The following is a 55461-nucleotide window of genomic DNA, read 5'->3' as shown; positions in this document are numbered from 1 at the left end:
ACCGGGGCGCGTACCCGGGCCGAGGCCCGCGCCGTCGCGGCCGCCCTGCAAGCGAGCGAGCGGCTCGAACTGGCCGGGGTCGCCGGGTACGAAGGCGCGCTGGCGCACGATCGCAGTACCGAGGGCCTCGCCGCCGTGCGCTCCTACCTGGTCGAACTCGCCGCCCTGCACCGCGAACTCACCTACCCGGGCCCGGCCGTCGTCACCGCCGGTGGCAGCGCCTATCCCGAACTGGTCGTCGCCGAACTGGCCGCCCTGGCCGACGACACCACCACGGTCGTCCTGCGCAGCGGCGCCTATCTCATCCACGACGACGGCTTCTACGCGGGCATCTCCCCGCTGGCCGCCCCCGCGGTGGAACCGGGCCTGCGCGCCGCGATGCACGGCTGGGCGCGGGTGGTCTCGCGACCCGAACCCGAACTGGCCCTGCTCGACGGCGGCAAACGCGACTTCCCCTTCGACGAGGGCCTGCCCGTGCCCCAGTTGGTCGTCGGTTCCGGCACCACCCTGCCGCCGACGGCCACGGTCACCGCGCTCAACGACCAGCACACCTTCCTGCGGCTGCCCGGCGCCGCGGCCACCGACCTGCCCGTCGGCAGCATCGTGCGCCTCGGCCTGTCGCACCCGTGCACCGCCTTCGACAAATGGCGGCTCATCCCGGTGCTCGACAGCGCCGACGCCACCGACCCCCGCGTGGTCGACCTGATCCGCACCTACTTCTGACGGATGACCATGACGGACTTGCTTTTTCGAGACATCGACATCGTCGACGGCACCGGCGCACCGCGCACCCGCGGCGATGTCCTGATCCGCGACGGCCGCATCGCCGAGACCGGCCCGCCCGGATCGATCGGTATCGAGGCGAGAGTGCTTCCGGTGGCACCGGGTTCGGTGCTCACACCCGGATTCGTCGACATGCACGCGCATTCCGACCTCGCCCTGCTCACCGACCCCGGCCATCTGCCGAAGATCACCCAGGGCGTGACCACCGAGGTGATCGGCCAGGACGGCCTGTCCTACGCGCCGATCGACGACGCCGCACTCGCGGTGGTGCGCAAGCAGATCGCGGGCTGGAACGGCAACCCGGCCGGCTTCGACTTCTCCTGGCGCACCGTGGCGCAGTACCTGGACCGGCTCGACGAGGGCATCACGCCCAATGCCGCCTACCTGGTCCCGCAGGGCACTCTGCGCCTGCTCGTCGTCGGGAGCGAACAGCGCGCGGCGACCAGCGCCGAGATCGACCGGATGTGCGCGGTGCTGGCGCAGAGTCTCGACGAGGGCGCGGTCGGCATGTCGAGCGGGCTCACCTACACGCCCGGAATGTACGCCGACACCGGCGAATTGGCCGCGCTGTGCGCGGTGGTCGCCTCCTACGGCGGCTTCTACGCCCCGCACACCCGCTCCTACGGTGCCGGTGCGCTCGAGGCCTACGCGGAGATGGTCGGCCTGGCCGAATCCACCGGCTGCGCACTGCATCTCACCCACGCCACCATGAATTTCGGCGTGAACCGCGGCCGCGCACCGGAATTCCTCGCCTTGCTCGCGCGTGCCCGTGCCGAGGGCTGCGACATCACCCTTGACACCTATCCCTATCTGCCCGGTTCCACGACGCTGTCGGCGCTGCTGCCGAGCTGGGCCATGTCCGGTGGTCCCGATGCCGCGCTGGCCCGGCTCGACGACCCGGCCGAGCGCGCCCGGATCACCGCCGATGTCGATGTCAACGGCTCCGACGGCTGCCACGGCGTCACCGTCGAATGGGAGACCATCCAGATCAGCGGCGTCGGCGACGACACCCTGTCCGAGTACGTGGGCCGCACGGTCGCCGAGATCGCCGCCGACCGGGGCGAACCGCCCGCCGAGGTCTTCTTCGACCTCCTGCGCCGCGACCAGCTGGCCACCACCATCCTGCAGCACGTCGGTCACGAGGAGAACGTGCGCGCGATCATGGTCGACCCCGGTCACATGGGCGGCAGCGACGGCCTGCTCGTCGGCGCCCGCCCACATCCGCGCGCCTGGGGCACGTTCCCGCGCTATCTGTCCCGTTACGTCCGGGAGCTGGGCGTACTCGGCCTCGAGGAATGCGTGCACCACCTCACCGGCCGACCGGCCGCCCGATTGCGGCTGGCCGACCGCGGACTCGTCCGCACCGGCCATGCCGCCGATCTGGTCGTGTTCGACCCGGCGACGATCCACGACACCGCCACCTTCGAAGACCCGAAACAGCAGGCGCGCGGCATCCAGTATGTGCTGGTCAACGGCGAATTCGCCGTGGCGGACGGCGCCGCGACCGGTGTGCGCGCCGGCCGTGCACTGCGAATGGACCCCACGCGACAGGAGACCCGATGAACCCGCTGCTCAGCTCGTCCTCGCGCGCCGTGGCGGTGATCCGCGCCGACCGCGCGCTCACCGTGGTCCGCGCACCCGAGATCCCCGACCCGGCGGCCCTGGCCGAAGCGCTCGCGGGCGCCGGTATCCGCGCGGTCGAACTGACCTTCACCACCCCCGGTGTGCTCGACGCGATCGGCAAGGCGAGCGGGGTCCCCGAGGCGGTGATCGGCGTCGGCACGGTGACCACCCGCGAGCAGGCCGAGGCGGCGATCGCTGTCGGTGCCCAGTTCCTGGTGACACCCGCGCTGCGCCCCGAGGTCGCCGAAGTGGCTGTCGCGCATTCGATTCCGGTGATCATGGGCGCCTTCACGCCTTCCGAGGTGCTCGCGGCCGCCGAAATGGGCGCGGCGGCGGTGAAGATCTTCCCGGCCCGCGCGCTCGGCCCGGCCTATCTGAAGGATCTGCTCGGCCCGTTCCCGCACCTGTTCCTCATCCCCTCCGGCGGCGTCAATGCCCACAATGCCCGCGAGTTCCTCACCGCGGGCGCCATCGCCGTCACCGCGGGCACCGACGTGGTCGCCCCGGCCGACGTCGTGGGCGCGCGCTGGTCCCACATCGGCTCCCAGGCCGCTCGCTTCGTCCATTCGCTTGATTGAGAGGTATCCCCATGGGCGCCACTGTCGACTGGTTGCGCACCTCCACCCCCGGGTTGCTGGTGCTGTGCGGTCTCGCGATCGCCGTGCTACTCATCGCCATCATCAAGGTCAAACTGGAGCCGTTCGTCGCGCTGCTGCTGACCGGCCTGGTGCTGGCACTGGCGGCCGGGCTACCGGTCGCCGAGATCGTCGGTACACCGCTGAAAGCCGGTGAGTCACTACTGGAAACCGGCTTCGGCGGCATCCTCGGCCACATCGCGGTGATCATCGGGCTCGGCACCGTACTCGGCGCCATCCTCGAACGCTCCGGCGGCGCCGACGTGCTCACCGACAAGCTGCTGCGGGTGTTCGGCGAGAAGGGCGCGCCGGTCGCGATGGGCCTGCTCGGGCTCATCTTCGGCATCCCGGTGTTCTTCGACATCGGCATCTTCGTCCTCGCGCCGCTGATCTACGTCGCGGCCAAGCGGGGCGGGCGCTCCCTGGTGCTCTACGCCATGCCGATGCTGGCCGGACTGTCGATGACGCACGCGTTCCTGCCGCCGCACCCCGGTCCGGTCGCCCTCGGTGGTCTGCTCGGGGTGAGCCTCGGGTGGCTGATCATCATGGGATTCGTCTGCGGCATCCCGGGATTCATCGCCGCGGGCATCGTGTGGGGCAGCTATATCGGCAAGCGGGTGCATGTCGACGTGCCGAAGGAGTTCGTGCCGCTGGAGCCGAACGGCACCAACGGCACGACCGAGGTCGACGGTTCCGGCGGCACGACGGTGCTCACGAAGACGCCGCCCTCGGTGGCCCTGATCGGTGCGATCATCGCGATCCCGCTGGTCCTGATCCTCGGCGCCACCTTCGGTTACCAACTGCTGGACGAGGATTCGGCTGTCCTGCAGGTGCTCACCTTCTTCGGCACGCCCGCGGTCGCCCTGCTCATCACGGTGCTGGTCGCGTTCTACGTGCTCGGGATCCGGCGCGGCTCGACCGTGCAGGAACTGAGCACCATCACCGCCGAATCGCTCAAGCCGGTCGGCATGGTGCTCCTGGTGGTCGGCGCGGGCGCGTTCTTCGGCAAGGTCATCTCGGCCACCGGCATCGGTACGGCGCTGGCCGACACCATGTCCGCGGCCGGGCTCCCGGTGATCGTGCTCGCCTACCTGATCAGCTGCGGCCTGCGCATCGCGCAGGGCTCGGCCACGGTCGCCATCGTCACCACCGGCGGCATCGTCGCGCCGCTGGTCGCCGATCAGGGTTACTCCCAGATGGCGATCGCCCTGATCGCCATGGCCATCGCCGCGGGCTCGATCATCCTCAGCCACGTCAACGACGGCGGTTTCTGGATCATCGCCAAGTACTTCAACATGACGGTGAAGCAGACCCTGCAGACCTGGACCGTTCTCGAAACCATCCTGTCGGTGGTGAGTTTCGCGGTGGCGGCGTTGCTGTTCTCGATCTTCGTCTAGCGCCGAACGTGCCGAGCCGGGCCATCCCTCGCGGATTGCCCGGTTCGGTGCTGTTCGGACCATGGCCGCCGGATACTCGGGCTACTGGGTCTGCTCGGGTTGCGAGTGTGCGGGACCGGCGCTCGGTGGCATCGATGCCGTTCGGCTAGGTGTCAGGTCAGCTGGCGGCGTGCAGGGCGTGCACCAGGCGGGCGAGGGCTGGGTGCGGGTCGGTCTCCGGCTCGAAGCCGCCGAGGCGGTGGACGACGGCGCCGTCGAGATAGTCGACCAGGATCGCGGTGTCGGCGGGCGTGATGCCGGTCTGTGCGGCCATGTCGGTGGCCCAGGCACGGAGTCGATGGTGTGCGCGGTGCAGTGCGTCGTGCAAGGCCGGCACCGTCGGCGCCTCGCCGAACAGGGCGAGGCGGGCCCTGGTGCGGACGCGGTCGGTCGTGGTGGTGTGGATGAGGAACAGGGCGAGCCCGTCGACGAGCTGATCGACGGTGGCGGGGGCGGGTACCCGGTTCAGCGCCGCCCAGTCGAGGTGATCGCGCTGCTCGAGGCGGTCGGCGAGCCCGCACAGCAGCGCGTCGCGGGTGCGGAAGTAGTTCGAAGTGGACCCCGATGGCAGGCCCGCCGCCTCGTCCACCGCGCGATGGGTCAGGGCGCGCGGACCACGGGTGCCGAGCACCTCGATGGCGGCATCGAGGACCTGTTCGCGTTTGGTGAGCACGCGGTGATACTACGCCCGTAGTGATTGGGACTACATTCGTAGTGTCTGACACTACGAATGTAGTAGGTTTCTGGTGACCCACCGGGGTCTGGGTGGCGGCATGGACGTGCAGTCTCGGCGGACAGTCCGCGTCGACGGAACGAGCGGGTCGGTCGTGACCCGCCTGCTCGAGCTGGGCGGCGGGAAGTGCCAGAGGCGGTTCGCGTCGAGGAATAGGGGCGCGTCCGTGTGCCGGGCCGAGTCCGGCGTCAGGGTCGTGGCGCAGGAACATGTTGCCGCAGCAGCGGATTCGAGTCGAGGGAGTGTCGATGTCCACAGCAATCGTCGTCGGAGGCGGGATCGGCGGAATGGCTGCGGCGGTGGCGCTGCGGGCGCGGGACTGGTCGGTGCGGGTGTACGAGCGGGCGCCCGAGATCGCCGAGGTGGGGTCGGGAATCGGCCTGTGGCCCAATGCCTTGCGGGCACTCGATGCACTGGGCGTCGGTTCCGCGGTGCGCGGCAGCGCGATCGAGGAACAGTCGGCCGGGATCCGCGACGCTCGGGGACGGTGGCTGTCGCGCACCGACGCGGCCACGATGCGCGAGCGCTTCGGCGCCCCCGTGGTGATCCACCGCGCCGCACTCCTCGACATCCTGCGCGCCGCGGTGCCCGACAGTGTCGTACACACCGGTGCCACAGTGGAATCCGTGGATCACGACGGCACGGTGACCCATTCCGCGGGCACCACGACTGCCGATCTGGTCGTCGGCGCCGACGGTATCCACAGCGTGGTCCGGCGCGCCGTCTGCGGGGAGGTCGCCCCGCGCTACGCCGGATACACCGTGTGGCGAGCGGTCGTCGAGATCGCCGAGCCGCTGGCCGAATACGGCGAGACCTGGGGTCGCGGAGCGCGTTTCGGCATGGTCCCGCTCACCGACGGCCGCATCTACTGCTTCGCCGTCTACAACGCGCCCGAACACGCCCCCGGCACCCTCGCCGAGGTCCGCGCCCGCTTCGCCGACTGGCACGCCCCGATCCCCACCCTACTCGCCGCCGCCGACGCGAACACCTTGCTGCACAACGACATCTACGACCTCCCCGCCCTGCCCACCTACACGGCGGGCCGGATCGCCCTCCTCGGCGACGCCGCCCACGCCATGACCCCCAACCTCGGCCAGGGCGCCTGCCAAGCACTCGAAGACGCGGTAGTCCTCGCCCGCCTGGCGAACGCCCCCGACGGCCTGACCCGCTACGACCACGAACGCCGCCCCCGCACCCAGATGATCGCCCACCGCTCCGCCCAGATCGGCACCATCGGCCAACTCTCCGCCCGGTCTCTGGTCGCCCTGCGCGACACGGCATTGCGACTCGCGCCGTCCTCAGCACCCATCCGATCCCTAGCACCAATTCTCGACTGGACTTGCTGAGCCCGTCGTCGCTGAATCTCGCCGGTGCGCGGTGCGTGCCGGGGTGGGCACTGCGCGTCGTCGCGCTATTCGTCTGCTGAGACCACCGATCCACACCGCCACAACGGTTCCCGATCACCGTCCACTTCTCGGCCCGGCAGGCCCGCCCACCCGGCGTACGAGGCAGCTCCAGATCGGCGCGATTCGGACAGTTGATCACCAGGCGCTCAGGTGAGTATCGGCCGAGAGGACGCCGCCATCAGAGCCTGGTGATCAACGGTCCAGTTCGGGACGCCGGGCTTGGTCGCGGTCGTCGATCTCGCCCGCGCCGACGGTCGCGGGGTGTGGGCGCACTGGTCGCGGGGCGTGTGGTGGTCGGGCGGGTGGCGTGGTGCCGGTCGGAGGTGCGTGCGGACCGGTCGCGAGGGCGCGTCGCGGTGGTCGGGCGAGGCGGCGTGGTGATCGTCGGGGGGCGTGGGTGGCGCTAGAGCGGGTGCGTCGTGACGGGAGCAGTGGGGCGGTGCGTGGTGGTCAGGAGGGTGTGTGGGGGAGGGGGAGGATGCCTAGGTCGGCGTCGATGCCACCGTCGACGACGAGGGTGGTGCCGGTGATATAGCCGGCGGCGGGGGAGGTCAGGAACCAGATCGCTTCGGCTTGTTCGCGGGGTTCCGCGAAGCGGCCGAGGGGGATGCGGCGTTCGAGTGCGGCGAGGAACTCGGGGTCGCGGTGCACGTTGGCCGTGATCGCGGTGCGGGTCAGGCCGGGCGCCAGGGCGTTGATCCGAATCCCCTGCGCGGCGTAGTCGAGTGCGAAGGCGCGCACGAGATTGATCAGTGCCCCCTTGGACGCGTTGTAGGCCCAGTTCCCCGTATCGCCGCGCAGCCCCGCCACCGATGCGGTGAACACCACCGACCCGCGACTGGCCCCCAACGCGGGCAACGCCGCCCGCAACCCGTGGATCGGGCCGCGCACATTCACCCCGAGAATGCGGTCGGCCCGCTCCACCGCGCCCTCCGCACTCAACGGCGGCGTCCCACCGATCCCCGCATTGAGCACCAGCGCATCGACCCGCCCGAACCGCTCGAGCGCCACCGCTACCGCCGCTTCGTTCACCGCCGCCGTCGACACGTCCCCGATCACCGGCACCACCTCCGCACCGAGATCGGCCAACCCCCGCGCGTCGATGTCGACCGCCACCACCCGATGCCCCCGCTCGGCGAACAACAACGCGGTAGCCCGCCCGATCCCCGACCCCGCTCCGGTCACGATCACCACCGGCTGTTCCCCGACTGCTTCTCCAGACATACCGAGCACCTCAACACGACCAGGACCGCCCCGACACCCTCCGCCTCACCGTGCGCCGAAATACCCGCTGCGTCACACGATCCCGTCGACCGCGCCGCGGCGACCGACCACGGGTCGCCGCGGTTCGGCACGACCAACCGGACCGGAGTCGGGCCGACTCGAATACCTGGCCGCTGTGCGGCTTGCGCCCTCGGCGCGACCAGCGGCGGACCGGAGTCGAACTCGCGGCGCACGCACCACGAGACCACCGGCCCGACCTCCTCGTCAGTCCTGGTCATGCCGACGGTGGCGGTCATCTCGCCCGAAAGCGCGGAGCGGCCGAAGACCACCACTTCGATGCGTGGTCCACGACCGTCGGGCGCCGGATCAGGAGTGGTAGCGCGCGTACATCGCCGCGGCGGCCGCAGCCATCCGCGCGCGGAGTTCGGGCGGGTCGATGACCTCGATGTGGTCGCCGAGGCTCAGCAGGGCGTGGGTGAGGACGTCGTAGGACTCCGAGGGCACGGTGACCTCCACCCGGCCGGTCGCATCGGGTGAACCGGCGGAGTCGAACACTTCGGCGACGGCCGCCGGGTCGATGCTCAGGCGAAGCAGGGGCAGGTGCTCGGGGGAGATCAGGCAGCGGGCGCGGACCCGCAGCATGGAGCGGGCGAACTCGTCGGAGGCCGCGGACCAGTGGGCGGCGAGGTCGAAATCGGCGGGGCGGGTGAAGGATTCGCCGGTCGGCTCGGCGGTCTCGACGCGGCCCGCGCGGTAGGAGCGGATGTCGGTGCCCTCGCGGGCGACGAGGTACCAGGTCCCCGCCTTCATGACCAGGCCGAACGGGTCGAGCACCCGGTCGACGGCGCGGTCCCGGCGCCGATACCGGACGGCGAGACAGCGGTCGTGCCAGACCGCGTCGGCCAGCGTGGCCAGGGCGGGGGTGTCGTCGGGGCGGCGGAACCAGCCGGGCATGTCGATGTGCACGCGCTCGGCGATCCGGGTGGCGCGGCCGCGCAGCTCCGGCGGCAGCGCGGCGAGCATCTTCAACTGCGCGGTGGCCAGCACGGTGCCGAGGCCGAGGTCGGCGGCCGCGCCGGGCAGCCCGGCCAGCAGTACGGCGTCGGCCTCCTCGGTGGTCAGGCCGGTGAGCCGGGTCCGGTAACCGTCGACCAGGCGCACCCCGCCACCGCGCCCCGGCTCGCTGTAGACCGGCACCCCCGCCGCCGAGAGCGCCTCCACATCGCGATACACCGTGCGTACCGACACCTCCAGCTCCCGCGCCAGCACGGTCGCGGTCGTCCCGCCGTTGGCTTGCAGCAGGAGCAGCAGCTGCACCAGCCTGCTCGCTCGCATGATCTCGAGACTAGCCGCGAAACCTGACACAGGATGACAAGGTTGGGTCGTACCGTCGAGGAATGACCACTTGGAGCCAGTTCACCGAGGAAGCCCCGAGCATCTCCGCGCTGTTCCTGCGCAGGCACCAGGCCACCGGCAACCTGTGCATGCTCGGCACCGTGCGCGCCGACGGTTCCCCGCGCATCAGCCCGATCGAGCCGACGATCTTCGAGGACATGCTGGTCCTGGCCGGCATGCCGAACACCAGGAAGTTCGACGACCTCGCCCGCGACCCGCGCTTCTGCCTGCACACCGCCACCGTCGACACCATGGTCACCGACGGCGACGCCAAACTCTTCGGCACCGTCACCGACGAGCACGACGAAGCCGTCCACGCCCGCTTCGCCCAGAAACTCTTCGACGACAAGGGCTTCGACATCCGCGGCATGAAATTCGACCACTTCTACATCGCCGACCTGACCGGCGCCTCCACCGTCGAGGCCACCGAAGACCACCTCGACATCACCATCTGGAAACCCGGCCACCCCGAAACCGTCATCCAGAAGACCTGAAGCTGGACAGTCGATCACCACGCTCTGGTGGCGGCATTTCCCGAGAGCCGCCCGCCACCGCAGCGTGGTGATCATGTGTCCAGCGAGGGAGTCCACCCTGGACCGGTGATCACCAGGCTCTGGTGGCGGGCGCCTCTCGTCCGATACTCACCTGAGAGGCTGGTGATCGATCATCCAGCGCGAGGTGGGGCCCGGCGTGACGGCGGGGCGCATGCTGGAGGAGGTGCATTCTGGCTGGTGGGGCCGTATGGGGCGGACCTGTCTATGAATGAGCTTGCATAGTCGTGCATAATCATCACATGGTTGATTCGGCTGTGGAGACTTCGGGACCCGTCTTGCGGGTGGCCGTCGCCGGTGCGAGTGGATACGCCGGTGGTGAGGTGTTGCGTCTGCTGCTCGCCCACCCCGAATACCGAACCGGGCGCCTCGAGATCGGGGCGCTGACCGCCGGATCCAACGCGGGCACCGCGCTGGGCGCGCTCCAGCCGCATCTGCTGCCCCTGGCCGACCGGATCCTCGAAGCGACCACCCCCGAGACCCTGGCCGGGCACGACATCGTGTTCCTCGGCCTGCCGCACGGCCAGTCCGCCGCCATCGCCCAGGCGCTGCCCGAGTCGACGGTCATCATCGACTGCGGCGCCGACTTCCGGCTCACCGACCCGGCCGTCTGGGAGAAGTACTACGGCAGCGCCCACGCGGGCAGCTGGCCCTACGGTCTGCCCGAGCTACCCGGCGCGCGCGACCGGCTCACCGGTGCCCGGCGCATCGCGGTGCCCGGCTGCTACCCGACCGTGTCCAGCCTGGCGCTGGCCCCGGCGATCGCGGCGGGCATCATCGAGCCGAACGTGCACGTGGTCGCCGTGAGCGGCACCTCGGGCGCGGGCCGCAAGCTCGACGTTGCCCTGCTCGGCTCCGAGGTGATGGGCAGCGTGCGGGCCTACGGCATCGCGGGCGCGCACCGGCACACCCCCGAGATCGCGCAGAACCTGACCGCGGCGGGCGGGGTCGACGTCTCGGTGTCGTTCACCCCTGTACTGGCCCCCATGCCGCGCGGCATCCTGGCCACCTGCACCGCCCCGGTGAAGGTCGACCTCGCCGAGGCGCGCGCCGTCTACGAGAAGGCCTACGCCGACGAGCCTTTCGTGCATCTGCTCCCCGAAGGCGTACTGCCGCAGACCGGTTCGGTCCTCGGCTCCAACGCCGTCACCCTCCAGGTCGCCGTCGACACCGACGCGGGCCTGCTCGTGGTGATCGGCGCGATCGACAACTTGACCAAGGGCACCGCGGGCGCCGCGGTGCAATCGATGAATCTGGCCGTCGGATTCGACGAGACCGCAGGACTTTCCACCGTAGGAGTGGCACCGTGACGACCCCTGATCCGCAGACGCCGGACCATGGCAAACTGATCCACACCCAGGGCGTCACCGCGCCCTTGGGCTTCCGCGCGGCGGGCATCGCGGCGGGCATCAAGGCCAGCGGCAAGCCCGACCTGGCCCTGGTCCTCAACGAGGGCCCCGAATACGCCGCCGCGGGCGTGTTCACCAGCAATCAGGTCAAGGCCGCACCGGTGCTGTGGTCACAGCAGGTGCTGAAATCCGGCCATGTGCGCGCGGTGATCCTGAACTCCGGCGGCGCCAACGCCTGCACCGGCCCCGGCGGTTTCCAGGACACCCACAAGACGGCCGAGGAACTCGCTGCCGCACTGAGCAATTGGGGCACCGAGACCGGCGCGGGCGAGGTCGCGGTGTGCTCCACCGGCCTGATCGGTGACCGGCTGCCGATGGACAAGCTGATCCCCGCGATCACCGAGATCGTGCACGAGATGGGTGGCGGCATGTCGGGGGGCTCCGACGCCGCCCACGCCATCATGACCACCGACACCGTGCCCAAGGAATCGGCCTTCCACCACGAGGACAAGTGGAACGTCGGCGGCATGGCCAAGGGTGCGGGCATGCTCGCCCCCTCGCTGGCCACCATGCTCGTCGTGCTCACCACCGACGCGGTGGCCACCCCCGAGCAGCTCGACGAGGCGCTGCGCAAGGCCACGAAGTACACCTTCGACCGGCTCGATGTCGACGGCTCCTGCTCCACCAACGACACCGTCCTGCTGCTGGCCAACGGCGCCAGCGGCGTCGCCCCGTCGCAGGAGGATCTCGACGCCGCCGTCTTCACCGTCTGCGACGACCTCGCCGCCCAGCTCATGGCCGACGCCGAGGGTGTCACCAAGCGGGTGCGGGTCACCGTCACCGGCGCGACCACCGAGGACGAGGCACTCACCGCCGCCCGCGCGGTGGCTCGCGACAGCCTGGTCAAGACCGCGCTGTTCGGCTCCGACCCGAACTGGGGCCGCGTCCTGGCGGCGGTCGGCATCGCCCCGATCACCCTGGACCCGAACCGGATCGCGGTGTCGTTCAACGGCAATCCGGTCTGCGTCGACAGTGTCGGCGCGCCCGGCGCGCGCGAAGTGGACCTGTCCGGCGAGGACATCGACGTGCTGATCGAGCTCAATGTCGGCGAGGGCACCGCGATGGTGCGCACCACCGACCTCTCGTACGCCTACGTCGAAGAGAACTCGGCGTACAGCTCATGAGCAGCAGTGTGGTGCACAGCCTTTCGGCCCTGGACAAGGCGCACGTCCTGGCCGACGCGCTGCCGTGGCTGCAGAAGTTCCGCGACAAGGTCGTCGTCGTGAAGTACGGCGGCAACGCCATGATCGACGACGAGCTCAAGGCCGCCTTCGCCGCCGACATGGCCTTCTTGCGCACCGTCGGCGTGCACCCGGTGGTCGTGCACGGCGGTGGCCCGCAGATCAACGCCATGCTGAAGCGGCTCGGCATGGCGGGCGAGTTCCGCGGCGGCTTCCGCGTCACCACCCCCGAGGTGATGGACGTGGTCCGGATGGTGCTGTTCGGCCAGGTCGGGCGCGAACTCGTCGGCCTGATCAACGCCCACGGCCCCTACGCGGTCGGCATCTCCGGCGAGGACGCGCACCTGTTCACCGCGACCCGGCGCACCGTCGCGGTCGAGGGTGTGGCCACCGACATCGGCCTGGTCGGCGACGTCACCGAGGTCAACCCCGGTGCCGTGCTCGACCTGATCGACGCGGGCCGCATCCCGGTGGTCTCCACCATCGCCCCCGACGCCGACGGCATCGTGCACAACATCAATGCCGACACCGCCGCGGCCGCTCTCGCCGAGGGCATCGGCGCGGAGAAACTCGTCGTCCTCACCGATGTCGAGGGCCTCTACACCGACTGGCCGGACCGCTCCTCGCTGACCAGCGAGATCGACGCCGACGCCCTGGCGGAGTTGCTGCCACGCCTGGATGCGGGCATGGTGCCCAAGATGGAAGCCTGCCTGCGCGCGGTGCGGGGCGGGGTGCCCAGCGCCCATGTGATCGACGGGCGCGTCCCGCACTCGGTCCTGCTGGAACTGTTCACCGGAGAAGGAATCGGAACCATGGTGACCCCCGCGGGGTCGCCGGATGGAACGCAATCATGAGCGAAGTAGCGAAACTGCAGCAGCGGTGGTCGGCCGCGATGATGGACAACTACGGCACCCCGAAGGTCGCGCTGGTGCGCGGAGCCGGTGCCGTGCTCTACGACGCCGACGGCAAGCGCTACCTCGATTTCCTCGGCGGCATCGCGGTCAACAGCCTCGGCCACGCCCACCCGGCCATCCTGGCGGCGGTCACCCAGCAGCTGGGCACCCTCGGCCACGTGTCGAACCTCTACGCCAGCGAACCGGTGATCGAGCTGGCCGAGAAGCTGCTCGCCCACTTCGGCGACGGCGAGGGCAAGGCGTTTTTCTGCAACTCCGGCACCGAGGCCAACGAGGCCGCGTTCAAGATCGCCCGGCTCACCGGCCGGTCCAAGATCGTCGCGGCCGAGGAGGCCTTCCACGGCCGCACCATGGGCGCGCTCGCGCTCACCGGTCAACCCTCGAAGCGGGAGCCGTTCGAACCGATGCCGCCCGGCGTCGTCCACGTGCCCTACGGTGACGCCGCCGCACTGGAGGCCGTCGTCGACGCCGACACCGCCGCGGTGTTCCTCGAACCGATGATGGGCGAGAGCGGCGTGGTCGTCCCGCCGTTCGACTACCTGGCCAAGGCCCGCGAGATCACCTCGCGGGCGGGCGCACTGCTCATCCTCGACGAGGTGCAGACCGGAATCGGCCGCACCGGAACGTTTTTCGCGCACCAGGCGGCGGGCATCGTCCCCGACGCGATCACCCTGGCCAAGGGCCTCGGCGGCGGCCTGCCGATCGGCGCCGTGCTGGCGCAGGGCCGCGCGGCCGAACTGCTCACCCCCGGCCTGCACGGCACCACCTTCGGCGGCAATCCCGTCTGCGCCGCCGCGGCGCTGGCGGTGCTGCGCACGATCGACGACGAGGACCTGCTCACCCATGTGGAACGGGTCGGCAAGAAGCTCAGCGACGGCATCGCCCTGCTCGAGCATCCCCAGATCGATCACGTGCGTGGCGCGGGACTGCTCATCGGTATCGTGTTGCGCGACACCATCTCCGCGCAGGTCGACGCACGGGCGCGCGAGGCCGGATACCTGCTCAATCCCGCCAAGCCCGACGTGATCCGGCTGGCGCCGCCCCTGGTCCTCACCGAGACCCAGGCCGACAATTTCCTCGCCGACCTGCCCGAGATCCTCGACAAGGCCGCCGCCGATGCCAAGGGAGCGACCAAGTGAGCCTGCGCCATTTTCTCCGCGACGACGATGTGACCCAGGCCGAACAGGCCGAAATCCTCGCCCTCGCCGCGGAATTGAAGAAGAACCCGTTCGCCCACCGGCCGCTGGACGGCCCGCGCGGGGTCGGGGTGATCTTCGAGAAGAACTCCACCCGCACCCGGTTCTCCTTCGAGCTCGGCATCGCCCAGCTCGGCGGGCACGCGGTCGTCGTCGACGGCCGTGACACCCAGCTGGGCCGGGAGGAAACCCTCGGTGACACCGGCAGCGTGCTCTCGCGCTACGTCGACGCCATCGTCTGGCGGACCTTCGAACAGTCCCGCCTCGACGAGATGTCGGCCACCGCCACGGTTCCCGTGGTGAACGCGCTGTCCAACGAGTTCCATCCCTGTCAGGTGCTCGCCGATCTGCAGACCATCGCCGAGCGCAAGGGTGCGCTGACCGGCCTGAACCTCACCTACTTCGGCGACGGCGCCAACAACATGGCGCACTCGCTGCTGCTCGGTGGCGTGACGGCCGGGATGAACGTGACCGTGGCCGCGCCCGCCGGTTTCGAGCCGCTGCCCTGGATCCTCGACGCCGCCGCCAAGCGCGCCGCGGAAACCGGGGCGACGGTGTCGGTCACCGGCGATCCGGTCGTCGGCGCGACCGGTGCCGACGTGCTCGTCACCGACACCTGGACCTCCATGGGTCAGGAGAACGACGGTCTCGACCGCGTCGGCCCGTTCCGTCCCTTCCAGCTCGACACCGAACTGCTCGCCCACGCCGATCCGGAAGCCATTGTGCTGCACTGTCTTCCGGCGCACCGTGGCGAGGAGATCACCGACGAGGTGCTCGACGGCCCGCACAGCGTGGTCTGGGACGAGGCCGAGAACAGACTGCACGCCCAGAAGGCGCTGCTGGTCTGGCTGCTCGCGAAAGCCGCCGCGTGAGACCGCGAACCGGGGCCTGCGTGGGGGTGAAGCGATGAGCGCGCCCGACAAGAGTTCGCCCGCCATCGCCCGCACCCGCGCAGGCCGCCAGTCCCGCATCGTGGAGTTGCTGTCGGCGCACTCGGTCCGCAGCCAGACCGAGCTCGCCGCGCTGCTCTCGGCCGAGGGCATCGAGACCACCCAGGCCACCCTCTCGCGTGACCTCGACGAACTCGGCGCGGTGAAATTGCGCGCCGCCGACGGTGGCGCGGGCGTCTACATCGTCCCCGAGGACGGCAGCCCCGTCCGCGGTGTCACCGGTGGCACCGGTCGCCTGTCCAAACTCCTCGGCGACCTGCTCGTCTCCACCGACGCCAGCGGCAACCTCGCCGTCCTGCGCACCCCGCCCGGTGCCGCCCACTTCCTGGCCAGTGCCCTCGACCGCGCCGCCCTGCCCTACATCGTCGGCACCATCGCCGGCGACGACACCATCGCCGTCATCGCCCGCGAACCCCTCACCGGCGCCGAACTGGCCGCCAAGATCGAAGGGCTGGCCTGAGTCCGGACCATCCGGGCGAAATGTCAACCCTGGCAGGCGATCTCGTGGGCGCGAGCCAGGCCGCTCAACCGGTCGGCTGGACGCGGAGCCCCGCGAGGGCGATGTCGATGAGCAGCGGGGCGGAGTCGGGGGCGTTCTGGCAGCCCGCGCCGATGCCATGGCCCAGGCGCAGGATGTCGCGGGGGCCGACCTCGGGGCGGAAGGTACCCGCTTCCTGCAGCGGGGTCAGCACCTCGTCGGCGGCGGTGACGAGCACGGCGGAGCAGGCGGCGAGCACATCGTCGGAAGTGCGGTCGATCGCGGCCTTGAGTGTGGTTGCCAGGCCGTGCTTTTCGATGATGTAGGTGACCAGCTCGCGGAACCACGCTTCGAACGCCTCGGCCGGCGGGAGCGTCGTGCGGAATTCGGTCGCTCGCGCCCCCACGGTCTCGATGGCGGAGCGGTACACGGCCTCCATCAGCACGGTGCGGTTCGGGAAGTGCCGGTAGAGCGTTCCGGGGCCGACGCCGGCGCGGCGGGCGATGTCGTCGAGCGGGGCGTCGATGCCCTGTTCGGCGAAAACCTCACGCGCGCAGTCGAGGAGGCGTTCGTAGTTGCGGCGTGCGTCGGCACGCATCGGCCGCGACGGTGCGTCCACAGATCCTCCACTGGAAACGGATGAAGTCTCCGATTAGGGTTGCGAAACCGGAGACACTCTCCCTATGCTAGCTCTGTCATAAACGGAGACTCTCTCCGTTTGGCTTCCTCGTCGATGGAGCGCTCTTGACCACCACACTCTCGGTAGCCGCTCGGCGCGGCCGGGTCCGGCCCGGAATCGTCCTGTCCACCCTGCTGACCTGCCAGCTCATGATCATTCTCGACGTCACCGTGATGAACGTGGCGCTCCCGCGAATCCGCACCGACCTGGACTTCAGCGCCACCGGTCTGTCCTGGGTGATGAATTCCTACACGCTCGTCTTCGGCGGTCTCCTGCTGCTCGGCGGCCGCGCTGGTGACCTGTTCGGCCGCCGCAGGCTGTTCCTCGCGGGCGCCCTGCTGTTCACCCTCGCCTCGCTGGCCGGTGGCCTCGCGCCCTCGGCGGGCTGGCTGCTGGCGGCGCGGGTGGCGCAGGGCATCGGTGCCGCCATGGCCGCGCCGAACACCCTCGCCCTGCTCACCACGACCTTCGCCGAGCCCAAGGCCCGCATGCGGGTGCTCGCGCTGTTCTCCGGGATGTCGAGCGCGGGCTTCGCGATCGGACTCCTGCTCGGCGGACTGCTCACCGCGTGGTTCGACTGGCGCTCGGTCCTGTTCATCAATGTGCCCTTCGGGCTCGTCATCGTCGCGCTCGCGCTGCGCTACCTGCCCGAGGTGCCGCGGCGCCGCACGCGACTGGACCTGCCCGGCGCGATCACCGCGACCGGCGGTGTCGCGGCGCTCGTCTACGGCTTCATCAGCGCCGCCGCCGACGGCTGGGGCGCGGCCGCGACCGAACTCTGGCTCGGCGTCGGCGTGGTGGCGCTGATCGCGTTCGTGGTCCTCGAGTCGCGGTCGGCCCATCCGCTGTTGCCGCTGCGCCTGTTCGCCGACCGCGATCGCGCCGCCGCGTATCTGAACATGTTCCTCGTGCCGATGGCGGGCATGTCGATGTTCTTCTTCCTGACCCAGTACCTGCAGGATGTGCGCGGAATGAGCTCCTTGGCAACGGGTTTCGCGTTCCTGCCGACCGCGGTCGCGATGTTCGCCGTCGCCAGGCTGATACCCCGGCTGCTGCCGCGCTTCGGCCCGAAACCGGTGACGATCACCGGCGCGGTCACCCTGGCCGCCGGACTGCTCCTGCTGACCCGGCTGACCACCGACAGCGCCTACTTCCCGCTGCTGTTCGTGGCGATGACCGCCATCGGCCTCGGGATGGGTCTGGCGGTGTCGCCGCTGAACGTCGTCATCATGTCCACGGTGTCGGCGGAGGAGGCGGGTGCCGCGGGCGGCGCGCTGCAGACCCTGCAGCAGACCGGTGGCGCGCTCGGCCTGGCGATCCTGGTGACGGTCTTCGGCACGGCGTCCCGCGCGACCGGCGGAGCACCGGCCGACGCCCTGGTCGGCGGTGTGACCGCCGCCTTCGCTGCCGCCGCGGGCATCGCCGCCGTCACCGCGCTCGTCGCCCTCACCTTCCGCGGCACCCGACCGTGACCATTTGGTAAATTACCGAATCGAGATGATTCGTCAATTGTCGGCCGAGGAACGGATGATGCGGTGAGCACAGCGGGGACCAAGGGGGTGCCGCGCGCGGAGCGGGAACGCCAGATCCTCGATGTGGCGGGCGAACACATCGGTCACGTCGGCTACGCGGGGCTGTCGGTGGGCCGGGTGGCCGAGCTGGCCGGGGTGTCGAAACCGCTGGTGTACAACTACTTCCGGACCAAGGACGGGTTGTATGTGGCCTGTGTCGAGCGGGCCGCCGACGCGGTGTGCGGGGCCATCGAGCCGGTGCTCGACGGTCCGCCCGACATGCAGATGGCCGAGCGCACCCTCGCGGCGATCTTCGGCGCGCTCGCCGACCGGCCCTATCACTGGAACATCCTGTCCGACACCTCGCATCCGGCCGACGGCGTGGCCGCCGACGCCGCCCGCGCCGCGCGCAAGCGGATCGCCGGTCAGGCCGCGCGCGGCGCGAGCACGGTGCTCGGTGCGCGCGGTGTCACCGATCCGGTGGATCTGTCCGCGCTGACCGAGGTGTGGATGGGCATCGTGTCGGCGCTGGTCGCCTGGTGGGCGCGCCATCCCGAGGAGACCGCCGAGGCGATGGTCGCGCGCAGCGGGCGGCTGATGTCGGCGCTGTTCGTCGACGTGGCCGGCATCGAGTGATCGAGGTCAGCGGGTGCCGACGTATTCGACGTACCCGGTGCCGGTGATCGGCCGCCCGCGGAAGGCGCCGGTGTAGCGGTAGCTGCCCACATAGCCGCCGGTCATGCCGTAGACGTAGTCGTCGTTGACGACGGCATCGATGCTGATCAGCTCGTTGCCGTCGTGGTCGTCGACGGCCCAGGAGAACTCGGTGCCCAGCCGCATCTCGCGACCGTTGGGCGTACGCCGGGCCGTGGGCTCGAGCCGGGTGACCTCGAAGTGGAAGCCGTCTTCGAAGACCCCGCCGTGGTCGTGGCGCGACCGCAGATAGACCGCGCGCTGCACCGGCACGCCCAGCGGCCCGAGCAACTCCACCATCAGCACCTGGGTGTCGGCGTCGAGATTGATGATCTGATAGGTGAAGAAGGCGAACCGCAGGTCGATGGCGACGGCCCGGGCGTATTCGAGGGTGCTCAGGCCCGCGAGCTCGTAGCGGGTGCCGTGGTGCACGACCGTGCCCGCGTAATCGCACAGCAGTGACCAGTGGTCGTAGAGCCCACCCCGCACCTTCGCGAAGTGCGCGACCTTGTCGGTGGCACGCACCTCGAGATCCACCGTGAACTCCGGATTCCGGTAGGCGACGGTGTAATTCGGGTAGCTTCCCTCGACCAGGAACTCGTCGCCGAAGCGCAGCGCGCTGCCGTCCTCGGCGAGGTCGAGTTCCCGCGCGACCTGGTAGCCGCGGAACTGTCCGGGGAACTGGACACCGGCGCCCGCCAGCAGGCAGGCGGTATCGGCGGCCGAGGTCTCGATGAGGTGGTTGTTGTGCCAGATCCCGATCTTCGGCTGCCCGATGACGGTGATGAAGTCGAGGAAGTTCAACGGCGCGGGCAGGCTGGGGAACATGAGCCCGTAGTGGACGGTGCTGTACCGCCCGCGCGGCGGATGGAACGGCGTCGCGGGATCGAACGGGGTGCCCGCGAGCGCATGGGCGCCCGAGGCGGCACGCTGCACGCCGTGGAGCAGTGAGGTCGTCATCGACATGGCGGAACCACACCTTTCGCTGGTGACACACCGTTGTGCCACGTACTCAATTGACCAATGAGGAAATTACCATGTGGTCAATTGAAGCGAAACCTGTCGGCTAGCGGGCGAGCATCGGGGAGCTGACTTTGCTGACGAGCCAGCGGTCGGCGTCCTTGCGCAGCGACAGCGAGACCGAGAGCTGACCGGGCGCCGGTTCGCCCCCGGTGCCGAGGCTGGTGATGGTCTGGTTGATGACGGCGACGGCCTCGGCGGTCGTCTCGTCGGCGGATTCGATGGCGCACTGGACGGTGCCCACGGTGGAGACCACCTGTCCCTGCGTGAGCACCTCGCGCAGATCCCGGCTGGTGGCGTCGAATTCGGTCTTCCAGTCACCGGTGGCACCGGCCAGGACGGCCGCGAAATAGGTGTCGAGGTCGTTGGCGTCGTAGCGGGCCAGGACCGGGGCATAGGCGCAGGCGGCCTGATGGGCGGCGGCGCGGGCCTGCTCGCGGGCGCGCAGGTCGTGGTTGTCCACGGCGAACCAGGTCGCGGTGGCGACGGCGGTGAGGGTGATCGCGGCGCTGAACGCGATCGTCGTGCGGCCGAACGAGAGTCGGCGACCCGGTTCGGCCGCGGTCTCGTCGATGGGCTCGGTGGTCATCAGCAGGTCCTCGCGGAATCTAATTGGCGGGCAGCGGAATCGAGAGTTCATCGCCGGTTACTCCCGGCGGCGGACCCGATCCGTTGTCGGGTCCCGCCGATCGGGGCGCGTTCGCCGAACCGCGGATCTGCAGCTCGGGATGACTGGTGACGCAGTAGTTGTAGAGACGGCTGCGCCCGTCGGAGACCTCGGCGGGGGAGACCGGGATGGTTTCGTACTCGCAGGTGGGGCGTGGCCAGGCGTCGGCCAGGGTGTGGAAAGCGTTGCCGTGGGCTGGAACTCCGATCGCCACCACCCCGGTGCGCAGGGCCGGGAACAGTGCCGTCATGGCGGGCGTGCGCAGTCGGGCGGCGCGGGTGATGGCGACGAAATTGGTCACCAGATCGGTGAGCGGATCGGTGGTCTCGGTGAGGACCCCGCCGAGTGTGGCGAGCCTGCCCGGCCCGAGGTCGAGCAGTTCGCGCACTTCCTGGTCGGCGGCGGTCATCTGGTCGAACAGCGTGCCCGAGCCGCGGACGAGGGTGGTGAGGTCGGGTTGGGCGTGGCTGGTCGTCTCGGCGATGACCTGGAGATTGCGGATGAGCTCGCTGGTCTGTGGGAGCAGCCCGGTCAGCCCCGCCATCGCCTGGCTGAGCCCGCTGATCACCGAGCGCAGCACATCGGGCCCGCCGCCGAGGGCGCGATCGAGCTCGTCGACGATCACCGTGAGCCGCTCCGGATTCATCCCGGCCACCAGCGCGCCGGTATTCGACAGGAACGAGTCGATCGTGACCGGTGTGCTCACCTGATCCGCCGACACCACCGCCCCGTCGGCGAGATGGGGCCCGTCGCCGGTCTCGGGCCGGAAGTCCAGATACTGCTCACCCGCCGCTGACAACCGTCCCACCGCCACCGGCGAGCCGACCGGAATCTTTGCCGCACTGTCGATGTCGACCACGGCGCGAATGCCGCTCTCATCGAGATCGAGGGTGCGCACCGTACCGACCCGCACGCCGCGCACGGTGACATTGCTGTGCGGCAGTAGCCCGCCGGAGCTCTCCAGCCGCACCTGCACGGTGTAGGTCGTGCGCAGCGGCCGCACCCCGACGACGTCGACGGCGATGTACGCGGAGCCGACCAGCAGCAACCCGACCATCCCCACCATGGCGAACACGGTGCGGAACCGATGCGTCCACCGCGCGAGACGGACGACGATCCCGGCCAGACGATCGATCATCGTGGACCTCCCTGCAAGCGCCCGAGCACCCGGGCGAGGACCTGGGCCAGACTGCCGACGAAGGCCGTCACATCGGTGCCGTCGGGCATCCGGCTGCCCGCCGGGTCGGTGAGCGCGCCGATGTCGAGATAGGAGATCGTCGCCGCGACAGCCAGACTCGATCCCCGCGTGCTGGCCTGTAGCGCGGGGGAGAGCGCGTTGAACGTGTCGAGGGTGCCCGCGAGATCGTCGCCCATCCGGGTGAATCCGGTCATCAGGGCCTGCACGCTGTCGAACAAGCTGAGGAATTCCGGGCCGGTGGTCGACGTGAAATCACCGAGGGCGGCGGTCACCGTGGCGACCTGCGTCGTGAGATCGGTGATGGCGCGGTTGTTCTCGGCGATCACCGAGATCAGCTCGGGGAAGGTGTCGGCGACCTGACCGAGTTCGGTCTTGCGAGCCCGCAGCGTCGAGGTGAGTCCGTCGAGACCGTGCAGCACCGAATCGATCTGGTCCGTGCGCTGATTCAGTGCGCCCAGCACGGCGGTGAGTTCGGTCAGCAGATGCGAGAGCTGCGGTCCGCGACCACCGACGATCGCGTTGAGCTCGGAGGTGATGCGGGCGACCTGGTTCATCGCACCGCCGTCGAGCAGCATCGACATCGCCATCATCAGCTCCTCCACCGAGGCGCCCGCCGAGGTGTGCTCGCGGTCGATGGTGTCGCCGTCGGACAGCAGCGGCGCACCCGGCCGATGCTCGGGCAGGGTCACCGCGACGTGGATGTCGCCCAGCGGAGTGGCCTGGCGCAGTTCGGCGCGGGTGCCGCGCGGCAGCGCGATGTCACGGCGCACCTCGAGCTCGACCTCGGCCAGGAAATCCACGGTGTCGATGCCGGTCACGACCCCGATATCGGTGCCGCCGATCTTCACCCTGGCCCGTTCCGGCAGATTGAGCGCGTTGTCGAACACCGCGTGCAGGCGATAGGACGGCCCGTCGACGCCCGGACGCGGCAGCGGCACATTGTCGACGGTCACCGCGCAGGAGGTCACCCCGAACACGGTGACCACCGACAGGACCAGGCGGGCGGCGCGGCTCATCCGGTGAGTCCCAGCAGCGCGGCGGTCAGCCCGAAGTCGGGGCCGAAGTCCATCAGCTTGCCGGTGCGGCACCCGTCGGCCCGCAGCGCGACGCGTTCGCACAGCAGCGACAGGATCTCGTTGTCCAGCAACGACTTGTCGGTGAGCAGATGCAGGCGCAGCGCCTGATGCTCGGGGCTGACCGACCGGGAGAGGTTCTCGAACAGCAGCGGCGCGACGTCGACGATCTCGGTGAGTCCGCGGGCATTGTCACGCATCTGCGCGGTGATGCCGACCAGTCGCCGCACCGCGTCGGTGAGCGGGGCCCGGTTCTCGTCGAGCACGGTCGAGGTGTTGGCGATGAAGTCGTTCACCTGCGCCAGCACCGCGGCCAGCCCGGGTGCCTGCTCGGCGAGCAGGGTGACCAGTTCGGTGAGCCGGGCGCTGAAATCGCGCACGGTCTGATCGTTGCCCGCGACCACGGCGGTGAGTTCGTTCAGTTCGATCACCGTGCTCGAGATCTGATCGCGATTGGCCAGGGTCACCTCGAAGGCGCCCGCGAGCGCGTCGAGGGTTTCGCGGATCCGGTCGCCGTTGCCGTCGAGCATCGGGAACAGCACCCGGCTGGCCATCGGGCCGTCGGCGTTGTCGCCCTTCAGCGCGGCACCGAGCTGCTCGAAATTGCGCAGGATGCGGTCGAGTTCGACGGGAGTTCTGGTGCGGGCCAGCGGGATGTGCGTGCCGTCGGTCAAGGTCGGGCCCTCGCCGGTGTAGGCCGGGGTGAGTTCGACATGCCGGTTGGTGATGAGCTGGGGTGAGACGAGCGCGGCCATGGCGTCGGCGGGCAATTCGGTGCCGCCCTCGATGGTCATCCGCACCTCCACGAACGAGCCACGCTGCTCGATCGCGTCGACCCGGCCCACCGGCACACCGAGCACCGACACCTCGTTGCCGACGAAAAGCCCGGCGGCACTGTCGAAATCGGCGCTGATTTGCAGCGAATCCGGGCGCAGCGACACCGGAATCGACGAGCAACCCGCGCCGATCACCGACAGGATCACCAGCGTGAGTACCTGGAATACGGTGCGCGTCATCGGCATCCCTCGATCGCGTGCGCCAGGCACAGCCAGTTGTCCGGGAACAACCACGGCATGTAGACCTCCCCGTACGGCCCCTGCCCGAAGCCGTTGTTGAACTGGCGCACCGTCACCGGCATCACCTGATACAGCGCGTCGAGATTGTCGCGGTTCTTCTCCAGGCCCTCGGACATGGTGTTGAGGCTGTGGATGAGCGGGCCGAGCCTGCCGCCGTTGTCGACGCCCATGTCCCGCAGGATCTTCGAGGCCGCGGCGACATTGTCGAGGAGTTCGCGCAGCAGTTCGCGTCGCTTGGCCACCGCGTCGCCGATGGCCTGGCCCCTGGTCAGCAGCAACAGCACGCTGTTCTGGTTGTCGGCGATCAGGCTCGAGACCTGGTCCATGCTGCCGAGCAGCTGGTCCACCTCGTCGCGGCGGGTGGCGATGACCCGGGCCAGCACGCCGACACTGTCGAGCGCCTGGGCGGTGAGCTGCGGCGAATCGCCCATCTGCGCGCTCACCGCGTCCAGGCTCGCGCGCAGCGCGTTCGGGTCGAGCCGCTCGAGATGTTCGAAGGAGTTGCGGTACTTCGGGTCGTTCACCACCTTGGCCAGGTTGTAGGGAACGGTGGTGGCCGCCAGCGGGATCCGCGCGCCGTCGAGATCGGTGCCGGTGCCCGGATCCAGTTCGATGTGCATCTTGCCGAGAATGGTCGACATCTTGATCGCAGCTTTCGCGTCTCGCCCGAGCTCGACGTCGGAGTCCACGCTCATGCCAACCACCACCCGATCACGTTCCAGCCGTACCGATTTCACGGTGCCGACCTCGATTCCGGCGATGTCGACACTGTTGCCCGCGCGTAGACCGGCTGCCTGGGTGAACTCGGCGTGCACGGTGGCCGTGCCGAGATCGGCACGCGAGAGCACCCCGGAACCGAGGACCAGCGCCACCACGGCCGCCCCGGCGGCCATGCCGAGCCACAGATTCCGGTTCCCCGTCGAACCACGCGCCGCGGCGACACCGCGGTCGATCAGGTCCCTGATCATCGGCACACCTCCGAGTGCGAGTCGCCGCCGATCTGGGAGAACAGACCGGGTGGGAGCGCCACACCCCACAGCGAGACGTCCAGGCTGCAGACGTAGGCGTTGACATAGGTGCCGTTGCCGCTGACCCGGGCCAGCCCGGCCAGCACCAGCGGGAGTTCGACGGCCGAGCGATCCAGCCGCGCGCCGTTGGCCAGCAGCAGTTCCACCCCGGTGCTCGCCTGTTCCTGCGCGCGCGCCATCCCGGGCGCCACCCGCTCGATCAGCGCGGTGAGTTTCGTCGTCGATTCGGCGATCCCGGTGACCGCGTCGCCCAGTTCCGTGCCCTGCTCGTACAGGCCGGTCACCAGGGCGCGCGACTGCGTGATCAGGGTCTCCAGCTCACCGCTGCGGTGGGCCAGGCTCGCGATCACGTCACTGAGGTTGCCGATCACCGCGCCGAGGATCTCGTCGCGTTCGCCGAAGGTGGTCGCCAGCGCGGCGGCCTGGGTGATCAGCGCCGACAGCGAGACGCCGTCGCCCTGCAGTGCCTGGACGAGCGTCTCCGACAGCGAGTTCACCTCGTCGGGTTGCAGGAGGCTGAACAGGGGTTCGAAACCGGACAGCATGGTCGAGACGTCGAACGAGGATTCGGTGCGCTCCAGGGGAATCGCGCCGTCGGCGGGGAGCGGTTCGCCCGGCGTCTCGCCCGCGTCCAGCGCGACATACCGCTGACCGATCAGGTTCTGGTAGCGGATGAGCGCCCTGGTCGAGGTGCTCAGGCGCTGGCGGGACTGCACGGCCAGGGTCACCCTGGCATGACGGCGATCCACCAGCTCGATCGCGTCGACCCGGCCGACGCGCACCCCGGCGATGCGCACGTCGTCACCGGTGCGCAGGCCGAGCACATCGGTGAAGGTCGCGCTGTAGCGGTGGGTGTCGCCGGGGACCGCGCGCTGCAGGGTGGACCAGATCGTGTAGGTCGCGATCAGCGAGAGCGTGACGAACACGACGAGGCCCAGATAGGTGGTGCGCGAGCGCATCTCAGTGACCTCCCGGTGGGGTGACCGTCACGGTCGACCCCGCGAGAACGGGGCCGAGCAGCAGTATCTGAGTGGTGTTCGGGCGTCCGCCCACGATGGCGGCGACGGCATCGGTGCCGGTGAGCGCGATCGGCCGGACCGGTGAGTCCTCGACTGGCGCAGTGGAACTCGCGGGAGCGGTGATACCGGGAATGACCAGTCCGGGCACGGTGGGCAGGGTCAGCCCGGGAATCGCGGGCAGGGGCAGGCCGGGAATCTCGGGTAGCGAGAGCTCGGGCAGACCGGGTGGCGTCGGCAGTGGTGCCGGACCGGCTGTCGACAACCAGCCGGGAATCAGCTGCGTCGGATACTGCTGCGGCGCGGCGACTTCGGGGACCGACGCGCCGCCGCAACGCGGCCCGGCCTGTGGGCCGTAGCGCGGGCAGTCGGCTGCCGTGTACTGACGGAACGGGGTGAACGACACCGTCACGTTCCAGCGCATCTGCCTGCTCGGACCCCAGTTGAACACCGACGACAGGCGGTTCAGCGAGACGTTCAAGCCGCGGATCGTGTCGGTGAGCGCGGCGGGGTCGGCGGCCAGTGCGCCGAACGTCTCGTCCAGGCCGACCACGAGTTCCTTGCCCGCGTCCGGATTGCGGGCGAACAGTTCCTGGGTCGCCGCGGTGGCGGTGCCCGCGGCGGTGAGCAGGTCGACGAGCTGGGCCCGCCGGTCGGTGATGGTGCGGGCGGTCTGTACCGACCGGCCGAGGACGTCGACGAGTTCGGGCGCCGACTGGTTCACCGCCGCCGCGGCAGCGCCCAGATCGCCCAGCAGCTCACCGATGCCGGGCAGCGCGCGGACCTCGGTGATCCACTGGTCGAGGCGTTCGATGGTGGAACCGGGCAGGCGGGCGTCACCGTCGAGCGCGTCGGCCAGGGTGGCCAGCACCCGGGCCAGCTTGGCGGGCTGGATGCGGTCGAGGACATCGCGCAAGGTGGTGAGCGTGGTCTGCAGCGCGACGGTCGCGCTGCTGGTGTCCTGCTCGATCACCGCCCCGGCCCGCAGTGCCGGCGCGGCGCCGTTGTCGACCAACTCGATCGAGGTGACACCGAAGATGTTGGCGGGTACCACGCGAGCGGTCACCGAGGACGGAATCGCCTCGGCGGCGGCCGGTTCCAGCGCCAGCTCGACCCGCTGGCGCAGCCCCTTCTCGGCGATCTCCACCCCGGACACCGCACCGACGAGCATGCCGCGGAAGCGCACATCGGCGCGGGCGGGCAGACCGTCACCGGTGCTGGTCAACCGCGCGGTCACCGGCACGGCGTCATCGAAATAGCCGGCGTAGCGCAGGCCGAGCAGCGCGACCACGCTCGACAGACTCACCGCCATGGCCACTCCGGCCATGCCGAGCCGCCGCCGCGACCAGCCGCGTCCACTGGGATCCGGATACATCACGACCACCTATCCCGAGATCCGGATGCCGGGGTCGACGCCCCAGATCGCCAGGGTGAGAAGCAGATTGAGGAAGACGACGACGATGATCGTCATCTTGATGGCGTGCCCCGCCGCCACCCCGACACCCTCCGGCCCACCCGCGGCGACATAGCCGTAGTGGCACTGGATGAAGGTGGCGACCAGCACGAAGGCCACCGCCTTGAGCACCGAGTAGACGATGTCGCCCGGGTCGAGGAACTGGTGGAAGTAGTGGTCGTAGGTGCCGATCCCGGTGCCACCGAGGAAGAACACCGTCAGCTTGGTGGCGAGATAGGCCGTCGCCATGCCGATGGCGTACAGCGGCAGGATCGCCACCGCCGCGGCCAGCATGCGGGTGGTGATCAGATAGGGCATCGGCCGGATCGCCATCGACTCGAGCGCGTCGATCTCCTCGGCGATCCGCATCGAACCGATCTGGGCGGTGAACCGGCAGCCCGCCTGGGCGGCGAAGGCGATCGTCGCCAGCAGCGGGGCCAGCTCGCGGGTGGTGGCGAATCCGGAGATCGCGCCGGTGAGCGGACTCATCGTCAGCAGATCCAGCGCGGTGTGCGATTCCATCCCGACGGTGACCCCGCCGAACCCGCACAGGATCAGCACCACGCCGACCGTGCCGCCACCCACCACCAGCGCACCGTTGCCCCAGGTGACGTCGACGATCAGGCGCACCACTTCCTTGCGGTAGTGCCGCAGCACGAACGGAATCGCGATCAGCGACTCGAGGAACACCATCCCCTGGTGTCCCAGACGGACATTCGCGTCGGCGACCGGCCGGGTCGCCGTCCGCACCGCCCGCCACGGCCGCAGCACCGGCGGCAGATAGCCCGCCATCTCAGAGCACCTTCGACGGGAACACGGTGTTGTAGATCTGGGTCAGCGCGATATTGGCCGCGAACAACACGATCGCCGAACTGACCACCGCCGAGTTCACCGCGTTCGCCACCCCACCCGGCCCGCCCTTGGTGTGCAGGCCCGCGTCGCAGGCGATGATCGCGGTGAGCGCGCCGAACACCGCCGCCTTCACGATCGCCACCAGCAGGTCGGCCGCGACGGCGAAGGAGGCGAACGTGCTGATGTAGGAGCCCGGGGTCCCGTCCTGGATGAAGACGTTGAACGCGTAGCCGGTCGCGAAGCCGATGAACACCACGAAGCCGCACAGCAGCATGCTCACCAGCACCGCCGCCAGCAGTCGCGGCGCGACCAGCCTGCGCACCGGGTCGACGCCCATCACCCGCATCGCGTCGATCTCCTCGCGGATGGTGCGCGAGCCCAGATCCGCGCAGATCGACGAGCCGACCGCGCCCGCGATCATCAGCGAGGTGACCAGCGGCGCACCCTGCCGGATGATGCCGAGACCGTTGACCGCGCCGATGAACGTCGTCGCGCCGACCTGGCCGACCAGCGCGCCGACCTGAATCGACACCACGACCGCGACCGGAATCGCGACCAGCAGGGTCGGGGTGGCTGAGACGCCTGCCATGAAGGAGCACTGCCGCAGGAACTCCTGCAAGGGAAACCGGCGGTGGACCACGGCGAGAACCAGCTCCGCGGTGGCCCGCCACGCCATGGTGACCTGTCGGCCCGCGGTCTCGATGGACTGCTGCGGATGCTCGCGCCACCAGCGCAGCCCGAACTCGACGACGAGCTCACGATCCGCTGGTGCAGCGGTCTTTTCGCGCGACGCGACGATGACGATCACCCCGGTTCCCGATGGTCGCCGACCCGCGCGACCAGAACTGACTGTCGAACTACGTGTACGTAGAAAACGTATTTCTACGCTGCCGTAGAGAACTGGCTCAGACAGTAGCAAGCGCAGCCGTCGGCTGTCTTCGATTTCGGGGATGATCGCCGGGAGTGGGCACGGCGGAAGCCGGGGAGGTCTCGCCGCGACGGAACCGATCGCGGCGCGCTACATCGCGAGCGCGCGGCAGGGGAGGGGGCGCCCGCTGGTTACCGGAGGCCGCTCGGTGCTGCGGTGCTCAGTTGAACGGGTACTGCCCGCCGCCCGCGCCGCCGCCGGGATTGTTCGGCGTCGCGACATCGATGATGTTCTGGACCAGTGTGACGATGGCGCGTCCGACATCGAGGACGCTGTTGCCGAGAAGGGAGAATTCCTGCGCGATCTGCTGGAGCATCTTGTTCGTCCTCACGTGTGGCGAGCCGAATAGTGCTCTCCCAGAGTGCCACACGTGCGGACGACGCGGTGGGTCTCCGGCGGTCTCAGGAGGCGAGGAAATTCAGGATGGCGAGCGTCAGTGGCGCGCCGTGCTCGAACAGGACCTGCCCGATGTGCAGGCCGAGGGTGGCGCCGGACTCGTAGTGGTCGGACAGGAACTGCAGGACCGAATCGATCATGAGGTGGTTCTCCCTGTGCTGAAGCGGACCCGACGGTCAGGCGAAGAAGTTCTGCAGGATCGGTGTGCCGAGATCGATGGCCAGCTTGGCGATGCCGAGGCTGAGATTTCCCAGTCCGACGACGACGGTGCCGATGAGGTCGTAGTTGTCCTGGGCGAAATCACGTAGTTGCTGCATGGTGGCTCCTTGACCCCGACCGGTGGGTAGCTGCTGTGACCAGCGTCTCACACATGCCGCGCACCGCCAAGGTCTTTCGACTTGTTTTCGCAGGTGGATGGCGATTTCCAGGGCGGGTGCCATCGGTGTGCCGACCGGCCGGTCGTGGTTGGCGGCCGGGGTCGCTGGGGTGGTTGACCAGGCTGGACGACCCCCGCTATGAATGAGATTGCATCATCGTGCATAATCATTTGCAGCAACGGCGCGAGCCGAATCGGCGGCCGGAGCATCCATACTGCTCAGAGCAGCCCGTGCAGATGACGTAGACACACTTCGAGGAGCACAACAGACATGTCCGATCGCGTCGTACTCGCCTACTCCGGTGGGCTTGACACCTCCGTCGCCATCAGCTGGATCGCGAAGGAGACCGGTTCCGAGGTGGTGGCCGTGGCCATCGACCTCGGCCAGGGCGGCGAGGACATGAACGTCGTGCGCCAGCGCGCGCTGGACTGCGGCGCCGTGGAGGCCATCGTGGTCGACGCGCGCGACGAGTTCGCCGACGAGTACTGCCTGCCCACCATCCAGGCCAACGCCATGTACATGGGCCAGTACCCCCTCGTCTCGGCCATCAGCCGGCCGCTGATCGTCAAGCACCTGGTCGAGGCCGCCAAGTTCCACAACGCCACCACCGTCTCGCACGGCTGCACCGGCAAGGGCAACGACCAGGTCCGCTTCGAGGTCGGCATCGGCGCGCTCGCGCCCGACCTCGAGGTCATCGCTCCGGTCCGCGACTACGCCTGGACCCGCGAGAAGGCCATCGCCTTCGCCGAGCAGAACAACCTGCCGATCAACGTCACCAAGAAGTCGCCGTTCTCCATCGACCAGAACGTGTGGGGCCGCGCGGTCGAGACCGGGTTCCTCGAGGACCTGTGGAACGCGCCGACCAAGGACGTCTACGACTACACCGCCGACCCGACGGTGAACTTCGAGGCGCCCGACGAGGTCATCATCAGCTTCGACAAGGGTGTGCCGGTCGCCATCGACGGCCGTCCCGTCACCGTGCTGCAGGCCATCGAGGAGATGAACACCCGCGCCGGCCGCCAGGGTGTGGGCCGCCTGGACATGGTCGAGGACCGCCTCGTCGGCATCAAGAGCCGCGAGATCTACGAGGCGCCCGGCGCCATCGCGCTGATCACCGCGCACCAGGCCCTCGAGAACGTCACCGTCGAGCGCGAGCTGGGCCGCTACAAGCGCCAGGTCGAGCAGCGCTGGGGCGAGCTGGCCTACGACGGCCTGTGGTTCTCCCCGCTCAAGCGCGCCCTCGACGCCTTCGTGCAGGACACCCAGCAGCAGGTCACCGGCGACATCCGGATGGTGCTGCACGGTGGTTCCGCCGTCGTCAACGGCCGCCGCTCCGAGCAGTCGCTCTACGACTTCAACCTGGCCACTTACGACGAGGGCGACACCTTCGACCAGTCGCTGGCCAAGGGCTTCGTCCAGATCCACGGCCTGTCCTCCAAGGTTGCCGCGCGTCGCGACCTGAACCAGAAGTAGTACTGAGGAAGTCGTAGTCTCGACACCGGCCGGTCCCGTCAAGGGCCGGCCGGTGCTGTGAACAGCCATGCCCACCACCCTTTCCGACCGGAGGAGAACCCGATGACCCACAGTGGAACCAACGAAGGTGCCCTCTGGGGTGGGCGATTCGCGTCCGGACCGGCCGAGGCGATGGCGGCGCTGAGCAAGTCGACCCACTTCGACTGGGCGCTGGCGCCCTATGACATCCGTGCCTCCAAGGCGCACGCCCGGGTGCTGCACAAGGCCGATCTGCTCTCCGCCGAGGACCTGGCCGCCATGCTGGTCGGCCTCGATGCCCTCGCCGACGATGTCGCCTCGGGTGCCTTCGGACCGGCCGAGTCCGACGAGGACGTGCACGGCGCGCTCGAGCGCGGGCTGATCGAGCGGGTCGGGGCCGAGCTCGGTGGGCGGCTGCGCGCCGGGCGTTCGCGCAACGACCAGGTGGCCACGCTGTTCCGGATGTGGCTGCGCGACGGTGTGCGTCGCGTCTCGGCCGGTGTGCTCGATGTGGTCGACGCACTCGTCGCCCAGGCCGCCGCGCATCCGGACGCGGTGATGCCGGGCAAGACCCACCAGCAGGCCGCCCAGCCGGTGCTGCTCGCCCATCACCTCCTCGCGCACGCCCATCCACTGCTGCGTGACCTCGAACGCCTGCGCGACTTCGACAAGCGCGCCGCGATCTCGCCGTACGGGTCGGGCGCGCTGGCCGGTTCCTCGCTGGGCCTCGACCCCGAGCAGATCGCCGCCGAACTGGACTTCACCGCGTCCGCGGCCAATTCGATCGACGCGACCTCCTCGCGTGATTTCGCCGCCGAGGCCGCCTTCGTGCTGGCGATGATCGGGGTCGACCTCAGCCGGATGGCGGAGGAGATCATCGTCTGGAGCACACCGGAATTCGGCTACGTCACCCTGGCCGACGCCTGGTCCACCGGTTCGTCGATCATGCCGCAGAAGAAGAACCCCGATGTCTCGGAGCTGACCCGCGGCAAGGCGGGCCGCCTCATCGGCAACCTGACCGGCCTGCTGGCCACACTCAAGGCCCAGCCCCTGGCCTACAACCGGGACCTGCAGGAGGACAAGGAACCCCTGTTCGACTCGGTCGCCCAGCTCGAACTCCTGCTCCCCGCCATCGCGGGCCTGGTCGCCACCCTCACCTTCCACACCGACCGCATGGCCGAACTCGCCCCCGCCGGCTTCACCCTCGCCACCGACATCGCCGAATGGATGGTCCGCCAAGGCGTTCCGTTCCGCGTCGCCCACGAGGCGGCGGGCGCCTGCGTCCGCGCCGCCGAGTCCCGCGGCGTCGGCCTGGCCGAGCTGACCGACGAGGAATTCGCCGCCATCGACCCGTCCCTGACGGCCGGTGTCCGCGACGTCCTCACCGTCGAAGGCTCCATCGCCTCCCGCAACGCCCGCGGCGGCACCGCCGGCGTCCGCGTCGCGGAGCAGCTGGGCGAGGTCCGCACCGCCGCCACCGAAGCCCGCACCTGGCTGAGCTGACCTCCTTCGAGTCTCCGAGCCGGCCGACGCCGAAGGTGTTGCGCCGCTGGTCCGGTGGCCGGTGATGCCGTGTGCGGCGCCGCGCTCGTGGCCCGGATAGTCTGCGCGGATGACCCTGCTCTTCCTGGCACTGGCCATCGCCACCGAGGTGACGGCGACCGTCTCGCTGAAACTGTCGGAAGGCTTCACGAAGCTGGTGCCCTCGATCGTCGTGGTACTCGGCTACGGCGCGGCGTTCTTCTTCCTGTCCCAGGCGTTGAAGCGGGGAATGGCGATCGGCGTCGCCTACGGCATCTGGTCCGCCGTCGGCGTGGCGGCGATCGCGACCATCGGCGTCCTGTTCCTGGGGGAGCGGCTCACCCTCATCCAGGTCGGCGGCATCGCCCTGGTCATCCTCGGCGTCCTCGCCCTGGAACTCGGCGGCGCGCACTAGCCCCACCCCACGCGCCGACCACAGGTGCGCCACCCCGAAAGGGGGCCGACCCGATGAGCACCGACCACCACGCCGAGCACCTGGCCCGCACGGGTGCGCGCCTTACTCGCGTGGTTGCCACCTCCACGCCGTACCGCCCATATCCTGCGGCGCCGTGTTCCGTCGCTCCAGAATCCGCCGTACGCCGCCCGACTCATCGTGGCACCAGCTGGACAGTTGATCACCACGCTGTCAGGTGAGCATCGGCCGAGTGGCGGCCGCCACCAGCGCGTGGTGATAAACGGACCAGTTCTGGTCGATGGCGTGGCTCGGCGCGGTGGGTCACAGCTCGGCGCGGACGCGGAAACCTGCGTCGCGCAGGGCATCCAGGACGTCGTCGCGGTGGGTGGGGCCTCGGGTCTCGGCGGTGAGGGAGACCTCGACCTCGTCGACGGCCAGCCACATGCCGGTGCGGGAGTGGACGATGTCGACGACGGAGGCACCCGCGCGGCCGACGACACCGAGCAGGGTCGACAGCGCGCCGGGGCGGTCGGCGATGGTGACGCGCATCGCCAGGTAGCGGCCCGCCGCGCTGAGGCCGTGGCCGATCACGCGGGTGAGCAGCAGCGGGTCGATGTTGCCGCCGGACAGGATCGCCACGACGGGGCCGGGGAGGTCGCGGTCGCGCAGAGCCGGGGTGAGCAGGGCGGCGACACCGGCCGCACCCGCGGGCTCGACGATCAGCTTGGCTCGTTCCAGACACAGCAGCAGGGCCTTCGACAGTGCGTCCTCGTCGACGGTGACGATCTCGGTCACCAGCTCCGCGACATGGGCGAAGGGCACCGCACCCGGCAGCCCGACGGCGATCCCGTCCGCCATCGTCGACATTCGCGCGGCCCGCACCGGAGCGCCCGCGGCGAGCGAATCCGGCCACGCCGCCGCCTCCGCCGCCTGCACACCGATCACTCGCACGTGTGGCGCCAGGGCATGCAGGGCCACCGCGACTCCGGCGAGCAGACCACCGCCACCGGTCGGCACCACGACCGTGCCGACATCGGGTACCTGCTCCAGGATCTCCAGCGCGACGGTCGCCTGACCGGCGACGATGTCGGGATGGTCGAACGGATGGATCAGCGTGGATCCGGTGCGCTGCGCGAATTCCTCTGCGGCGACCAAGGATTCGTCGATGGTGTCGCCGACCTGATGCACCTCGGCCCCGTACGCCCGCGTTGCCATCAGCTTCGGCAACGACGCCCCGATCGGCATGAACACCGTCGAGGTGATCCCCAGCTCTGCCGCCGACCACGCGACCCCCTGCGCGTGATTGCCCGCCGACGCGGCCACCACCCCGCGCGCCCGCTGGTCGGCGGGCAGATGGGCGATCCGGTTGTAGGCACCCCGCGGCTTGAACGACCCCGTCCGCTGCAGGTTCTCGCACTTGAGCAGCACCGGCGTCCCCACCCGGTCCGACAGCACCCGCGAGGCCACGGTGGGTGTCCGCCGAATCACCGGCGCCAACAGCCGACCCGCCGCCTCGATCCGCTCGATCCCGACCGTCTCCATACGCCACATCGTGCCGCATCCCCACCCCGAATCCACCGCAACACCGACCCGATCCCACCCTCAACCACCTGGACACGTGATCACCAGGCTCTGGTGGCGTTCGGCTCTCGGCCGTTACTCACACCAGTGCCTGGTGATCACCCGTCCAGTTGGTGATGGGGCGCGTTAGGCGGTTTTGGCGATGTTGTGGGCGATGGTGCCGAGGCGGGTGAGGCGGGCGTCGCCCAGAGGAGTGAGTTTGCCGCCGAGGCGGTTGGTGACGAAGGCCAGCGACAGGCCGGTCTCGGGGTCGGCGAAGGCGCCGGAGCCGCCGAGGCCGAAATGGCCGAAGGCCGAGATCGGGTCGGCCTTGGACGGCTTCATGGGGACGCCATGGAAGCCGAGGGCCCACGGGATGCGGAAGGCGAGCACGTAATCGGGGGTGAAGACCTGACGGGTGGCGGCGCGGCGGATCGAGTCGGGGTCGAGGACGCGGGTGCCGTCGAGTTCGCCCTTGTTGGCGAGGGCGGCGTAGAGGCGGGCCAGCGCACGCGCGGAGAAGACCCCGTTCACGCCCGGCATCACCGAATCGTGCACGCGCGGGTCGACGATGAGTTCGGCGAAGCCGCGCGGCGTGGTCTCGGCCGCGGCGGCGAAGCGGGTGCGGGTCAGCAGATCCGAGCCCCGGTCCCAGTCCATGCCCGCGGCCCGCAGGCGCGGGAAGGTGGTCGCGATGCGGTGCCGGTGCTCGGGCGGCACCCGGAACCAGAGTTCCTCGGCGTCGAGCGGCTCGGCCAGTTCGGTGCGCACGACGTCGACGAACTCGCGCCCGGTCACCCGTCGCACCAGCTCGGCGGCCAGATGCCCGTAGCTGATTCCGTGATAGCCGCTGGTCGTGCGGTGCCGGGGATCGGGCGCGGCCGTGGCCAGTGCCTCGGTCACCGCCGCGTCGTCGAGAAAGCGCTCGGTCGGGCCGGGCAGCAGACCGCGCAACCGGTGCAGACCGGCGCGATGGGTGAGCACGTCGCGCACCGTGATGTGGGCCTTGCCCGCCGCGGCGAACTCCGGCCAGTAGTCGGCCACGGCCGTGTCGTAGTCGAGCTCACCGCGCTCGACGAGCTGATGGACCACCGTGGACGCCACGCCCTTTCCGGTGGAGAAACCCAAGGCGACGGTCTCCGCGGTCCACGGCACGCCAGGACTCGCATACCCGGCCCAGACATCGACCACCGGCTCGCCGTGCAGGTACACACTCAGTGCGCCACCGCCGTGCGCGGGCTTGCGGAACAGGCTGTCGAAGACGGCGACCAAGCGGACGAAACGGCGATCCACCGACTGCGTTGTCGAAACTCCCATCGTTGCAGCATGCCACCGCGCACAAAGGACCGGTCGGTACGGTGATCGTTTCCTGACCGTCACATCGGGCAGTACGCCCGCAATACGGCGTCCATAGCATGTGCGCATGCCCCCGAGACGACGATCGGCGCTCCTGGCGAGGCTCGTGGTCGACGAGCCAGGCCGTCCCCAGGTGATCCTCGGCGAACTGCGCCGGGTGATCCTCGACGGCGCCGTGCCCCCGTGCACCGTGATCCCGCTGCGCGAGGTCGCCGAACTGTTCGGGGTCAGCCACATCCCCGTGCGCGAGGCGCTCAAGACGCTGATCGGGGAGGGCCTGGTCACCCATCGCCCGCAACGCGGCTATGCCGTCGCCCAGCTCACCGCCGCCGAACTGCGCGAGATGTACATCGTGCGCGACACCTTGGAATCGGCCTCGCTCGCCGCCGCGGTCGCCAACGCCGACGACGCGGACCGCACCGAACTGCTCGCCATCAACGAACTGCTCGAACGCGCGATCCTCGACGACGATCCCGAGACCTATCAGCGCCAGTCACGTCACTTCCACGTCGCGCTCACCCGCCCGTCGCGGATGTTCCGGCTGCTGCACATGCTGGAGTCGGCGTGGAACGTCACCGAGCCGGTGCGGTCGATGGTGCACATCGACCGGCGCGATCGCGAACGTCTGCACACCGAGCACGTGCTGATGCTCGAGGCCTTCCTCGACCGCGATGTCGACCGTTTGCTGGTGGTCGCCGAGGAACATCACCGCAGGTTGGAAGCGGTGGTCGCCACCCTGCCGACCGATACCGGGCTGCTCGCGCCGGAGAATATATCGGTCGTGCAATAGCCGGGAAATCATCGAGAAACGGTCGGGCAATAGCGGATATCTACGGTCGGTGCAGCTGATTCACCCCCTCGGATGGGATGCACAATGACCGAAACACTCACACCGTCTGCGGGCGCCCCCGCCGGTGATCCGCCGCTCTACGATCCACGCCTGACGAACGAGGATCTGGCCCCGCTCCGCAAGCAGTCATGGACGTCCTACAACTTCTTCGCGTTCTGGATGTCGGACGTGCACAGTGTGGGTGGATATGTCACCGCGGGCAGCCTTTTCGCACTGGGACTGGCCAGCTGGCAAGTCCTGGTCGCCTTGCTGGTCGGCATCACCATCGTCTATTTCTTCTGCAATCTGGTGGCCAAGCCGAGTCAGGTGACCGGGGTGCCCTATCCGGTGATCTGTCGCACCGCGTTCGGTGTCCTCGGCGCCAATGTGCCCGCGATCATCCGTGGTCTGATCGCGGTGGCCTGGTACGGCATCCAGACCTTCCTGGCCTCGGCCGCCCTCGACATCGTGCTCATCAAGCTGTTCCCCGGGCTGGCGCCGTACGCCGTCACCGCCGACTACGGATTCGCCGGATTGTCGCTGCTCGGCTGGGCCAGCTTCCTGCTGCTGTGGGTGTTGCAGGCGTGCGTGTTCTGGCGCGGGATGGAATCCATCCGCAAGTTCATCGATTTCTGCGGTCCCGCGGTCTACGTCGTCATGTTCCTGCTGTGCGGCTATCTCATCTCGCAGGCGGGCTGGAGTGCGATCGACCTGAGCCTGGGCGCGGTGGAATACACCGGCTGGTCGTCGGTGCCGGTGATGATGGGCGCGATCGCGCTGGTTGTGTCCTATTTCTCCGGACCGATGCTCAATTTCGGTGACTTCTCCCGCTACGGCAAGAGTTTCGCCGCGGTCAGGAAAGGGAATTTCCTCGGCCTGCCGCTGAACTTCCTGGTGTTCTCGGTACTGGTCGTCGTGACCGCGTCACTCACGCTGCCGGTGTACGGCGAACTCATCACCGACCCGGTCGAGACGGTCGCCCGGATCGATTCGACTTTCGCCATCGTGCTCGGCGCGCTCACCTTCACGATCGCCACCATCGGCATCAACATCGTCGCCAATTTCGTCTCGCCCGCGTTCGACTTCTCGAATGTGAGCCCGCAGCGGATCAGCTGGCGCGCCGGCGGCATGATCGCCGCGGTCGGCTCGGTGCTGATCACCCCGTGGAACCTCTACAACAATCCCGAGGTCATCCACTACACGCTGGAGGTGCTCGGCGCCTTCATCGGACCGCTGTTCGGCGTGCTGATCTGCGACTACTACCTGGTGCGCAAGCAGAAGGTAGTAGTCGACGACCTGTTCACGATGTCGGAGAGCGGCACCTACCACTACACCAAGGGCTATCACGTGAGCGCGATCGTCGCGACCGCCGTCGCCGCGGTGATCGCGGTGTTCCCGGTGCTGGCCAACAGCCTGCCCGGCATGCACACCACCGCCCAGTACAGCTGGTTCATCGGTTGTGGCGTCGGCTTCGTCGTCTACTACCTGCTGACCGGGGACCGCAGGGCCGCCGCCAACGCCACGGAGGTCACCGCCTGATGCGCATCCGGGTCGTCAACCCGAACACCACCCGGGCGATGACCGACACGATCGAGCAGTGTGCGCGGGCCGTCGCCGGTCCGGGCACACTGCTCGACGCGGTCACCGCCGAGACCGGACCGGCCTCGATCGAGAGCCACTACGACGAGGCGATGAGTGTGCCCGGCCTGCTCGCGGCCATCCGGCGCGGCGAGGCCGAGGGCGTGGACGGCTACGTCATCGCCTGCTTCGGCGATCCAGGACTGGACGCGGCGCGGGAGCTGGCCGCGGGGCCGGTGATCGGGATCGCGGAGGCGGCGATGCACACCGCCAGTCATCTCGGGCGCGGGTTCAGCGTCGTCACCACGCTGGGCCGGACCATCGGCCGCGCGGCGGATCTGGCGGAACGCTATGGGATGCAACGCTTCTGCCTCGGAATCCACGCCTGCGAGCTGCCCGTGCTCGACCTGCACACCGACCCGCGGGCCCGCAAGATCGTGACCGAGGCCTGCCGCGAGGCGGTCCAGGCCGACGGGTCCGACGCGGTGGTGCTCGGCTGTGCCGGGATGGCGGATCTGTGCGCGCACATCCGGGACGAGATCGGGGTGCCGGTGATCGACGGTGTCGCGGCGGCCACGCTGACCGTGCAGTCCCTGCTCACCCTCGGCCTGCGCAAATCGGGGATCGGGGAGTTCGCGACACCGCCACCGAAGACCTATACCGGTCTGCTGGAGTCGTTCGGGTCCTGAGCGCTCAGACGCCGACCGAATCGGCGGTCAACGCGCCCAGCACGGCGTCGAGGTCGTCGACATCGACGACCAGGCGGGTGAAATCCGGCCCGTCCAGGTCGATGCGCACCGCGCTGCCGCCGAAGGTGGTGTCCCAGAACTCTTTGCGACCCTTGCCGCGATACACGCCCGCGGCGATCACCCCGGGGATGAAGGTGCCCGGCGCGCGCACCCACGGCGGGCGCAGGTCCACCTCGGCGGTGGTGATCTCGGTGATGGCGGCGCGGTCGATCACGACCTGCTGACGCAGCGCGAGCAGGCGATGCCCGCCGAGTACGTGGACCGTCACCGTGTCGTCGTCGATCTCGACCTCGACCATCGCTACCTCACTCGCCGTCTGTGGAACCGTTCGAAATCCAGACTCCTCGCGCGGCCTGTTCGGCGACTGTGGTGAGCCTGTGATTTGCCCAAGGAAGCGAGTTACATCGGAACATGTAGATATGCGCATCAAACTGGTTCTGGCCTGTCGGCTGGTCAGGACACCGGGGAAGGGAAAGGCGGCAAGGAGGAGCGGGTCAGTGCTGGGTGGCCTGTTCGGCGAGGTCGAGGACCTGGGCCAGCCAGGGCGTGTACTTGCCGGGGTCCTCGGCCAGGTCGACGCGCAGGTCCGCGGGGGAGCGCAGGGCCCAGTCGGCGATCTCGGCCGGGTCGGGCTGGGGCGCGTGCTTGCCGACGGCGCCGATGAGGACGTGGTCGTACTCGTGCTCGACCCGCCCGGTCGACGCGTCACCGGCGCGATAGCGGAAGGCGCCGACCTCGGTGAGCTCGGCGGCCAGACCGAACTCCTCGCGCAGCCGGATCGCGGCCGCCTCGGCCACCGGCTGCCCCGGCAGGGGGTGCCCACAGCAGGTGTTGGCCCACTGCAGGGGAAATCGCGTCTTCACCGCGGCGCGCTGCTGGATCAGGACGTGGCCGCGGTGGTCGAACAGCAGCACCGAGAAGGCGCGGTGCAGGATGCCGGGCGGCCGGTGTGCCTCGGCCACCGAGCACTCGCCGGTCGTCCGGCCCGACTCGTCGACCAGTTCGACGAGCAGGGCTTCACGATCGGTCGACGGGTCGGCGAGCGGTTCGGTCACCCGGCCACCCTATCGGCGCCGGTCCCCGCCCCGACGCGCCCGGTGGTGTGAGCCGAATCGCCGGAACATGCGGCGTGTCACAGGCGACACATAATGGAGGTCCGGTGTGGTTAGCTCATATGAGCACATCGGGGTGTGTGAGGTGTGTCACTTTCAGCAGGTAGGCCAGGTGGGAACGGTGGATATCAGTCCAAAAGGTGTGGTCAGTTCGGTGCAGCGGCTGCTGGCCACGGCGCAGAACGGACTGGAAGTGGTTCGCTTCGGCGGGCTGGCGCACGATGTCGAGTCCTCGCCCTTCGAGGTCGTCGAGCGCAGGCGCATGTACCGGTTGCGGCACTACTTCCCCGACGACACCTCGGCGGGCCGTCCGGTGGCACTGCTCGTGCCGCCGTTGATGGTCAACGCCGACATCTGGGACGTGAACGCCGCAGGCGGTGCGGTCGGGATCCTGCACGCCAGCGGAATCGACTGCTGGGTCATCGATTTCGGCTCACCCGCGACCGAGGAGGGCGGCTGGGAACGTGACCTGGCCGACCACGTCCTCGCGGTGAACTCCGCCATCGACACCGTCTGCGAGGCCACCGGCGCCCAGGTGCACCTGATGGGCTACTCACAGGGCGGCATGTTCGCCTACCAGAGCACCGCCTACCGCTACGGCAAGGGCGTCGCCTCCATCGTCACCTTCGGCAGCCCGGTCGACATCGTCGCGGGCATGCCGTTCGGGCTGCCCTACGGCGTGGTCTCCGAGGTCGCCGACTTCCTGGCCGACCACGTGATGCACCGGCTGCCGATCACCGAGTCCATGGTACGCATCGGATTCCAGATGCTCGATCCGGTCAAGACCGCGAAATCGCGGATCGACTTCCTGCTCCAGCTGCACGACCGGGAAGCGTTGCTACCCAAGGAGCGTCAGCGCCGCTTCCTCAACAGCGATGGCTGGGTGGGATATTCGGGTCCCGCCGTGGCCGATCTGCTCAAGCAGTTCGTCGCGCACAACCGGATGATGCTCGGCGGCTTCGTGATTCGCGATCACCCGGTCTCGCTCGCCGAGCTCAAGTGCCCGATCCTGGCGTTCGTCGGCGAGGTCGACGACATCGGCCAGCCCGCCGCCGTGCGCGGCATCGTGCGGGCCGCACCGCACGCCGAGGTGTACGAAGCCAGCTTGGTGGCAGGGCATTTCGGGCTCGTCGCCGGTTCCACGGCCACCAACCACACCTGGCCGATGGTGCGCGACTGGATCGCCTGGATGGACGGCAACGGCACGCTGCCCGAGCAGATCGTGCCCATGCAGGAACACGTCGACAGCAACGCGCCGCGCACCGCGGCCACCCGGGTCGTGCACACCGCGGCCTCGCTGGCCGAGGCGGGCGCCGGCGTCGGCAAGGCGCTGGAAGGCATCGCCAGCAACACGATTCGCGGATCCTTCGAGATGGCGGGTGAGGCGGCGCGCGCGCTGCCGCGCCTGACCCGGCTCGGCATGATCCAGCCGCACACCCGCATCTCGCTGGGCAAGCTGCTCAGCGAACACGCCCGGCGCGCGCCGAACAAGGATCTGTTCCTGTTCGACGACCGGGTGCACACCCACGCCGCGGTCGAGGTACGCATCGACAATGTCGTGCGCGGACTCATCTCGGTCGGCATCCGGCCCGCCACCCGGGTCGGTGTCGTCATGGAGACCCGGCCCAGCGCACTGGCCGCGGTCGCCGCGCTCTCGCGCCTCGGCGCGGTCGCGGTGCTGCTCGCCCCCGGCGCCGAACTGGATCGGGCCATCCAGCTCACCGGTGTGCAGACCCTGATCACCGACCCGGAGAACCTGCGCGTCGCCGCGGCGACGGGCTGCCGGGCACTGGTGCTCGGCGGTGGCGACAGCCGGGCCCTGCCGGTGCAGACCGGCGACCGGGTGATCGATCTCGAGCAGGTCGACCCGGCGAAGGTGCGGGTGCCGGCGTGGTACCGCTCCAACCCCGGCCTGGCGCGCGAGCTCGCGTTCATCCTCGTCGTCGGCACCGGTGACCGGCTCGAGGCCAAATACATCACCAACCATCGGTGGGCGCTCTCGGCGTTCGGCACCGCGAGCGCGGCCGACCTCGACCGCCGCGACACGGTGTACTGCCTTGCGCCGCTGCATCATTCGTCAGGTCTGCTGGTGAGCCTCGGCGGTGCGGTGGCCGGTGGCAGCCGGATCGCGCTGGCACGGTCGATGGAGATCGAGCCGGGCCGCTTCGCCGAAGAGGTGCACCGCTACGGCGTCACCGTCGTCACCTACACCTGGACCATGCTGCGCGATCTGCTCGACGCCGAGGTCTTCCCGGCCGGACACAACCATCCGATCCGGCTGTTCATCGGGTCCGGTATGCCCGCGGGCCTGTGGCGCCGCACCGTCGAGCAGTTCCCGCCGGCCAGGGTGCTCGAGTTCTACGCCTCGATCGACGGCGACGTGGTGCTCGCCAATGTGACCGGCGCGAAGATCGGCGCCAAGGGCCGGCCGGTGCCCGGCACCGCCCGCGTCGAACTGGTCGCCTACGACCCGGTCAGCGAGCAGATCCGGGTCGGCGACGACGGTTTCGCGCGGCGCTGCGTCGACAACGAACCCGGTCTGCTGCTCGGCAAGGCCGTCGACATCGCCGACATCTCCGACGGCGGCCTGCGCGGGGTGTTCCAGGCCGGTGACGCCTGGTGGCCGACGGAGAACCTGTTCCGCCGCGACAGCGACGGCGACTACTGGCTCGTCGACCGCCGCGACACGGTGATCCTGACCGCGCGCGGCCCGGTGTTCACCCAGCCGATCGTGGACGTGCTCAACGACATCACCCCCGTCGACGTGGAGGTCGCCTTCGCGTTGAAGACCCCCTCGGGCACGCTCGCCGCCGCCGCGCTGAGCGTGCGGGCGGGCTTTCGGCTCGAACCCGGCGATGTCACCGAGGCCATGCGGGCGCTCGAACCCGACCAGCGACCGGATCTGGTCTACGTCGTCGACCTGATCCCGCGCAGCTCGAGCTTCCGGCCCTCGGCCACCGCGGTGCAGGCCGCCGGTTTCCCGAAGGCCGGACCGGGCACCTGGCTCTACAACCGGGAGACCGACACCTACGAGGTGCTCACCGACGCCGTGGCCGCGGAACTGTTCGGCGGGAACTGAACGCACCGATCAGCCGCGGCCGACCTCGAACCGGCTCACCGCGGCTGATCGGCGCCTGCGCTGATCGCTACGCGCGATACTCGGTGACCGCGTCGACGATGCGCGTCAGCTGGGCTTCGCTCAGCATCGGCCACAGCGGCAACCGCACGATGGTGGCCGAGAAGTTCGCCGCGCGCGTGCACGGCACGGGGGTGCGGCCGTACTTGAGCCCGGCCGGGCTCGAATCCAGCGGAATGTAGTGGAACGGCGCGACGATCCCGCGTCCGGCCAGATGTGCGATGATGCCGTCGCGGCTGTCCTCGGTGGGCATGCGCAGGAAGAACAGGTGCGCGGTGTGCCCGCTGTCGGCGGGAATCGTCATCGGCCGCACATCGTTGCGGGCCGCCCACTCCGGGAGCGCGGTCGCGTAGGTGTTCCACACGCGGTGCCGGTTGGCCTGGATGGTGTCGAACTCGGCCAGCTGCGCGTCGAGCACGGCCGCGTTGAGTTCGCTGGGCAGATAGCTCGAGCCGATGTCCTGCCAGGAGTACTTGTCGACCTGACCGCGCAGGAAGCGGGCGCGGTCGGTGCCCTTCTCCCGCATGATCTCCGCGCGGCCCATCAGGATCTCGTCGGCGAGCAGCAGCGCCCCACCCTCGCCGCAGTGCACGTTCTTGGTGTCGTGGAAACTCTGGGTGCCCAGCGTGCCGATCGTGCCGAGTTTGCGGCCGCGCCAGGTGCCGCCGAGGCCGTGCGCGTTGTCCTCGATGATCGCCAGCCCGTGCGCGCCCGCCAGGTCCAGCAGCGGTGCCATGTCGGCGGCGACACCGCCGTAGTGCATGACCACGATCGCCTTGGTGCGGTCGGTGACCGCGGCCGCGGCGGCGACGGGGTCGATGTTGCCGGTGGTGTCGTCGATGTCGACGAACACACACGTCGACCCGCGCAGCGCCATCGCGGTGGCCGCCGAGGTGAACGCGAAACTCGGGACGATCACCTCGTCATCGGGACCGAGTTCGAGCAGCAACGCGCCCAGTTCCAGCGCGTGCGTGCACGAGGTGGTCAGCAGCGCGTGGTCGGCACCGGTAATTGCTTTGATCCTGGCGGTCGCCGCCTTGGTGAACCGGCCGTCGCCGTGGCTGTGGTCGGAATCGAGGACGGCGAGCAGATTGTCGCGTTCGGCCGCGGCACGGAACGGCCTGCTGAAGATGATCCGGTCGGTCACCGGCGGTGACTCATCTCGGAACCGACGTCGACGCCGTGCTGCGCGGCGAGGGCCGCGGTGACGTCCGGTCGCGGCGTCGGGGTGTCGACGGTCAGGTACAGCGGTTTGCCGACCAGGACGTGCAGCGCCACCCCGAGATACTCCGCGATCAGGCCGAGCGAGAACAGCGTCGCACCCGAGCACAACAGCAGGACGACGATGATCGACGCCCAGCCCTCGGGGTTGCCATGGTCGCGCGTCAGCGCCGACGCGATGACCACCGCGGCCATGATCACCCCGGCCAGCGCGAGGGTGATGCCCAGCATGCTCACCAGGCGCAGACCCCGGGTGCCGCTGCACAGCACCATCTTCCAGAACAGCGAGAACAGGCGGCGGTAGTTGTAGCCGGACTCCTCGCGGCCCTCCGCGCGCAACGTCACCGGAACCGAGACGGTATTGCCGACCACCCAGGTCAGCGCCACATCCAGGTACACGCCGTTGGCGGCGACCTCGGCCAGCTGACGACCGATGTCGCCGCGGATCAACCGGAAACTCTCGAACCGCGTCGAATCGGGGAACGCGAACACCGTCGCCAGCACCACTTTCGCGCCGCGCGAGGTGACATTGCGGAGCAGCCCGTGCGGCCGGGTGTTGGACGGCTTGGAGTAGACCAGGTCCGCGCGCGAGGCCAGCGCCGCGTCGAGGAAATCGCCGATGAAGGCCGGGTCGTGCTGGCCGTCCTCGTCCATCGTGACGATCCAGTCGCCCCGCGCGGCCGCCATGCCAGCGATCGTCGCCGCGTCCTGACCGTAGTTGCGGCTCAACCAGACCGCGCGCACCTGCGGGTAGCTGTTCGCGAGTTCCTGCAGCACCACATCGGAGCGGTCCGGCCCGTTGTCGTGGACGAGGATGATCTCCTCGACTGCGAACCGGGTGCCTCCGGTGGAGGTGCTCGGGCCGGTCAGCCGATCCAGTTCGGCGACCAGCGCCGCGATCGTCTCCTCGCCCCGGTACACCGGGACGACCACCGACACCGAATGCACCGGTCGCGCGCGGTGGCGCTCGGGCGCCCCCGCGTGCAGCACAACGCTCGGACGGGACGCACGCGCTGAGGGAATCGGCATCGTCGGCTTTCGGTATGTGTCACTAGCGCCAGCAGTGTTGCGAGACTTTAACACTGTGGCGCGCCGAGATCTGCTAAGTGACCGGTGATACGTGACGGTGTCGACACGCGGGCCGCTACCGGTAGGGTCTCGTGCTCATGGTGGAAACCACGATTCCGCCCCGTCGGACGGTGGACCGATGGGGCTCGAGCACCACGGCAGCGGGTCCGGTCTTCCCCGGCCGCGGTGTCTCCCGGATCTACCTGTCCCACGGCTCCCGGATTCGGTGGACGGCCCCGGCCACTGGGCTGCTCTCGTTCACCCGATGGTTGCTGTTCGCCGACGACATCGCCGTGGTGGGCACGCGATGACGGCAGGTGCGACGGCCCGCGACGGTGTCCTGGAGACGCCGGGCCCGCTGCTGCGAATCGTGAAGCGCCAGGAGCTGGCGTTCGCGATCGTCGGCGGGTTCAACACCGCGCTCGGCATGGCGCTGACCCTGCTGTGGCTGACGATCCTCGGGGACGGCAGGCCCGGCCTCGCGGTGGTCGCCGCCTACGCGGTGAGCATGGTGGTGGCCTTCGTCGGGCACCGCACCCTGGTGTTCCGGGTGCGCGGGCGGGTACTGCGCGATTTCCTCGCCTTCTGCGGGGTGAACGCGGGCGGCCTCGTCCTCAATGTGGTGCTGGTGGAGCTCGCCGTGACCGGGCTCGGCTTCCCCGCGGCCCCGGCGTCGATGGTGGTGATGGGCCTGGTCGCGGTGCTGAGCTTCTTCGGGCACCGCTACATCTCCTTCCGCAGGCGACCGGCTACCGGCGATGCCACGACGGCGGGGTAGGTTGATCGCCATGGCGCACGAATCCACCCTGGACGCAACCCTGCTGAGCCTGCTGGCCTGCCCGCAGGACAAGGGCCCGCTGCAGCTGGTCCGCACCGAATCCGGCGCGAGTGTTCTCTACAACCCGCGCCTGCGCCGCGCCTACCCGGTGGACAACGGCATCCCCGTGCTGCTGATCGACGAGGCCCGCGAGGTCGCCGACACCGAGCACGAGTTCTTCACCGCGCAGTCCTGACCGGGGCGGTCAGACCGGGTCGATATCGCCGGTGAGATAACGCTGCACCGACGGCCCGACCGCGGCGACCACCGAATCGAGTGGCATCGAGGCGATCGGCTCGAGCTCGATCACCTTGCGTGTGATGAGCAGGCCCATCATCTGCGCGGCGACCAGTGACATGCGCGCGCGGCCGTCGTCGGCGTCGGTGGCGATCCGCGCGCGCACCCGCTCGAGCACCACTTCGAGCAGGAACGAGCGCACCAGGTTCGGTTCACCGGCGAGCATGCTGCGCACCATGGCCACGACGCCGGGCCCCGCCGAGGAGTCCCACACCGTCACCACCGCGCGCACCACCGTTTCGCCGAGCCGTTCCACCGGCGCCGCGTCGATGGTGCGCAGCGTGAGTTCTGGGTCGACGGGCAGCGCGACCACCGCGGCGAACAGTTGCTGTTTGGTGCCGAAGTAGTGGTGCACGAGGGCAGGGTCCACCTCGGCGTCGGCGGCCACCGCGCGGATCGAGGTGCTGGCGAATCCGGCGCTCGCGAAGCGGGTCCGCGCGGCCTCCAGGATCGCGGTCCTGGTGTCGGTGTTACCCGGCCTGCGGCCGGTGCGCCGGGACCGTGGTGCGTCCGAACCGGATTCGTCGCCGCTCATCTCGTGCTGTCCTCCATCCGTCGAGTCATCTCATCATGGAGTACGCCGGTTCAGCGTGGCCGCGCCGAGGCACAGGGCGACGACGGCGAACCCGGCCACGACCGCGAGATCACGCCACATCGCGGCCGTCGGCTCCGCGTGCACCGAGACCTGCTGCAGCGCGTCGACCGCGTAGCTCAGCGGCAGCACGTTGCTGATCGCCTCCAGCCAGTTCGGCAGCTGGTCGCGCGGCACGAGCAGCCCGCACAGGAAGATCTGCGGCGCCACGATCACCGGCATGAACTGCACCGCCTGGAACTCGGTGCGCGCGAACGCGCTCGCCAGCAGACCGAGCGCCACCCCGCACACCGCGTCGACCATGGCGATCAGCATCACCCAGCCCGGGTTGCCGGCGGCCGTCAGCCCGAGCAGGCCGAAGGAGACCAGGCAGGCCACCGCGGCCTGGGCCGCGGCGGCGAGGGAGAACGCGCTGCCGTACCCGGCGAGCAGATCGAGCTTGCTCAACGGCGTGGTGAGCAGCCGTTCGAGGGTGCCCGAGGTGCGTTCGCGCTGCATCGCGATGGCGGTGATCAGGAACATCACGATGAACGGCAGGATGCCGAGCATGGTGATGCCGACCCGGTCGAACATCGTCAACGGGGTGTGCGGCGCGCGCGGCGCGTCCTGATAGATGAAGTACAGCAACGTCATCAGGATCGCGGGCACCACCAGGATCATGGCGACGGTGCGATGGTCGTTGCGCAACTGGCGCAGGATCCGGCCGGTCGTGGCGGCGTAGGGCCGCAGGGTGACGCTCATCGGAGCTCTCCATCGGTGATCAGGCTGAGGAAGGCGGTCTCGAGGTTCTGCTCGCCGGTGCGCTCGCGCAGCTCGGCCGGGCTGAGCTGGGCCAGCAGCGCGCCCTCGCGCATCAGCAGCAGGCGGTCGCAGTGTTCGGCCTCGTCCATCACATGGCTCGACACGAGCAGCGTCGTTCCCGCCGCGGCCAAGTCGTGGAACTGCTGCCACAACTCGACCCGCAGGACCGGATCGAGCCCGACGGTCGGTTCGTCGAGGACGAGCACCTCGGGCTTGCCGACCAGCGCGCACGCCAGCGACGCCCTGGTCTTCTGCCCGCCGGAGAGCTGATCGCCCAGCTGGCCCGCGTGATCGGTCAAACCCACTGCGGCGATGGCGGATTCGACATCGCCGCGAGTCCGGCCGTACAGCGCGGCGTAGTAGGCGACGTTGTCGCGCACGCTGATGTCGGCGTAGATGCTCGGCGCCTGGGTCACGTAGCCGACGCGCCGGCGCAGCGCGGCACTGCCCGCCGCGTCGCCGAGCACGGTGACCGTGCCCGATTCGACCAGCTGGGTGCCGACGATGCTGCGCATCAGGGTGGTCTTGCCGCAGCCCGATGGGCCGAGCAGTCCGGTGATCGAGCCGCGCGGGATCTCCAGGGTCAGACCGTGCAGGACGCGGCGTCTTCCGCGGCGCACGGTCAGATCGGTGACCTCGACGGCGGGTGGTTCGGGAGCGGTGTGCGACATGGGCCGCCTCAATTCATCGAGTGTTGAATTCACTACGTGATGAATTTAGCGCGGCCTGGTCGCCGTGACAAGGTCAGTGCGCGTGTCGCGGCGGTGTCGCGGCCTCCTGACCTGGCTCGACGACCACGAACTGGCCCATCATTCCCCGGTCCTCGTGCCAGAGCAGGTGGCAGTGATACATGTACGGCGTCGTCGGATCCGCGGGTCCGTCGAAACGCAGCGCCAGGGTCGCGGTGGTGCCCGGCGCCAGGAAGATCGTGTCCTTCGGACCGGCCAGATCCGGGGTCGGCGGCGCGCCCGCGTAGTCGAGCACCCGGAACTGCACGTCGTGGACGTGGAAGTTGTGCGGCATGCCGTCGGAGTTGCGCACCACCCACTTCTCGGTGGTACCGCGGGTGACGGTGGCGTCGATGCGGTCCATCGCCATCTCGGTGTCGTTGATCTTGGCGAAAGTGAGATCGAAGTGGCGTTCGGTCACCGCGTCCGAGCCGTCGGGCGTCGAGGGTGCGACCAGGGTGGCAGGCAGGTCGGGAGAGGGTCGCAGGGTCTCGGCGGCCCTGAGCTCGAGGATGTCGAAGGTGTCGTCGCCGCCCGCGAACCGGTTCCCCCAGAAGTCGAGTCCGGCGTCGAGGCGCTCGCCGCGCAGGATGGTGCGTTCGCCCGCGCGCATCCGGACCACGATCTCGGCGCGCTCGCCGGGGGACAGGCGCACCCGGTCGAGGGTGGCCGGGCGCTCGAGCAGTCCGCCATCGGTGCCGATCAGCGCGAACGGGCGGGCGTCGTCGAAGGCGAAGGTGAAGGTGCGCGCGGTCGCGGCATTGAGCAGCCGCAGCCGCACCAGCTCGTCGCCGACCTCCTGATACGGCCCGATGGTGCCGTTGACCATCGTGTTGTCGCCGAGAAAGCCCACGTCGCGCATGATCGCGCGGGTGCCGTCGAGTTGCTGTCCGCGCATTCGCAGGTCCTGCACGATCACCGGCAGATCGTCGACGCCGTAGTCGTGCGGCAGTGGGAGTGCTCCGGCGAGGTCGTCGTCGATCCAGAACATGCCCGCCAGTCCGCGCCGGACGTGGTCCTCGGTCGCGCCGTGTGGATGCGGGTGGTACCAGAGTGTCGAAGCCGGTTGCGCCACTGTCCATTCCGGTGTCCAGGTGGCCCCGGCCTCGGCCATCTGATGCGGCCCGCCGTCCATCTTCGCGGGCAGGTGCATGCCGTGCCAGTGCACGCTGGAGGCTTCGGGCAGCGTGTTGCGGACCTGGACCCGCACCCGCTCGCCGTTCGCGGCCCGTAGCGTCGGGCCGAGGTAGGTACCGTTGAACCCCCAGGTGTCGGTCGGTCGACCCGGCTCGAATTCCGTTGTCCCCGATTGCATGTCGAGTGTGAACACCCTGGTTCCGTCGGCGTCGACGGTGGAATCGGCCAGCGGCGGGATGGCCAGCGGCCGGGTGAATTCCGTGGTGCCGACGGTGGAGATGTCGGCCGTGGTCCAGAGCCAGGCCGTACCGCCCCCGACCGCGAGCACGAAGGTGAGAGCGAGGGCCGCGGCGCCGAGGAGCAGGCGGCGGAATCGAGCGGGGTGTGCCATGCACCGACGGTAGGGATTCGGGGTGTCGGCCCACATCGGGAAGCGTCCCCATATCGACCCCCAGTCGCACCCTGATCGAGAACCCGCGCGGCGGTGGAATAAACAAATCTAACAGTCGTTCAAGTTTATGTTCGGTTCGCTCACCTCAGGAAGGGTCGTTTCGTGGCCAACCCGTATCGAGAGCTGTTCGCCGCCCGCGGCGCAGTCGCCTTCACCGCCGCCGGTTTCGTCGCCAGAGTGGGGATGCCGATGGTCGGCATCGGCTTGATCACCATGCTGTCGCAGCTGCGCGGCGACTACCTGCTCGCCGGCGCGGTGTCGGCCTGTTTCACCCTGTCCATGGCCCTGCTCGGGCCGCGGATATCGCGACTGGTCGACCGCCGGGGTCAGAGCCGTATCCTGTTGCCCGCCACCGGGATCAGCGTCATCGCGCTCGGCGCCCTGCTGCTGGCCGCCGGCTACGGCGCACCCGCCTGGCTGCTGTTCGTCCTCGCAATACCGTCGGGCTGCATCCCGAGCATGTCCGCGCTGATCCGGGCCCGCTGGACCGAGATCTTCGCCGGCTCGCCCCGGCTGCACACCGCCTTCTCGTTCGAATCGGTCCTCGACGAGATGACCTTCGTCTTCGGCCCCGCCCTCTCGGTCGCCCTGTGCACGACCCTGTTCCCGCAGGCCGGACCGCTGGTCGCGGCGGTGCTGCTGGTGCTCGGCGGTGTGCTGGTCACCGCGCAGCGGGGGACCGAACCCGCGGTCCGGGTCGCGGGCGGCAGCGGCGCGAAGGTGGGATCGCCGTCGATGATCGTGCTGGTGCTCGCGCTCGTCGCGGGCGGCACCATCGTCGGCACCATCGACGTGGTCAGTGTCGCCTTCGCCGAACGGCAGGGCAGTCCCGCCGCCGCGGGCATCGTGGTGTCGGTCTACGCGCTCGGTTCCGCCGTCGCCGGGCTCGTGTTCGGCACACTCGACCTCCGGATTCCGCTGCCGCGACTGCTGCTGCTCGGCGTCACCGGCACCGCGGTCACCACGCTGCCGCTGGTGCTGGTCTCCAGCATCGCGGGGCTGGCCGCCGCTGTGTTCGTCGCCGGTGTGTTCTTCGCGCCGACGATGATCGTGATCATGACCCTGGTCGAGAAATGCGTCCCGGCCACCGCCTTGACCGAGGGCATGACCTGGGCCATCACCGGCCTGAACATCGGTATCGCGGCGGGCGCGGCCGGCACCGGGCTGGTCGTGGACCTGTTCGGTGTCGGAGCGGGCAGCTACGTCGCGCTCGGCGCGGGCCTGTGCGTGGTGACGATCGTCGGGATCGGCTACCCGGTGCTCGGCAACGCGGTCGCCGAACCCGTCGACGCGCCCTCGCTATAGTCGGTCCGATTCGGTCGAACGAGGAGGAAACCGCTGGACGAGGCAACCACCGACGGGCGACTCCGCAAGGGCAGGCAACGTCAGCAAGAGCTCATCGAGGCCACCTTGCGCGTCGTCGCCCGCGACGGCGTCGCGGGCGTCAGTCACCGGGCCGTCGCCAAGGAAGCCGGTCAGCCCTACACCTCGGCCGCCTACTACTTCAGCAGCATCCACGAATTGCTCACCGCCGCGCTCACCGGCTCCATGGACGCCGACGCCGCGGTGATTCGCCAGGTCACCGACACCGCGGACACCGACGGCCGCCGCGACCTCGCCGAACTCCTCGCCTCGGTCGTCCGCGATCCGGGTCGCCTGCTCGCCGAGTTCGAACTGTTCCTCCTCGCCGCCAAGGACACCGGCCTGCGCCCCGCCACCGACCGCTGGCTGGCCGCCCTGGCCGACTTCGCCCGCCGCTACACCGACGACCCCGTCCGCGTCCGGGTCTTCGTCGGTGCGGTCGACGGCCTGCTCGTACAATCCCTCCTCACCGAAAACCCGCCAGGACCAGACGAGTTCGACGCCATGCTGCGAGTTCTGCTGCCCGAGTAACTCGGCGCCGGACTGCCGGGTTGCCGAACGGCTGGGTCGCCGGACCGACGGTGTCGCCGGACCTCCGGGGTCGCTGGATAGTCGGGTCGCCGGTCGCCGGTCCGACGCGGGTTGCCGGATGGCTGGGTCGGGGTGTCGGTGTCGCCGGACCGCCAGGGTTGCCGGACCGCCGGGGTCGCCGGGATCGCTGGGTCGCCGGGACGGTTGGATCGCCGTGGTGCCGGGTCAGCTGCGGCACAGCATAGTGGGATCCGTCCTCGGTCTCCGCTCCTGAGCATCCTCATCCCCGAGGTCGTGCGGGCATGCCGGACAATGGCGGTCGTGTCCGCACAGGAACTCGCCGTCGACCCGGTTGCCGCCGCGCGGCGGTTGCTCGGCGCGACGCTGTCATCGGGGCCGGTGGCGTTGCGCATCGTGGAGGTCGAGGCATATGGCAGCGATCGCACCGGACCGTGGCCGGATCCGGCCGCACATTCCTGGCCGGGACCGACGGCGCGCAATGCGGTGATGTTCGGGCCATCGGGACGGCTGTACGTCTACCGCTCGTACGGCATCCACCTGTGCGTGAACGTGACCGCCGGGTACGACGGTGTCGCCACCGCGGTCCTGGTGCGCGCGGGGGAGGTGGTGGCGGGCATCGACCTCGCCCGGGACCGCCGACCCGCCGCCCGCACCGATGCCGATCTCGCCCGTGGCCCGGGCAATGTCGGCAGTGCGCTCGGCATCTCGCTGTCCGACTACGGCACCGAACTGTTCGACCCCTTCGCCGCGGTCCGCCTCGACTTGGGCTCACCGATCCCGCGAGCGGAGATCTCGGCGGGACCCCGGGTCGGCGTGCGCCTGGCCGCCGAGGTGCCGTGGCGATTCTGGCTCCCGGACTCACCCGCCGTCTCCGTCTATCGGCGCAGTCCGCGCGCGCCGTCCGTCGATTCGCTACGCGGCCGTTGAACCGCAGGTTTTCGCCGCCTCTTGTCTGGACTGACGACCCCTCATCGACTGACGACCTCTCACCACGTGTCATGGGCTGAATTCCCGCTCGCCCTGCGCTCCGCACGAACACGCCCCGACCTGCGGTGTGCGCGGCGCGGCGGGTACGGAAAGATGGTGCGACGTGAGCGGTGACATCTTCGACGAACTGACCTGGCGCGGCCTGATCGCGCAGTCCACCGACCTGGACCAGCTGCGCGCGGCCGCCGCCGCTGCGCCGCTGACCCTCTATGCCGGTTTCGACCCCACCGCGGCGAGTCTGCACGCCGGTCACCTGGTCCCGTTGCTCGCGCTCAAGCGATTCCAGCGCGCGGGCCATCGCCCGATCGTGCTCGCCGGCGGCGCCACCGGCCTCATCGGTGACCCGCGTGACGTGGGCGAACGCACCATGAACTCCACCGACACCGTCGCCGACTGGGCCCAGCGCATCCGCGGCCAGCTCGAACGCTTCGTCGACCTCGACGATTCGCCGACCGGCGCGCTGATCGTGAACAACATGGACTGGACCGGGTCGCTGTCGACCGTCGACTTCCTGCGCGATGTCGGCAAGCACTTCTCGGTCAACGTCATGCTGGCCCGCGACACCGTCAAACGGCGCCTCGAGGGCGAGGGCATCTCCTACACCGAGTTCAGCTACATGCTGCTGCAGGCCAACGACTACCTGCAGCTGCGCCGCGAGCACGGCTGCACACTGCAGGTCGGTGGCTCCGACCAGTGGGGCAACATCATCGCCGGTGTGGAACTGAACCGGCGCGTCGACGGCGCGCACGTGCACGCGCTCACCGTCCCGCTGGTGACCTCGGCCGACGGCAAGAAGTTCGGCAAGTCCACCGGCGGCGGCAGCCTCTGGCTCGACCCCGAACTGACCAGCCCCTACGCCTGGTACCAGTACTTCGTGAACACCGCCGACGCCGATGTCGTCCGGTACCTGCGCTGGTTCACCTTCCTGTCCAGGGAGGAACTCGACGCGCTCGAGCAGGCGACCGCCGAACGTCCGTTCGCCCGCGAAGCACAGAAGCGCCTCGCCGCCGAGATGACCACGCTGGTGCACGGTGAGGCCGAGACCCGCGCGGTGGAACTGGCCAGCCAGGCCCTGTTCGGTCGCGGTGACCTGCGTGAACTCCCCGAGTCCACGCTCGGCGCCGCCCTGCGCGAGACCGCGATCGACGGCAAGGTGGCCGAGGTGGTGCCCGGCGAACCGAGCACGATCGTCGACCTGCTCGTCGCGGCCGGCCTGTGCGAGAGCAGGGGAGCGGCGCGGCGCGCGGTCAACGAGGGCGGTGCCTCGGTGAACAACGAGCGCGTCAGCGATATCGAGTGGACCCCGTCCGATGCCGACTACCTGCACGGACAGTGGCTGGTGCTGCGCCGTGGCAAGAAGAACATGGCGGGCGTGCGCCGGATAGCCTGAGATCGTCGCGGAGGCCTGAGTCACATCCGTGTGATTCAGGCCGTCGCAACGCTCGGAGCCGACCCGCTGACCTGCGCAGATGCGCTGCCATCCAGGCGATTTGACGCGGCGTTATCCGGCGCGTAACTTATTGGAAGTCAGAGCGACACGGACACCAACCCGGAGCCGAGACGCTGGTCCTGAGGGGCTGGCGGGGCAAGGGAAACGCGGTAGGACGGGGTGCGCCTGGCAGTGCCTGCACTGTGACCGACGACATGTTTGACATCGTCTGGAAGCAGGGTTAGGCTGGAACAGTTGCCCAGCGGAAGATCCGGACCAGATCCGGTGCTCTGCTGGTGCGTGTGTTCTTTGAGAACTCAATAGTGTGTCGATGAATGTCAGTGCCAATAATTATTATTGGTTCCAGCCTTCGCGTACCCCCCGGTCGTGG

At 69.4% G+C, this 55461-nt stretch carries 55 protein-coding genes (1 of these 55 only partly in view); 28 read left to right on the top strand and 27 right to left on the bottom strand.

The features are described 5' to 3' along the window. The 4 genes in view from ACFVVM_RS29970 to ACFVVM_RS29955 are tightly spaced (at most 11 nt apart) and all read left to right on the top strand, a layout consistent with a single transcriptional unit that may run on beyond the window. Positions 1 to 723: the 3' portion of an amino acid deaminase gene (locus tag ACFVVM_RS29970; protein ID WP_387625450.1), read on the top strand. Its footprint begins 597 nt before the window's first position; only the last 723 of its 1320 coding nucleotides appear in the window; its start codon lies beyond the left edge, outside the window; it ends in the stop codon at positions 721 to 723. Between the two features lie 9 nt (positions 724 to 732). Then, the gene (locus ACFVVM_RS29965; RefSeq protein WP_387625164.1) at positions 733 to 2346 is read left to right on the top strand and encodes an amidohydrolase family protein; all 1614 of its coding nucleotides are present in this window, start codon (positions 733 to 735) and stop codon (positions 2344 to 2346) included. Then, positions 2343 to 2984 (top strand): bifunctional 4-hydroxy-2-oxoglutarate aldolase/2-dehydro-3-deoxy-phosphogluconate aldolase, encoded by a 642-nt coding sequence (locus ACFVVM_RS29960; RefSeq protein WP_387625162.1) that lies wholly within the window; start codon positions 2343 to 2345, stop codon positions 2982 to 2984. The genes ACFVVM_RS29965 and ACFVVM_RS29960 overlap by 4 nt, the downstream gene beginning before the upstream one ends. Positions 2985 to 2995: 11 nt before the next feature. Beyond that, positions 2996 to 4438: a GntP family permease gene (locus ACFVVM_RS29955; protein WP_387625160.1), complete on the top strand. Its 1443-nt coding sequence runs from the start codon at positions 2996 to 2998 to the stop codon at positions 4436 to 4438. Positions 4439 to 4595: 157 nt separating this feature from the next. Here ACFVVM_RS29955 and ACFVVM_RS29950 read toward each other — a convergent pair whose 3' ends face one another. Beyond that, the gene (locus ACFVVM_RS29950) at positions 4596 to 5150 is read right to left on the bottom strand and encodes a TetR/AcrR family transcriptional regulator (protein WP_387625158.1); all 555 of its coding nucleotides are present in this window, start codon (positions 5148 to 5150) and stop codon (positions 4596 to 4598) included. Between the two features lie 308 nt (positions 5151 to 5458). Here ACFVVM_RS29950 and ACFVVM_RS29945 point away from each other — a divergent pair, with 308 nt between their 5' ends. Further along, on the top strand, positions 5459 to 6556 hold the full coding sequence (locus tag ACFVVM_RS29945; protein WP_387625156.1) for an FAD-dependent monooxygenase: 1098 nt from the start codon (positions 5459 to 5461) through the stop codon (positions 6554 to 6556). A 510-nt stretch (positions 6557 to 7066) separates the two neighbouring features. On the opposite strand, the gene ACFVVM_RS29940 is transcribed toward ACFVVM_RS29945, so the two are convergent. Continuing rightward, a complete protein-coding gene (locus ACFVVM_RS29940) occupies positions 7067 to 7840 on the bottom strand; it encodes an SDR family NAD(P)-dependent oxidoreductase (protein WP_387625154.1) in 774 nt (257 codons plus the stop codon). A gap of 366 nt (positions 7841 to 8206) precedes the next feature. Beyond that, positions 8207 to 9175: a helix-turn-helix transcriptional regulator gene (locus tag ACFVVM_RS29935; protein WP_387625152.1), complete on the bottom strand. Its 969-nt coding sequence runs from the start codon at positions 9173 to 9175 to the stop codon at positions 8207 to 8209. A gap of 62 nt (positions 9176 to 9237) precedes the next feature. On the opposite strand from ACFVVM_RS29935, the gene ACFVVM_RS29930 reads away from it, so the two are divergent. The 7 genes from ACFVVM_RS29930 to ACFVVM_RS29900 all read left to right on the top strand — a co-directional run bounded on the left by ACFVVM_RS29930 (position 9238) and on the right by ACFVVM_RS29900 (position 15896). After that, on the top strand, positions 9238 to 9729 hold the full coding sequence (locus tag ACFVVM_RS29930; RefSeq protein WP_387625150.1) for a pyridoxamine 5'-phosphate oxidase family protein: 492 nt from the start codon (positions 9238 to 9240) through the stop codon (positions 9727 to 9729). A gap of 299 nt (positions 9730 to 10028) precedes the next feature. Further along, positions 10029 to 11096 (top strand): N-acetyl-gamma-glutamyl-phosphate reductase, encoded by a 1068-nt coding sequence (gene argC, locus ACFVVM_RS29925; RefSeq protein ID WP_387625149.1) that lies wholly within the window; start codon positions 10029 to 10031, stop codon positions 11094 to 11096. Continuing rightward, the gene (argJ, locus tag ACFVVM_RS29920; protein ID WP_387625147.1) at positions 11093 to 12319 is read left to right on the top strand and encodes a bifunctional glutamate N-acetyltransferase/amino-acid acetyltransferase ArgJ; all 1227 of its coding nucleotides are present in this window, start codon (positions 11093 to 11095) and stop codon (positions 12317 to 12319) included. Before argC ends, argJ begins: the two co-directional genes overlap by 4 nt. Continuing rightward, entirely contained in the window at positions 12316 to 13230 is a 915-nt protein-coding gene (argB, locus tag ACFVVM_RS29915; protein ID WP_387625145.1) for an acetylglutamate kinase, read from the top strand. Before argJ ends, argB begins: the two co-directional genes overlap by 4 nt. Beyond that, positions 13227 to 14429 carry an acetylornithine transaminase gene (locus ACFVVM_RS29910; RefSeq protein WP_387625143.1) on the top strand — a complete coding sequence of 401 codons (1203 nt, stop codon included), beginning with the start codon at positions 13227 to 13229 and terminating at the stop codon, positions 14427 to 14429. Before argB ends, ACFVVM_RS29910 begins: the two co-directional genes overlap by 4 nt. After that, entirely contained in the window at positions 14426 to 15358 is a 933-nt protein-coding gene (gene argF, locus ACFVVM_RS29905) for an ornithine carbamoyltransferase (protein ID WP_387625141.1), read from the top strand. The genes ACFVVM_RS29910 and argF overlap by 4 nt, the downstream gene beginning before the upstream one ends. A 34-nt stretch (positions 15359 to 15392) precedes the next feature. Further along, positions 15393 to 15896 carry an arginine repressor gene (locus ACFVVM_RS29900; RefSeq protein ID WP_387625139.1) on the top strand — a complete coding sequence of 168 codons (504 nt, stop codon included), beginning with the start codon at positions 15393 to 15395 and terminating at the stop codon, positions 15894 to 15896. A gap of 64 nt (positions 15897 to 15960) precedes the next feature. On the opposite strand, the gene ACFVVM_RS29895 is transcribed toward ACFVVM_RS29900, so the two are convergent. Then, positions 15961 to 16512 carry a TetR/AcrR family transcriptional regulator gene (locus ACFVVM_RS29895; protein WP_387625137.1) on the bottom strand — a complete coding sequence of 184 codons (552 nt, stop codon included), beginning with the start codon at positions 16510 to 16512 and terminating at the stop codon, positions 15961 to 15963. 146 nt (positions 16513 to 16658) lie between these two features. Between ACFVVM_RS29895 and ACFVVM_RS29890 the strand changes: the two genes are divergently transcribed. Next, positions 16659 to 18065, top strand: coding sequence for an MFS transporter (locus ACFVVM_RS29890; protein WP_387625135.1), 1407 nt, complete (start codon positions 16659 to 16661; stop codon positions 18063 to 18065). Positions 18066 to 18128: 63 nt separating this feature from the next. Continuing rightward, complete coding sequence (locus ACFVVM_RS29885; protein ID WP_387625133.1) at positions 18129 to 18740, top strand: TetR/AcrR family transcriptional regulator; 612 nt, start codon at positions 18129 to 18131, stop codon at positions 18738 to 18740. A 6-nt stretch (positions 18741 to 18746) separates the two neighbouring features. On the opposite strand, the gene ACFVVM_RS29880 is transcribed toward ACFVVM_RS29885, so the two are convergent. From ACFVVM_RS29880 to ACFVVM_RS29820, 13 genes are all read right to left on the bottom strand, one after another. Next, positions 18747 to 19763, bottom strand: a complete 1017-nt coding sequence (locus ACFVVM_RS29880) for a DUF6670 family protein (RefSeq protein WP_387625131.1) — start codon at positions 19761 to 19763, stop codon at positions 18747 to 18749. 100 nt (positions 19764 to 19863) lie between these two features. Then, positions 19864 to 20406 (bottom strand): hypothetical protein, encoded by a 543-nt coding sequence (locus ACFVVM_RS29875; RefSeq protein ID WP_387625129.1) that lies wholly within the window; start codon positions 20404 to 20406, stop codon positions 19864 to 19866. A gap of 19 nt (positions 20407 to 20425) precedes the next feature. Further along, positions 20426 to 21622: an MCE family protein gene (locus ACFVVM_RS29870; protein WP_387625127.1), complete on the bottom strand. Its 1197-nt coding sequence runs from the start codon at positions 21620 to 21622 to the stop codon at positions 20426 to 20428. Beyond that, complete coding sequence (locus ACFVVM_RS29865) at positions 21619 to 22698, bottom strand: MCE family protein (RefSeq protein WP_387625125.1); 1080 nt, start codon at positions 22696 to 22698, stop codon at positions 21619 to 21621. The genes ACFVVM_RS29870 and ACFVVM_RS29865 overlap by 4 nt, the downstream gene beginning before the upstream one ends. Continuing rightward, positions 22695 to 23777, bottom strand: a complete 1083-nt coding sequence (locus ACFVVM_RS29860; protein ID WP_387625123.1) for an MCE family protein — start codon at positions 23775 to 23777, stop codon at positions 22695 to 22697. Before ACFVVM_RS29860 ends, ACFVVM_RS29865 begins: the two co-directional genes overlap by 4 nt. Next, entirely contained in the window at positions 23768 to 24799 is a 1032-nt protein-coding gene (locus tag ACFVVM_RS29855; protein ID WP_387625121.1) for an MCE family protein, read from the bottom strand. Before ACFVVM_RS29855 ends, ACFVVM_RS29860 begins: the two co-directional genes overlap by 10 nt. Continuing rightward, the gene (locus ACFVVM_RS29850; protein ID WP_387625119.1) at positions 24796 to 25818 is read right to left on the bottom strand and encodes an MCE family protein; all 1023 of its coding nucleotides are present in this window, start codon (positions 25816 to 25818) and stop codon (positions 24796 to 24798) included. Before ACFVVM_RS29850 ends, ACFVVM_RS29855 begins: the two co-directional genes overlap by 4 nt. 1 nt (position 25819) lies before the next feature. Continuing rightward, the gene (locus ACFVVM_RS29845; RefSeq protein ID WP_387625117.1) at positions 25820 to 27250 is read right to left on the bottom strand and encodes an MCE family protein; all 1431 of its coding nucleotides are present in this window, start codon (positions 27248 to 27250) and stop codon (positions 25820 to 25822) included. Positions 27251 to 27259: 9 nt separating this feature from the next. Further along, complete coding sequence (locus ACFVVM_RS29840) at positions 27260 to 28120, bottom strand: ABC transporter permease (protein WP_387625115.1); 861 nt, start codon at positions 28118 to 28120, stop codon at positions 27260 to 27262. A gap of 1 nt (position 28121) precedes the next feature. Then, positions 28122 to 28916, bottom strand: a complete 795-nt coding sequence (locus ACFVVM_RS29835; protein ID WP_387625448.1) for an MlaE family ABC transporter permease — start codon at positions 28914 to 28916, stop codon at positions 28122 to 28124. A gap of 352 nt (positions 28917 to 29268) precedes the next feature. Next, positions 29269 to 29424, bottom strand: coding sequence for a hypothetical protein (locus ACFVVM_RS29830; RefSeq protein WP_387625113.1), 156 nt, complete (start codon positions 29422 to 29424; stop codon positions 29269 to 29271). 85 nt (positions 29425 to 29509) lie between these two features. Next, on the bottom strand, positions 29510 to 29644 hold the full coding sequence (locus ACFVVM_RS29825) for a hypothetical protein (protein ID WP_276207247.1): 135 nt from the start codon (positions 29642 to 29644) through the stop codon (positions 29510 to 29512). A 36-nt stretch (positions 29645 to 29680) separates the two neighbouring features. Continuing rightward, the gene (locus ACFVVM_RS29820) at positions 29681 to 29821 is read right to left on the bottom strand and encodes a hypothetical protein (protein ID WP_167659921.1); all 141 of its coding nucleotides are present in this window, start codon (positions 29819 to 29821) and stop codon (positions 29681 to 29683) included. Between the two features lie 330 nt (positions 29822 to 30151). On the opposite strand from ACFVVM_RS29820, the gene ACFVVM_RS29815 reads away from it, so the two are divergent. From ACFVVM_RS29815 to ACFVVM_RS29805, 3 genes are all read left to right on the top strand, one after another. Next, entirely contained in the window at positions 30152 to 31354 is a 1203-nt protein-coding gene (locus tag ACFVVM_RS29815) for an argininosuccinate synthase (RefSeq protein WP_387625110.1), read from the top strand. A 102-nt stretch (positions 31355 to 31456) separates the two neighbouring features. Beyond that, the gene (gene argH / locus ACFVVM_RS29810) at positions 31457 to 32875 is read left to right on the top strand and encodes an argininosuccinate lyase (protein WP_387625108.1); all 1419 of its coding nucleotides are present in this window, start codon (positions 31457 to 31459) and stop codon (positions 32873 to 32875) included. 109 nt (positions 32876 to 32984) lie between these two features. After that, positions 32985 to 33308 (top strand): DMT family transporter, encoded by a 324-nt coding sequence (locus ACFVVM_RS29805; RefSeq protein ID WP_387625106.1) that lies wholly within the window; start codon positions 32985 to 32987, stop codon positions 33306 to 33308. 321 nt (positions 33309 to 33629) lie between these two features. Here the strand turns inward: ACFVVM_RS29805 and ilvA are convergent, their stop codons facing one another. Further along, positions 33630 to 34859: a threonine ammonia-lyase gene (gene ilvA, locus ACFVVM_RS29800; RefSeq protein ID WP_387625104.1), complete on the bottom strand. Its 1230-nt coding sequence runs from the start codon at positions 34857 to 34859 to the stop codon at positions 33630 to 33632. A gap of 156 nt (positions 34860 to 35015) precedes the next feature. Further along, a complete protein-coding gene (locus ACFVVM_RS29795; RefSeq protein WP_387625102.1) occupies positions 35016 to 36185 on the bottom strand; it encodes a serine hydrolase domain-containing protein in 1170 nt (389 codons plus the stop codon). Positions 36186 to 36291: 106 nt separating this feature from the next. Here ACFVVM_RS29795 and ACFVVM_RS29790 point away from each other — a divergent pair, with 106 nt between their 5' ends. The 3 genes from ACFVVM_RS29790 (at position 36292) to ACFVVM_RS29780 (ending at position 39320) form a co-directional block, all read left to right on the top strand. After that, entirely contained in the window at positions 36292 to 37014 is a 723-nt protein-coding gene (locus ACFVVM_RS29790; RefSeq protein WP_387625100.1) for a GntR family transcriptional regulator, read from the top strand. An 84-nt stretch (positions 37015 to 37098) separates the two neighbouring features. Then, positions 37099 to 38592, top strand: coding sequence for an NCS1 family nucleobase:cation symporter-1 (locus tag ACFVVM_RS29785; RefSeq protein WP_387625098.1), 1494 nt, complete (start codon positions 37099 to 37101; stop codon positions 38590 to 38592). Then, a complete protein-coding gene (locus ACFVVM_RS29780; RefSeq protein ID WP_387625096.1) occupies positions 38592 to 39320 on the top strand; it encodes an aspartate/glutamate racemase family protein in 729 nt (242 codons plus the stop codon). The genes ACFVVM_RS29785 and ACFVVM_RS29780 overlap by 1 nt, the downstream gene beginning before the upstream one ends. 4 nt (positions 39321 to 39324) lie before the next feature. Here ACFVVM_RS29780 and ACFVVM_RS29775 read toward each other — a convergent pair whose 3' ends face one another. Together ACFVVM_RS29775 and idi are read right to left on the bottom strand one after the other, a co-directional pair. Next, positions 39325 to 39678 (bottom strand): hypothetical protein, encoded by a 354-nt coding sequence (locus tag ACFVVM_RS29775; protein WP_302874032.1) that lies wholly within the window; start codon positions 39676 to 39678, stop codon positions 39325 to 39327. A 196-nt stretch (positions 39679 to 39874) separates the two neighbouring features. Then, positions 39875 to 40435 carry an isopentenyl-diphosphate Delta-isomerase gene (gene idi / locus ACFVVM_RS29770; RefSeq protein ID WP_387625094.1) on the bottom strand — a complete coding sequence of 187 codons (561 nt, stop codon included), beginning with the start codon at positions 40433 to 40435 and terminating at the stop codon, positions 39875 to 39877. Between the two features lie 178 nt (positions 40436 to 40613). Here idi and ACFVVM_RS29765 point away from each other — a divergent pair, with 178 nt between their 5' ends. Beyond that, complete coding sequence (locus ACFVVM_RS29765) at positions 40614 to 43571, top strand: AMP-binding protein (RefSeq protein ID WP_387625092.1); 2958 nt, start codon at positions 40614 to 40616, stop codon at positions 43569 to 43571. 67 nt (positions 43572 to 43638) lie between these two features. Here the strand turns inward: ACFVVM_RS29765 and rffA are convergent, their stop codons facing one another. Both rffA and ACFVVM_RS29755 read right to left on the bottom strand, forming a co-directional pair. Then, entirely contained in the window at positions 43639 to 44775 is a 1137-nt protein-coding gene (gene rffA, locus ACFVVM_RS29760; RefSeq protein ID WP_387625090.1) for a dTDP-4-amino-4,6-dideoxygalactose transaminase, read from the bottom strand. Continuing rightward, positions 44772 to 45797, bottom strand: coding sequence for a glycosyltransferase (locus tag ACFVVM_RS29755; RefSeq protein ID WP_387625446.1), 1026 nt, complete (start codon positions 45795 to 45797; stop codon positions 44772 to 44774). Before ACFVVM_RS29755 ends, rffA begins: the two co-directional genes overlap by 4 nt. Before the next feature lie 218 nt (positions 45798 to 46015). Here ACFVVM_RS29755 and ACFVVM_RS29750 point away from each other — a divergent pair, with 218 nt between their 5' ends. From ACFVVM_RS29750 to ACFVVM_RS29740, 3 genes are read left to right on the top strand one after another with little or no spacing between them, the layout of a single operon-like run. After that, on the top strand, positions 46016 to 46228 hold the full coding sequence (locus ACFVVM_RS29750; RefSeq protein WP_387625088.1) for a hypothetical protein: 213 nt from the start codon (positions 46016 to 46018) through the stop codon (positions 46226 to 46228). Beyond that, entirely contained in the window at positions 46225 to 46695 is a 471-nt protein-coding gene (locus ACFVVM_RS29745; RefSeq protein WP_387625086.1) for a GtrA family protein, read from the top strand. The genes ACFVVM_RS29750 and ACFVVM_RS29745 overlap by 4 nt, the downstream gene beginning before the upstream one ends. 10 nt (positions 46696 to 46705) lie before the next feature. Beyond that, on the top strand, positions 46706 to 46930 hold the full coding sequence (locus ACFVVM_RS29740; RefSeq protein WP_387625084.1) for a Trm112 family protein: 225 nt from the start codon (positions 46706 to 46708) through the stop codon (positions 46928 to 46930). Between the two features lie 9 nt (positions 46931 to 46939). On the opposite strand, the gene ACFVVM_RS29735 is transcribed toward ACFVVM_RS29740, so the two are convergent. The 4 genes from ACFVVM_RS29735 to ACFVVM_RS29720 all read right to left on the bottom strand — a co-directional run bounded on the left by ACFVVM_RS29735 (position 46940) and on the right by ACFVVM_RS29720 (position 50680). Beyond that, the gene (locus ACFVVM_RS29735; protein WP_387625082.1) at positions 46940 to 47566 is read right to left on the bottom strand and encodes a TetR family transcriptional regulator; all 627 of its coding nucleotides are present in this window, start codon (positions 47564 to 47566) and stop codon (positions 46940 to 46942) included. Between the two features lie 33 nt (positions 47567 to 47599). Next, a complete protein-coding gene (locus tag ACFVVM_RS29730) occupies positions 47600 to 48364 on the bottom strand; it encodes an ABC transporter permease (protein ID WP_387625080.1) in 765 nt (254 codons plus the stop codon). Then, on the bottom strand, positions 48361 to 49095 hold the full coding sequence (locus ACFVVM_RS29725; RefSeq protein ID WP_387625078.1) for an ABC transporter ATP-binding protein: 735 nt from the start codon (positions 49093 to 49095) through the stop codon (positions 48361 to 48363). The genes ACFVVM_RS29730 and ACFVVM_RS29725 overlap by 4 nt, the downstream gene beginning before the upstream one ends. A gap of 73 nt (positions 49096 to 49168) precedes the next feature. Then, positions 49169 to 50680, bottom strand: coding sequence for a multicopper oxidase family protein (locus ACFVVM_RS29720; protein WP_387625076.1), 1512 nt, complete (start codon positions 50678 to 50680; stop codon positions 49169 to 49171). Between the two features lie 162 nt (positions 50681 to 50842). Between ACFVVM_RS29720 and ACFVVM_RS29715 the strand changes: the two genes are divergently transcribed. The 4 genes from ACFVVM_RS29715 to tyrS all read left to right on the top strand — a co-directional run bounded on the left by ACFVVM_RS29715 (position 50843) and on the right by tyrS (position 55031). Further along, a complete protein-coding gene (locus ACFVVM_RS29715; RefSeq protein WP_387625074.1) occupies positions 50843 to 52045 on the top strand; it encodes an MFS transporter in 1203 nt (400 codons plus the stop codon). Between the two features lie 33 nt (positions 52046 to 52078). After that, entirely contained in the window at positions 52079 to 52633 is a 555-nt protein-coding gene (locus tag ACFVVM_RS29710; protein ID WP_387625444.1) for a TetR/AcrR family transcriptional regulator, read from the top strand. Between the two features lie 312 nt (positions 52634 to 52945). Further along, positions 52946 to 53581 (top strand): DNA-3-methyladenine glycosylase, encoded by a 636-nt coding sequence (locus ACFVVM_RS29705; RefSeq protein ID WP_387625072.1) that lies wholly within the window; start codon positions 52946 to 52948, stop codon positions 53579 to 53581. A gap of 163 nt (positions 53582 to 53744) precedes the next feature. Further along, on the top strand, positions 53745 to 55031 hold the full coding sequence (tyrS, locus tag ACFVVM_RS29700; RefSeq protein ID WP_387625070.1) for a tyrosine--tRNA ligase: 1287 nt from the start codon (positions 53745 to 53747) through the stop codon (positions 55029 to 55031). Positions 55032 to 55461: the final 430 nt, after the last annotated feature.

The organism is Nocardia sp. NPDC058176 (assembly GCF_042883805.1).
Lineage (GTDB): Bacteria > Actinomycetota > Actinomycetes > Mycobacteriales > Mycobacteriaceae > Nocardia.
The sequence above is the reverse complement of the archived record's forward strand: the minus strand, read 5'-3'. Positions and strand labels throughout refer to the sequence as shown.

Excerpts from the sequence above, each read along its gene's own strand:
- ACFVVM_RS29965 (WP_387625164.1), top strand. The coding sequence starts at position 733 with ATGACGGACTTGCTTTTTCGAGACATCGACATCGTCGACGGCACCGGC.
- ACFVVM_RS29960 (WP_387625162.1), top strand. The coding sequence starts at position 2,343 with ATGAACCCGCTGCTCAGCTCGTCCTCGCGCGCCGTGGCGGTGATCCGC.
- ACFVVM_RS29955 (WP_387625160.1), top strand. The coding sequence starts at position 2,996 with ATGGGCGCCACTGTCGACTGGTTGCGCACCTCCACCCCCGGGTTGCTG.
- ACFVVM_RS29945 (WP_387625156.1), top strand. The coding sequence starts at position 5,459 with ATGTCCACAGCAATCGTCGTCGGAGGCGGGATCGGCGGAATGGCTGCG.
- ACFVVM_RS29940 (WP_387625154.1), bottom strand. The coding sequence starts at position 7,840 with ATGTCTGGAGAAGCAGTCGGGGAACAGCCGGTGGTGATCGTGACCGGA.
- ACFVVM_RS29935 (WP_387625152.1), bottom strand. The coding sequence starts at position 9,175 with ATGCGAGCGAGCAGGCTGGTGCAGCTGCTGCTCCTGCTGCAAGCCAAC.
- ACFVVM_RS29930 (WP_387625150.1), top strand. The coding sequence starts at position 9,238 with ATGACCACTTGGAGCCAGTTCACCGAGGAAGCCCCGAGCATCTCCGCG.
- argC (WP_387625149.1), top strand. The coding sequence starts at position 10,029 with ATGGTTGATTCGGCTGTGGAGACTTCGGGACCCGTCTTGCGGGTGGCC.
- argB (WP_387625145.1), top strand. The coding sequence starts at position 12,316 with ATGAGCAGCAGTGTGGTGCACAGCCTTTCGGCCCTGGACAAGGCGCAC.
- ACFVVM_RS29910 (WP_387625143.1), top strand. The coding sequence starts at position 13,227 with ATGAGCGAAGTAGCGAAACTGCAGCAGCGGTGGTCGGCCGCGATGATG.
- ACFVVM_RS29900 (WP_387625139.1), top strand. The coding sequence starts at position 15,393 with ATGAGCGCGCCCGACAAGAGTTCGCCCGCCATCGCCCGCACCCGCGCA.
- ACFVVM_RS29895 (WP_387625137.1), bottom strand. The coding sequence starts at position 16,512 with ATGCGTGCCGACGCACGCCGCAACTACGAACGCCTCCTCGACTGCGCG.
- ACFVVM_RS29880 (WP_387625131.1), bottom strand. The coding sequence starts at position 19,763 with ATGTCGATGACGACCTCACTGCTCCACGGCGTGCAGCGTGCCGCCTCG.
- ACFVVM_RS29875 (WP_387625129.1), bottom strand. The coding sequence starts at position 20,406 with ATGACCACCGAGCCCATCGACGAGACCGCGGCCGAACCGGGTCGCCGA.
- ACFVVM_RS29870 (WP_387625127.1), bottom strand. The coding sequence starts at position 21,622 with ATGATCGATCGTCTGGCCGGGATCGTCGTCCGTCTCGCGCGGTGGACG.
- ACFVVM_RS29865 (WP_387625125.1), bottom strand. The coding sequence starts at position 22,698 with ATGAGCCGCGCCGCCCGCCTGGTCCTGTCGGTGGTCACCGTGTTCGGG.
- ACFVVM_RS29860 (WP_387625123.1), bottom strand. The coding sequence starts at position 23,777 with ATGCCGATGACGCGCACCGTATTCCAGGTACTCACGCTGGTGATCCTG.
- ACFVVM_RS29855 (WP_387625121.1), bottom strand. The coding sequence starts at position 24,799 with ATGATCAGGGACCTGATCGACCGCGGTGTCGCCGCGGCGCGTGGTTCG.
- ACFVVM_RS29850 (WP_387625119.1), bottom strand. The coding sequence starts at position 25,818 with ATGCGCTCGCGCACCACCTATCTGGGCCTCGTCGTGTTCGTCACGCTC.
- ACFVVM_RS29845 (WP_387625117.1), bottom strand. The coding sequence starts at position 27,250 with ATGTATCCGGATCCCAGTGGACGCGGCTGGTCGCGGCGGCGGCTCGGC.
- ACFVVM_RS29840 (WP_387625115.1), bottom strand. The coding sequence starts at position 28,120 with ATGGCGGGCTATCTGCCGCCGGTGCTGCGGCCGTGGCGGGCGGTGCGG.
- ACFVVM_RS29830 (WP_387625113.1), bottom strand. The coding sequence starts at position 29,424 with ATGCTCCAGCAGATCGCGCAGGAATTCTCCCTTCTCGGCAACAGCGTC.
- ACFVVM_RS29825 (WP_276207247.1), bottom strand. The coding sequence starts at position 29,644 with ATGATCGATTCGGTCCTGCAGTTCCTGTCCGACCACTACGAGTCCGGC.
- ACFVVM_RS29820 (WP_167659921.1), bottom strand. The coding sequence starts at position 29,821 with ATGCAGCAACTACGTGATTTCGCCCAGGACAACTACGACCTCATCGGC.
- ACFVVM_RS29815 (WP_387625110.1), top strand. The coding sequence starts at position 30,152 with ATGTCCGATCGCGTCGTACTCGCCTACTCCGGTGGGCTTGACACCTCC.
- argH (WP_387625108.1), top strand. The coding sequence starts at position 31,457 with ATGACCCACAGTGGAACCAACGAAGGTGCCCTCTGGGGTGGGCGATTC.
- ACFVVM_RS29805 (WP_387625106.1), top strand. The coding sequence starts at position 32,985 with ATGACCCTGCTCTTCCTGGCACTGGCCATCGCCACCGAGGTGACGGCG.
- ilvA (WP_387625104.1), bottom strand. The coding sequence starts at position 34,859 with ATGTGGCGTATGGAGACGGTCGGGATCGAGCGGATCGAGGCGGCGGGT.
- ACFVVM_RS29795 (WP_387625102.1), bottom strand. The coding sequence starts at position 36,185 with ATGGGAGTTTCGACAACGCAGTCGGTGGATCGCCGTTTCGTCCGCTTG.
- ACFVVM_RS29790 (WP_387625100.1), top strand. The coding sequence starts at position 36,292 with ATGCCCCCGAGACGACGATCGGCGCTCCTGGCGAGGCTCGTGGTCGAC.
- ACFVVM_RS29785 (WP_387625098.1), top strand. The coding sequence starts at position 37,099 with ATGACCGAAACACTCACACCGTCTGCGGGCGCCCCCGCCGGTGATCCG.
- ACFVVM_RS29780 (WP_387625096.1), top strand. The coding sequence starts at position 38,592 with ATGCGCATCCGGGTCGTCAACCCGAACACCACCCGGGCGATGACCGAC.
- ACFVVM_RS29775 (WP_302874032.1), bottom strand. The coding sequence starts at position 39,678 with ATGGTCGAGGTCGAGATCGACGACGACACGGTGACGGTCCACGTACTC.
- ACFVVM_RS29750 (WP_387625088.1), top strand. The coding sequence starts at position 46,016 with ATGGTGGAAACCACGATTCCGCCCCGTCGGACGGTGGACCGATGGGGC.
- ACFVVM_RS29745 (WP_387625086.1), top strand. The coding sequence starts at position 46,225 with ATGACGGCAGGTGCGACGGCCCGCGACGGTGTCCTGGAGACGCCGGGC.
- ACFVVM_RS29740 (WP_387625084.1), top strand. The coding sequence starts at position 46,706 with ATGGCGCACGAATCCACCCTGGACGCAACCCTGCTGAGCCTGCTGGCC.
- ACFVVM_RS29735 (WP_387625082.1), bottom strand. The coding sequence starts at position 47,566 with ATGAGCGGCGACGAATCCGGTTCGGACGCACCACGGTCCCGGCGCACC.
- ACFVVM_RS29730 (WP_387625080.1), bottom strand. The coding sequence starts at position 48,364 with ATGAGCGTCACCCTGCGGCCCTACGCCGCCACGACCGGCCGGATCCTG.
- ACFVVM_RS29725 (WP_387625078.1), bottom strand. The coding sequence starts at position 49,095 with ATGTCGCACACCGCTCCCGAACCACCCGCCGTCGAGGTCACCGATCTG.
- ACFVVM_RS29720 (WP_387625076.1), bottom strand. The coding sequence starts at position 50,680 with ATGGCACACCCCGCTCGATTCCGCCGCCTGCTCCTCGGCGCCGCGGCC.
- ACFVVM_RS29705 (WP_387625072.1), top strand. The coding sequence starts at position 52,946 with ATGGCGGTCGTGTCCGCACAGGAACTCGCCGTCGACCCGGTTGCCGCC.